Annotated in this window: 56 protein-coding genes and 5 tRNA genes (1 of these 61 running past the window's edge); 40 read left to right on the top strand and 21 right to left on the bottom strand. The window is 45.6% G+C overall.

Going from position 1 to position 56,442, the window contains the following annotated elements; translation table 11 throughout:
* Positions 1 to 3: 3 nt before the first annotated feature.
* From CP950_RS04625 to CP950_RS04590, 8 genes are all read left to right on the top strand, one after another.
* Positions 4 to 90, top strand: a tRNA-Leu gene (locus tag CP950_RS04625).
* Positions 91 to 148: 58 nt separating this feature from the next.
* Entirely contained in the window at positions 149 to 1,486 is a 1,338-nt protein-coding gene (tig, locus tag CP950_RS04620; RefSeq protein WP_096672815.1) for a trigger factor, read from the top strand.
* A 37-nt stretch (positions 1,487 to 1,523) separates the two neighbouring features.
* A complete protein-coding gene (clpP, locus tag CP950_RS04615; protein WP_096672813.1) occupies positions 1,524 to 2,153 on the top strand; it encodes an ATP-dependent Clp endopeptidase proteolytic subunit ClpP in 630 nt (209 codons plus the stop codon).
* Positions 2,154 to 2,219: 66 nt separating this feature from the next.
* Entirely contained in the window at positions 2,220 to 3,593 is a 1,374-nt protein-coding gene (gene clpX, locus CP950_RS04610; RefSeq protein ID WP_096672811.1) for an ATP-dependent Clp protease ATP-binding subunit ClpX, read from the top strand.
* A 179-nt stretch (positions 3,594 to 3,772) separates the two neighbouring features.
* Positions 3,773 to 6,205 carry an endopeptidase La gene (gene lon, locus CP950_RS04605; RefSeq protein ID WP_096672808.1) on the top strand — a complete coding sequence of 811 codons (2,433 nt, stop codon included), beginning with the start codon at positions 3,773 to 3,775 and terminating at the stop codon, positions 6,203 to 6,205.
* A 107-nt stretch (positions 6,206 to 6,312) separates the two neighbouring features.
* Positions 6,313 to 6,388: transfer RNA gene (locus tag CP950_RS04600), tRNA-Val, on the top strand.
* A 236-nt stretch (positions 6,389 to 6,624) separates the two neighbouring features.
* Positions 6,625 to 7,722: a linear amide C-N hydrolase gene (locus tag CP950_RS04595; RefSeq protein WP_165766408.1), complete on the top strand. Its 1,098-nt coding sequence runs from the start codon at positions 6,625 to 6,627 to the stop codon at positions 7,720 to 7,722.
* Positions 7,723 to 7,854: 132 nt separating this feature from the next.
* Positions 7,855 to 9,321, top strand: coding sequence for a peptidylprolyl isomerase (locus CP950_RS04590; protein WP_096672804.1), 1,467 nt, complete (start codon positions 7,855 to 7,857; stop codon positions 9,319 to 9,321).
* A 24-nt stretch (positions 9,322 to 9,345) separates the two neighbouring features.
* Here CP950_RS04590 and CP950_RS04585 read toward each other — a convergent pair whose 3' ends face one another.
* Positions 9,346 to 10,032, bottom strand: coding sequence for an arylesterase (locus CP950_RS04585; protein WP_096672802.1), 687 nt, complete (start codon positions 10,030 to 10,032; stop codon positions 9,346 to 9,348).
* On the opposite strand from CP950_RS04585, the gene CP950_RS04580 reads away from it, so the two are divergent.
* The 3 genes from CP950_RS04580 to CP950_RS04570 are packed head-to-tail and all read left to right on the top strand — an operon-like array spanning position 10,031 to position 15,535.
* Entirely contained in the window at positions 10,031 to 10,708 is a 678-nt protein-coding gene (locus CP950_RS04580) for an ABC transporter ATP-binding protein (protein ID WP_096672800.1), read from the top strand. The two genes, CP950_RS04585 and CP950_RS04580, sit on opposite strands and share 2 nt — an antisense overlap.
* Before the next feature lie 21 nt (positions 10,709 to 10,729).
* Complete coding sequence (purL, locus tag CP950_RS04575; RefSeq protein WP_096672798.1) at positions 10,730 to 14,764, top strand: phosphoribosylformylglycinamidine synthase; 4,035 nt, start codon at positions 10,730 to 10,732, stop codon at positions 14,762 to 14,764.
* A gap of 15 nt (positions 14,765 to 14,779) precedes the next feature.
* Positions 14,780 to 15,535, top strand: coding sequence for a spermine/spermidine synthase domain-containing protein (locus CP950_RS04570; RefSeq protein WP_207760210.1), 756 nt, complete (start codon positions 14,780 to 14,782; stop codon positions 15,533 to 15,535).
* A gap of 64 nt (positions 15,536 to 15,599) precedes the next feature.
* Here the strand turns inward: CP950_RS04570 and CP950_RS04565 are convergent, their stop codons facing one another.
* A complete protein-coding gene (locus CP950_RS04565; protein WP_096672794.1) occupies positions 15,600 to 18,185 on the bottom strand; it encodes a bifunctional aconitate hydratase 2/2-methylisocitrate dehydratase in 2,586 nt (861 codons plus the stop codon).
* 279 nt (positions 18,186 to 18,464) lie between these two features.
* Between CP950_RS04565 and CP950_RS04560 the strand changes: the two genes are divergently transcribed.
* From CP950_RS04560 to ftsB, 4 genes are read left to right on the top strand one after another with little or no spacing between them, the layout of a single operon-like run.
* Complete coding sequence (locus CP950_RS04560) at positions 18,465 to 20,126, top strand: CTP synthase (RefSeq protein ID WP_096672792.1); 1,662 nt, start codon at positions 18,465 to 18,467, stop codon at positions 20,124 to 20,126.
* Between the two features lie 9 nt (positions 20,127 to 20,135).
* Positions 20,136 to 21,008, top strand: coding sequence for a 3-deoxy-8-phosphooctulonate synthase (gene kdsA / locus CP950_RS04555; RefSeq protein ID WP_096672790.1), 873 nt, complete (start codon positions 20,136 to 20,138; stop codon positions 21,006 to 21,008).
* Positions 21,009 to 21,047: 39 nt separating this feature from the next.
* The gene (gene eno, locus CP950_RS04550) at positions 21,048 to 22,334 is read left to right on the top strand and encodes a phosphopyruvate hydratase (RefSeq protein WP_096672788.1); all 1,287 of its coding nucleotides are present in this window, start codon (positions 21,048 to 21,050) and stop codon (positions 22,332 to 22,334) included.
* Between the two features lie 21 nt (positions 22,335 to 22,355).
* On the top strand, positions 22,356 to 22,670 hold the full coding sequence (gene ftsB / locus CP950_RS04545) for a cell division protein FtsB (protein WP_096672786.1): 315 nt from the start codon (positions 22,356 to 22,358) through the stop codon (positions 22,668 to 22,670).
* A gap of 4 nt (positions 22,671 to 22,674) precedes the next feature.
* On the opposite strand, the gene hslO is transcribed toward ftsB, so the two are convergent.
* Complete coding sequence (hslO, locus tag CP950_RS04540) at positions 22,675 to 23,640, bottom strand: Hsp33 family molecular chaperone HslO (RefSeq protein WP_096672784.1); 966 nt, start codon at positions 23,638 to 23,640, stop codon at positions 22,675 to 22,677.
* Between the two features lie 83 nt (positions 23,641 to 23,723).
* Between hslO and gltX the strand changes: the two genes are divergently transcribed.
* The 4 genes from gltX to CP950_RS04520 all read left to right on the top strand — a co-directional run bounded on the left by gltX (position 23,724) and on the right by CP950_RS04520 (position 25,527).
* Complete coding sequence (gene gltX, locus CP950_RS04535) at positions 23,724 to 25,130, top strand: glutamate--tRNA ligase (protein WP_096672782.1); 1,407 nt, start codon at positions 23,724 to 23,726, stop codon at positions 25,128 to 25,130.
* A gap of 78 nt (positions 25,131 to 25,208) precedes the next feature.
* Positions 25,209 to 25,284, top strand: a tRNA-Ala gene (locus CP950_RS04530).
* A 32-nt stretch (positions 25,285 to 25,316) separates the two neighbouring features.
* Positions 25,317 to 25,392: transfer RNA gene (locus CP950_RS04525), tRNA-Glu, on the top strand.
* Positions 25,393 to 25,450: 58 nt separating this feature from the next.
* Positions 25,451 to 25,527: transfer RNA gene (locus tag CP950_RS04520), tRNA-Asp, on the top strand.
* Between the two features lie 150 nt (positions 25,528 to 25,677).
* Here the strand turns inward: CP950_RS04520 and CP950_RS09880 are convergent.
* Positions 25,678 to 25,824, bottom strand: coding sequence for a lmo0937 family membrane protein (locus CP950_RS09880; RefSeq protein ID WP_108720882.1), 147 nt, complete (start codon positions 25,822 to 25,824; stop codon positions 25,678 to 25,680).
* A gap of 142 nt (positions 25,825 to 25,966) precedes the next feature.
* Here CP950_RS09880 and CP950_RS04515 point away from each other — a divergent pair, with 142 nt between their 5' ends.
* Positions 25,967 to 26,668: a VIT1/CCC1 transporter family protein gene (locus CP950_RS04515; RefSeq protein WP_096672780.1), complete on the top strand. Its 702-nt coding sequence runs from the start codon at positions 25,967 to 25,969 to the stop codon at positions 26,666 to 26,668.
* 4 nt (positions 26,669 to 26,672) lie between these two features.
* On the opposite strand, the gene CP950_RS04510 is transcribed toward CP950_RS04515, so the two are convergent.
* On the bottom strand, positions 26,673 to 27,545 hold the full coding sequence (locus CP950_RS04510; protein WP_096672778.1) for an alpha/beta hydrolase: 873 nt from the start codon (positions 27,543 to 27,545) through the stop codon (positions 26,673 to 26,675).
* 38 nt (positions 27,546 to 27,583) lie between these two features.
* On the opposite strand from CP950_RS04510, the gene CP950_RS04505 reads away from it, so the two are divergent.
* The 5 genes from CP950_RS04505 to CP950_RS04485 all read left to right on the top strand — a co-directional run bounded on the left by CP950_RS04505 (position 27,584) and on the right by CP950_RS04485 (position 31,975).
* Positions 27,584 to 28,045, top strand: coding sequence for a DUF4118 domain-containing protein (locus CP950_RS04505; RefSeq protein ID WP_096672776.1), 462 nt, complete (start codon positions 27,584 to 27,586; stop codon positions 28,043 to 28,045).
* 319 nt (positions 28,046 to 28,364) lie between these two features.
* Positions 28,365 to 28,739 (top strand): hypothetical protein, encoded by a 375-nt coding sequence (locus CP950_RS04500; protein ID WP_096672774.1) that lies wholly within the window; start codon positions 28,365 to 28,367, stop codon positions 28,737 to 28,739.
* 56 nt (positions 28,740 to 28,795) lie between these two features.
* Positions 28,796 to 29,278, top strand: coding sequence for a SixA phosphatase family protein (locus CP950_RS04495; protein WP_096672772.1), 483 nt, complete (start codon positions 28,796 to 28,798; stop codon positions 29,276 to 29,278).
* 46 nt (positions 29,279 to 29,324) lie between these two features.
* A complete protein-coding gene (locus tag CP950_RS04490; RefSeq protein ID WP_096672770.1) occupies positions 29,325 to 30,866 on the top strand; it encodes a CYTH and CHAD domain-containing protein in 1,542 nt (513 codons plus the stop codon).
* A gap of 101 nt (positions 30,867 to 30,967) precedes the next feature.
* Positions 30,968 to 31,975: an alpha/beta fold hydrolase gene (locus CP950_RS04485; RefSeq protein WP_096672768.1), complete on the top strand. Its 1,008-nt coding sequence runs from the start codon at positions 30,968 to 30,970 to the stop codon at positions 31,973 to 31,975.
* On the opposite strand, the gene CP950_RS04480 is transcribed toward CP950_RS04485, so the two are convergent.
* Complete coding sequence (locus CP950_RS04480; protein WP_096672766.1) at positions 31,976 to 32,395, bottom strand: hypothetical protein; 420 nt, start codon at positions 32,393 to 32,395, stop codon at positions 31,976 to 31,978.
* 189 nt (positions 32,396 to 32,584) lie between these two features.
* Positions 32,585 to 33,184: a hypothetical protein gene (locus CP950_RS04475; RefSeq protein ID WP_207760209.1), complete on the bottom strand. Its 600-nt coding sequence runs from the start codon at positions 33,182 to 33,184 to the stop codon at positions 32,585 to 32,587.
* Positions 33,185 to 33,334: 150 nt separating this feature from the next.
* On the opposite strand from CP950_RS04475, the gene hyi reads away from it, so the two are divergent.
* The 4 genes from hyi to CP950_RS04455 all read left to right on the top strand — a co-directional run bounded on the left by hyi (position 33,335) and on the right by CP950_RS04455 (position 36,705).
* On the top strand, positions 33,335 to 34,111 hold the full coding sequence (gene hyi, locus CP950_RS04470; protein ID WP_096672764.1) for a hydroxypyruvate isomerase: 777 nt from the start codon (positions 33,335 to 33,337) through the stop codon (positions 34,109 to 34,111).
* Positions 34,112 to 34,192: 81 nt separating this feature from the next.
* Positions 34,193 to 35,092: a 2-hydroxy-3-oxopropionate reductase gene (gene glxR / locus CP950_RS04465; RefSeq protein ID WP_096672762.1), complete on the top strand. Its 900-nt coding sequence runs from the start codon at positions 34,193 to 34,195 to the stop codon at positions 35,090 to 35,092.
* A gap of 12 nt (positions 35,093 to 35,104) precedes the next feature.
* Positions 35,105 to 35,707, top strand: coding sequence for a YqiA/YcfP family alpha/beta fold hydrolase (locus CP950_RS04460; RefSeq protein ID WP_096672760.1), 603 nt, complete (start codon positions 35,105 to 35,107; stop codon positions 35,705 to 35,707).
* A complete protein-coding gene (locus CP950_RS04455) occupies positions 35,704 to 36,705 on the top strand; it encodes a DUF3108 domain-containing protein (protein WP_096672758.1) in 1,002 nt (333 codons plus the stop codon). Before CP950_RS04460 ends, CP950_RS04455 begins: the two co-directional genes overlap by 4 nt.
* Before the next feature lie 42 nt (positions 36,706 to 36,747).
* Here the strand turns inward: CP950_RS04455 and CP950_RS04450 are convergent, their stop codons facing one another.
* The 6 genes from CP950_RS04450 to mltG all read right to left on the bottom strand — a co-directional run bounded on the left by CP950_RS04450 (position 36,748) and on the right by mltG (position 41,710).
* Positions 36,748 to 37,266, bottom strand: coding sequence for an ion channel (locus CP950_RS04450; protein ID WP_096672756.1), 519 nt, complete (start codon positions 37,264 to 37,266; stop codon positions 36,748 to 36,750).
* A 67-nt stretch (positions 37,267 to 37,333) separates the two neighbouring features.
* Positions 37,334 to 38,029 (bottom strand): ankyrin repeat domain-containing protein, encoded by a 696-nt coding sequence (locus tag CP950_RS04445; RefSeq protein WP_096672754.1) that lies wholly within the window; start codon positions 38,027 to 38,029, stop codon positions 37,334 to 37,336.
* Positions 38,026 to 38,814 carry a TatD family hydrolase gene (locus tag CP950_RS04440; RefSeq protein WP_096672752.1) on the bottom strand — a complete coding sequence of 263 codons (789 nt, stop codon included), beginning with the start codon at positions 38,812 to 38,814 and terminating at the stop codon, positions 38,026 to 38,028. Before CP950_RS04440 ends, CP950_RS04445 begins: the two co-directional genes overlap by 4 nt.
* Positions 38,815 to 38,825: 11 nt before the next feature.
* The gene (locus CP950_RS04435; protein ID WP_096672750.1) at positions 38,826 to 39,977 is read right to left on the bottom strand and encodes a DNA polymerase III subunit delta'; all 1,152 of its coding nucleotides are present in this window, start codon (positions 39,975 to 39,977) and stop codon (positions 38,826 to 38,828) included.
* Positions 39,974 to 40,618: a dTMP kinase gene (gene tmk, locus CP950_RS04430; RefSeq protein WP_096672748.1), complete on the bottom strand. Its 645-nt coding sequence runs from the start codon at positions 40,616 to 40,618 to the stop codon at positions 39,974 to 39,976. Before tmk ends, CP950_RS04435 begins: the two co-directional genes overlap by 4 nt.
* Positions 40,619 to 40,645: 27 nt before the next feature.
* Positions 40,646 to 41,710 carry an endolytic transglycosylase MltG gene (gene mltG / locus CP950_RS04425; protein ID WP_207760208.1) on the bottom strand — a complete coding sequence of 355 codons (1,065 nt, stop codon included), beginning with the start codon at positions 41,708 to 41,710 and terminating at the stop codon, positions 40,646 to 40,648.
* Between the two features lie 19 nt (positions 41,711 to 41,729).
* On the opposite strand from mltG, the gene ygfZ reads away from it, so the two are divergent.
* Positions 41,730 to 42,731 (top strand): CAF17-like 4Fe-4S cluster assembly/insertion protein YgfZ, encoded by a 1,002-nt coding sequence (gene ygfZ, locus CP950_RS04420; protein WP_096672744.1) that lies wholly within the window; start codon positions 41,730 to 41,732, stop codon positions 42,729 to 42,731.
* 25 nt (positions 42,732 to 42,756) lie between these two features.
* Positions 42,757 to 43,602 (top strand): NRDE family protein, encoded by an 846-nt coding sequence (locus tag CP950_RS04415; RefSeq protein WP_096672742.1) that lies wholly within the window; start codon positions 42,757 to 42,759, stop codon positions 43,600 to 43,602.
* Between the two features lie 15 nt (positions 43,603 to 43,617).
* Here the strand turns inward: CP950_RS04415 and CP950_RS04410 are convergent, their stop codons facing one another.
* Positions 43,618 to 44,100 (bottom strand): PaaI family thioesterase, encoded by a 483-nt coding sequence (locus CP950_RS04410; RefSeq protein ID WP_096672740.1) that lies wholly within the window; start codon positions 44,098 to 44,100, stop codon positions 43,618 to 43,620.
* 54 nt (positions 44,101 to 44,154) lie between these two features.
* Between CP950_RS04410 and CP950_RS04405 the strand changes: the two genes are divergently transcribed.
* The 8 genes from CP950_RS04405 to CP950_RS04370 all read left to right on the top strand — a co-directional run bounded on the left by CP950_RS04405 (position 44,155) and on the right by CP950_RS04370 (position 49,692).
* Complete coding sequence (locus CP950_RS04405) at positions 44,155 to 45,621, top strand: protein adenylyltransferase SelO (protein ID WP_096672738.1); 1,467 nt, start codon at positions 44,155 to 44,157, stop codon at positions 45,619 to 45,621.
* Between the two features lie 14 nt (positions 45,622 to 45,635).
* A complete protein-coding gene (gene msrB / locus CP950_RS04400) occupies positions 45,636 to 46,046 on the top strand; it encodes a peptide-methionine (R)-S-oxide reductase MsrB (RefSeq protein ID WP_096673085.1) in 411 nt (136 codons plus the stop codon).
* Positions 46,047 to 46,072: 26 nt separating this feature from the next.
* Positions 46,073 to 46,621 carry a septation protein A gene (locus CP950_RS04395; RefSeq protein WP_096672736.1) on the top strand — a complete coding sequence of 183 codons (549 nt, stop codon included), beginning with the start codon at positions 46,073 to 46,075 and terminating at the stop codon, positions 46,619 to 46,621.
* A complete protein-coding gene (locus tag CP950_RS04390) occupies positions 46,618 to 46,908 on the top strand; it encodes a BolA family protein (protein WP_096672734.1) in 291 nt (96 codons plus the stop codon). The genes CP950_RS04395 and CP950_RS04390 overlap by 4 nt, the downstream gene beginning before the upstream one ends.
* A gap of 44 nt (positions 46,909 to 46,952) precedes the next feature.
* Positions 46,953 to 47,756: a peptidylprolyl isomerase gene (locus CP950_RS04385; RefSeq protein WP_419185573.1), complete on the top strand. Its 804-nt coding sequence runs from the start codon at positions 46,953 to 46,955 to the stop codon at positions 47,754 to 47,756.
* Positions 47,757 to 47,851: 95 nt separating this feature from the next.
* The gene (gene gloA / locus CP950_RS04380; RefSeq protein WP_096672732.1) at positions 47,852 to 48,238 is read left to right on the top strand and encodes a lactoylglutathione lyase; all 387 of its coding nucleotides are present in this window, start codon (positions 47,852 to 47,854) and stop codon (positions 48,236 to 48,238) included.
* Between the two features lie 21 nt (positions 48,239 to 48,259).
* Positions 48,260 to 49,438 carry a GNAT family N-acetyltransferase gene (locus tag CP950_RS04375; RefSeq protein ID WP_096672730.1) on the top strand — a complete coding sequence of 393 codons (1,179 nt, stop codon included), beginning with the start codon at positions 48,260 to 48,262 and terminating at the stop codon, positions 49,436 to 49,438.
* Positions 49,435 to 49,692, top strand: a complete 258-nt coding sequence (locus CP950_RS04370; RefSeq protein WP_207760207.1) for a DUF1289 domain-containing protein — start codon at positions 49,435 to 49,437, stop codon at positions 49,690 to 49,692. Before CP950_RS04375 ends, CP950_RS04370 begins: the two co-directional genes overlap by 4 nt.
* Before the next feature lie 4 nt (positions 49,693 to 49,696).
* On the opposite strand, the gene CP950_RS04365 is transcribed toward CP950_RS04370, so the two are convergent.
* The gene (locus CP950_RS04365; RefSeq protein WP_096672728.1) at positions 49,697 to 51,304 is read right to left on the bottom strand and encodes an ABC-F family ATPase; all 1,608 of its coding nucleotides are present in this window, start codon (positions 51,302 to 51,304) and stop codon (positions 49,697 to 49,699) included.
* Between the two features lie 294 nt (positions 51,305 to 51,598).
* On the opposite strand from CP950_RS04365, the gene CP950_RS04360 reads away from it, so the two are divergent.
* Positions 51,599 to 52,777, top strand: coding sequence for an acyl-CoA dehydrogenase (locus tag CP950_RS04360; RefSeq protein ID WP_096672726.1), 1,179 nt, complete (start codon positions 51,599 to 51,601; stop codon positions 52,775 to 52,777).
* Here CP950_RS04360 and mnmH read toward each other — a convergent pair.
* The 6 genes in view from mnmH to CP950_RS04330 are tightly spaced (at most 48 nt apart) and all read right to left on the bottom strand, a layout consistent with a single transcriptional unit that may run on beyond the window.
* Positions 52,774 to 53,847 (bottom strand): tRNA 2-selenouridine(34) synthase MnmH, encoded by a 1,074-nt coding sequence (gene mnmH / locus CP950_RS04355; RefSeq protein ID WP_096672724.1) that lies wholly within the window; start codon positions 53,845 to 53,847, stop codon positions 52,774 to 52,776. The two genes, CP950_RS04360 and mnmH, sit on opposite strands and share 4 nt — an antisense overlap.
* Positions 53,848 to 53,856: 9 nt before the next feature.
* Positions 53,857 to 54,276 (bottom strand): acyl-CoA thioesterase, encoded by a 420-nt coding sequence (locus CP950_RS04350; RefSeq protein ID WP_096672722.1) that lies wholly within the window; start codon positions 54,274 to 54,276, stop codon positions 53,857 to 53,859.
* A gap of 23 nt (positions 54,277 to 54,299) precedes the next feature.
* Positions 54,300 to 54,644, bottom strand: coding sequence for a protein tyrosine phosphatase family protein (locus CP950_RS04345; RefSeq protein ID WP_096672720.1), 345 nt, complete (start codon positions 54,642 to 54,644; stop codon positions 54,300 to 54,302).
* Between the two features lie 48 nt (positions 54,645 to 54,692).
* Positions 54,693 to 55,130: a YeeE/YedE family protein gene (locus CP950_RS04340; RefSeq protein ID WP_096672718.1), complete on the bottom strand. Its 438-nt coding sequence runs from the start codon at positions 55,128 to 55,130 to the stop codon at positions 54,693 to 54,695.
* Entirely contained in the window at positions 55,127 to 55,570 is a 444-nt protein-coding gene (locus tag CP950_RS04335; RefSeq protein WP_096672716.1) for a YeeE/YedE family protein, read from the bottom strand. Before CP950_RS04335 ends, CP950_RS04340 begins: the two co-directional genes overlap by 4 nt.
* Positions 55,571 to 55,605: 35 nt before the next feature.
* Positions 55,606 to 56,442, bottom strand: the 3' portion of a protein-coding gene (locus CP950_RS04330; RefSeq protein ID WP_096672714.1) for a YeeE/YedE family protein. 285 nt of this gene lie beyond the right edge of the window; only the last 837 of its 1,122 coding nucleotides appear in the window; its start codon lies beyond the right edge, outside the window; its stop codon occupies positions 55,606 to 55,608.

The following is a 56,442-nucleotide window of genomic DNA, read 5'->3' as shown; positions in this document are numbered from 1 at the left end:
ATCGCGAGGATGGCGAAATTGGTAGACGCACCAGGTTTAGGTCCTGACGCCAGAAATGGTGTGGGGGTTCGAGTCCCCCTCCTCGCACCACAAGGTTACTCCTTGGCTTGGACTTCACATATCCCTGTTTTTCATAAAAGAGATGACGATGGCTGTGCAGATAGAAAATTTAGGTCAGTTAGACCGCAAAGTAACTTTAGAGTTCGCTCGTGCTGATTTAGCTATAGCTAGGGATGAGCGCCTAGCAAAACTAGGTAAGACCATGAAAGTTGCTGGCTTTCGTCCAGGCAAAGTGCCTAAGAACATGATTGAAAAGCAGTACGGCATGCAAGTGGATTTTGAATTGCAGTTCGATAAAGCTTCTGAGTTGTTCTATGACATCGCACAAAAAGAATCTATCAAGCTTGCTGGGCAACCACGTTTAGATCCTAAGAGTGAGCTAGATGCTGAAAAAATTATCTTTGATGCATTCTTTGAAGTCTTGCCTGAAGTCAAAATAGGTGACTTTAGTCAAGCTGAGATTACGCAATATACGACGGCAATCTCTGATGCAGAAATCGATCGCGCCATAGACGTGCTGCGCAAGCAGCAAGTTCACTATCACCCGCGCGGTGAAGACGGAGCTCATGGCGACGGCGGCTCAAGCCTTGCAGCGCAAACTGGCGACCAAGTCATTATTGACTTTGTTGGCAAAATTGATGGTGTGGAGTTTGCAGGCGGCAAAGCAGAAAACTTTGAATATATTCTTGGCGAAGGACGCATGCTTCCAGAATTTGAAGCGGCTGCCTTGGGCCTAAAAGCTGGTGAGAGCAAGACATTTCCGTTGACATTTCCAGCGGACTATAACGGTAAAGAAGTTGCTGGCAAAACTGCCGACTTCACCATTACGGTTAAATCCGTAAACTGGGCTCACTTACCTGCCATTGATGACGCATTTGCATTGTCCCTAGGTGTTACCGAAGGCGGCATTGCTAAGATGCGCGAGGAAGTAAAAGAAAATCTTGAGCGCGAAACAAAACGACGGACAACATCCCTAGTAAAAGCTCAGGTAATGGAAAAGCTCAATACCTTGTGTGAGCTCGATACTCCAAAATCTTTAGTGGCTTCAGAGCAAGAGCGCTTGGTTGAGTCAGCACGTAACGACTTAATGCAACGCGGTATTCCAAACGCAAAAGACGCTCCCATTCCTGCTGAAATGTTTGCTGAACAAGCGTTAAAGCGCGTTCGCTTGGGTCTCATTTTGAGTGATTTGGTAAAGCTGCAGAATTTATCCGCTACCGCAGATCAAATCAAAGCGGAAATCGATGAGCAAGCAGCTACATACGAAGATCCAAAAGAAGTGGTACGCTGGTTCTACAGCAATCCAAGCCGCTTAAAAGATATCGAGAATGTGGTTTTGGAAGATAACGTGATTAAACACTTTATGTCCTTGGCCAAAGTAGTCGATAAAGCGGTTAGTTTTGAAGAGCTCAGCAAACTTAATTAATTATTGTTTAGTAGCAATTAAATAAAGGTCCGACCAGATGAATCAGAATCACAGCCAGTATGAAAATCTAGAGCCTAAGGGTTTAGGTTTGGTACCCATGGTGATTGAAACTTCTGGTCGAGGTGAGCGCGCCTATGATATTTACTCCCGTTTATTAAGAGAGCGCGTGGTATTTTTGGTCGGCGAAGTGAATGACCAAACTGCCAACCTTGTGATTGCTCAACTTCTTTTTCTGGAAAGCGAAAATCCTGACAAAGAGATTTCACTCTATATCAACTCACCTGGCGGTTCGGTATCTGCTGGTTTGGCGATTTACGACACGATGCAATTTATCAAGCCACACGTCAGCACGTTGTGCATGGGTATGGCAGCGAGCATGGGTGCCTTCCTTTTATGCGCTGGCGAGAAGGGTAAGCGCTATGCGCTGCCAAACTCCCGCGTGATGATTCACCAGCCATTGGGTGGCGCTCGTGGCCAAGCTTCTGACATTGAGATTCAGGCACGTGAAATTCTCTATCTACGTGAGCGTCTAAATAAAATCTTGGCAGATCGCACTGGTCAAACCATCGAAACCATCGCCAAAGATACCGATCGCGACAATTTCATGTCCGCTGAACAAGCGCAGGAATATGGCTTGATCGATAAAGTGATTGATAAGCGTCCTTGATTGTTAGCGCTTAGTTCTTAGTTCTTTAAGCTCTTTAGTTTTCATTCTTTTTTTTAGGTCACCATTTTGAGCGATATCTCTACAAGCAATAGTTCGGATAAAGTTCTGTACTGCTCCTTTTGCGGCAAAAGTCAGCATGAAGTTAAAAAACTGATTGCTGGTCCCTCCGTTTTCATTTGTGATGAGTGTATTGATCTTTGCACCGACATCATTGAGGAAGAGGTTGCCAAACTTCCTAAGGAAGAGGGTGATCATTCCCTGCCAACGCCGCATGAAATTCGTGAGAATCTGGATCAGTACGTCATCGGTCAAGAGCAAGCTAAGAAAACTTTGGCAGTAGCGGTTTATAACCATTACAAGCGCTTGCAGTATTTGCCTAAAGCAAAAAAAGAGAAGCTTGATAAGGATGGTAAGCCTCTTGAGGCTGCTGATAAAAACGCAGATAAGTCCAAATCTAAAGTACCAGCTAAGGCCATGGTTGACGGGGTTGAGTTAGCTAAGAGCAATATTTTATTGATTGGTCCTACAGGCTCCGGCAAAACCTTGCTTGCTCAAACTTTGGCCCGCATGCTTGAGGTGCCGTTTGTGATGGCTGATGCCACGACCTTAACCGAAGCTGGTTATGTCGGTGAAGACGTTGAAAATATCATTCAAAAATTGTTACAAGCTTGTGATTACAACGTAGAAAAAGCCCAACGTGGCATTGTTTATATCGATGAGATCGATAAAATTTCTCGCAAGTCGGACAACCCCTCCATTACGCGCGACGTCTCTGGTGAAGGCGTACAGCAAGCCCTCCTCAAATTGGTCGAGGGCACGATGGCCTCAGTTCCACCGCAAGGGGGGCGTAAGCACCCAAATCAAGATTTCTTGCAGGTTGATACCACCAACATTCTATTTATCTGCGGAGGCGCGTTTGATGGCCTCGAGAAGGTGATTCAGCAACGTACGGCCAAAACCGGTATTGGCTTCAATGCGACCGTACCTGGCAAGGATGATCGTGGAGTAAGCGATCTGTTAGTCGAAGTTGAGCCAGAAGATTTAATCAAGTTTGGCTTAATTCCAGAATTGATTGGGCGTCTCCCAGTTGTAGCTACCTTGCTTCAGCTAGACGAAACTGCCTTAATTCAGATTTTGACTGAGCCAAAAAATGCCTTAGTTAAGCAATATCAGGCACTTTTAACCATGGAAGGCGCTGAATTAGAAGTTCGCCAAGCTGCTTTATCTGCTATTGCCAAGAAAGCGATTGCTCGTAAGACAGGGGCACGAGGCTTGCGTTCAATTCTTGAAGGCTCCTTGATGGATATCATGTACGACCTGCCTTCCTTGCAGAACGTGCAAAAAGTAGTTATTGATGAAAACACCATCCAAGTGGGCGGTAAACCAATTTTGGTCTACAAGCAGGATGAAAAAGTAAAAGAAAAGACAAAAAAGGCGTAATTTTTAAGGTTTTTGCCCTTATTTAAGTCATTTTTAAGCGTTTTTACCCATTTTCACTCTTGTTTTTAACAGTCCGATACCCATATAGGTAGTATCCTATTCTTAAATAATGTCCGTATATAGTATTTAGGACGTTTTAAGAGTTTATGAAGGATTGACTACTTTGGAGGAATTGCTTTATGCCTGGCCACTTATTATTACCCTCTGAGCCAATTCAGTTGCCTTTGCTGCCGCTACGCGACGTTGTGGTGTTCCCCCATATGGTGATCCCTTTGTTTGTGGGACGCCCAAAATCCATCAAAGCGCTCGAAGCTGCGATGGAGACTGGCAAAAATGTCTTGCTCGTAGCCCAAAAAACAGCCGCCAAGGATGAGCCGTCAGTAGAGGATCTCTACGAAGTGGGTTGTATTGCCAATATTCTGCAAATGTTGAAGTTGCCTGATGGCACCGTCAAGGTTTTAGTTGAAGGCGTGCAGCGTGCAGAAGTAAGTCAAATTGAAGATAGCCTGGGTTACTTCAGTTGTGACGCTACACCAACTGCGATGTCTGCGCTAGATGCACATGAAACCGAGGCCTTACGCCGTGCGATCATGGCGCAATTTGATCAGTACGTAAAACTCAACAAGAAGGTGCCTCAAGAGATTCTTTCCTCTTTAGGAGGTATTGACGATCCTAGTCGTTTAGCTGATACGATCTGCGCGCATTTACCCGTCAAATTAGAGCAAAAACAGCGACTGTTAGAAATGACTGATGTTGTGCAGCGTCTTGAAAGTCTTTTAGCTGACCTTGAGAGCGAGATTGATATTTTGCAGGTCGAGAAGCGGATTCGTGGACGCGTGAAACGCCAAATGGAAAAGAGTCAGCGCGAATACTATTTAAACGAACAAGTAAAAGCAATTCAAAAAGAATTAGGTGAAGGCGAAGAGGGCGCAGATCTTGAGGAGCTCGAGAAACGCATTAAAGCTGCCCGGATGCCAAAAGAGGCTTTGAAAAAAGCAGAGTCAGAACTGAAAAAGCTCAAGCTGATGTCGCCTATGTCCGCTGAGGCTACGGTGATTCGCAACTTTATTGACACCTTAGTAAATCTTCCTTGGAAGAAAAAAAGCAAGATTAACAACGATCTCTCCAATGCTGAAAAGGTACTGGATGAAGATCATTACGGTCTTGATAAGGTTAAAGAACGCATCTTGGAATACCTCGCGGTGCAGCAGCGCGTGGATCAAGTCAAGGCACCAATCTTGTGTTTAGTAGGCCCTCCTGGAGTAGGTAAGACTTCCCTTGGGCAGTCTATCGCTAGGGCCACCAATAGAAAGTTTGTGCGTATGGCTTTGGGTGGTGTGCGCGATGAGTCTGAGATTAGAGGTCACCGCCGTACTTATATTGGTTCTATGCCCGGTAAAATTCTGACGAGCTTAACTAAAGTTGGAGTCCGCAACCCTTTATTCCTATTGGATGAGGTGGACAAGATGGGCATGGATTTCCGTGGTGATCCAGCTAGTGCTTTATTGGAGGTTTTGGATCCAGAGCAAAACCACACTTTCCAAGATCACTATGTTGAAGTCGACTTTGATCTGTCTGACGTCATGTTTGTTGCTACAGCAAATTCTTTGAACATTCCTGGTCCCTTATTGGATCGCCTCGAGATTATTCGTTTGGCGGGATATACGGAAGATGAGAAGACCAGTATTGCCATGAACTATTTGATTCCTAAACAGATCAAAAATAATGGTCTGAAAAAAGATGAATTGAAGATTGAAGAATCAGCAGTGCACAGCATGATCCGTTATTACACCCGCGAAGCTGGAGTACGCTCCCTAGAGCGTGAGATCAGCAAAATTTGCCGCAAGATTGTGAAGCTGCTCTTGCTCAAGAAAGAAGCCGCGCCAATTATCGTCAATGCGGATAATCTTGAGAAATTCTTATCAGTGAAGATGTATGACTTTGGTTTAGCGGCAAAAGAGAATCAAGTTGGTCAGGTGACCGGACTTGCTTGGACTGAGGTTGGTGGAGACTTATTGACCATCGAAGCAGCAGTAATGCCAGGCAAAGGTTTAATCACCCGCACTGGCTCTATCGGTGATGTCATGAAAGAATCTGTTGAAGCAGCGCGAACAGTAGTGCGGTCCCGCGCTAGGCGTTTGGGGATTTCGGATGAAGCGTTCGAGAAGAAGGATATTCATATTCACTTCCCTGATGGCGCCACTCCAAAAGACGGCCCATCGGCTGGTATTGCCATTACCACTGCGTTAGTCTCCGTTCTGAGCGGTATCCCGATACGCTCGGACGTTGCCATGACAGGCGAGATTACCTTGCGGGGAGAGGTTCTGCCAATCGGTGGTTTGAAAGAAAAGCTTTTGGCTGCACATCGGGGTGGCATTAAATTAGCCTTAATACCGGAAGAGAACGTCAAAGACTTAATTGATATTCCTGACAATGTTAAGAATGCTATTGAGATCGTTCCGGTTCGCTGGATAGACAATGTGCTTGAGCTGGCTCTGGAGCATAAACCAGTCGCCTTAGCCGACCCCACTCCTGAGGAATTGGCAAAAAAAGCTGCTGAGGCGAGTAAGGTTGGTGAAAATGCTGCTACTGGAGAAGTGCTTAAGCATTAAGGATTGAATGGTTCCAAGTCGAATGCGCCTTTCTCAAAAAGGCACATTTGACGAAGAATCTTTCACAAGCCTGCAGTCTAGGATACAATAGCGTCTGCATTAAATTGGGGCGCTTAGCTCAGATGGTAGAGCGTCTGCCTTACACGCAGAATGTCGGCGGTTCGATCCCGTCAGCGCCCACCACCCCAATACTCTTCATTGTTTGGCTCTAAGCTTTGCATTGAAATCAAGAAACCACCCACGGGTGGTTTTTTCTTGTGCAATTAGGCTTCTAATCAGCTAAGTGGTAGGATCTTTTTAAGTTGCAGTGCGGATTAATACCTTCTAGTTGTCATAAATTTAATCTACATTGAAATGGCTTATTTAATGAAGTTGGATAGTCATCAGTCTATTAATTGGAGAAAAAATTGAAACAAAAAATGATTAAAAAAGTACTCGCCGCATCCCTCTCTTTCGCCTTCTTGACGGCTCCTGTTGCCAGCCAAGCTTGCACCAGTTTTTTATTGAAAGGCAATGATGGTGGTTTTGTTTACGGCCGTACGATGGAATTCGGTTTACCGCTCAATTCAAAATTGGCGGTGATTCCCCGCAACTACCAAGCTCTAGGGATCGGTACCGATAGCAAGCCAGGAAGTGGCTTGAACTGGACAACAAAATACGCTGTTGTCGGTATGAATGCGCTTGGTTTGCCAGTATTTGTTGATGGAATGAATGAAAAGGGCTTAGTCGGCGGATTGCTTAATGCCCCAAATACGGCTGACTACCAGAAAGTGGCCCCTGCAGACTCCTCAAATAGCATTGCCTCAGTACAAATGTTGACTTATGCATTAACTAACTTCGCGACGATTGAGGAAGTTAAGGCGGGCTTTCAAAAGATTAAAGTGAATCGCTCGATTATTCCCGCATATCACAATCAGTCTGCCCCCGTGCGGATGACTCTTCATGATGCAAAAGGTAAGAGCCTAGTGATCGAGTACTTGAATGGGGAGCTAGTGGCGACTGATAATCCAACCACCGTTGAGACTAATGACCCCGCTTTTTCCAATCAACTCAATAATATCGGCAACTATGCCAATCTAAGCCCTGTTGAGAAACCTGCTCTAGTGATCAATGGCGTTTCTTATGTTCCTCCAAGTTCTGGCAGCGGTTTGCACGGCCTGCCTGGTGATTATTTGAGCCCTAGTCGTTTCATACGTGCCTTATTCCTTTCCAAGTCTGCGCCAACCAATTTAAGCTCAGACCAGCAAACTAATACTGCATGGCACATTTTGGGAAGCTTTGATATTCCACCAGGTGCAATCTCTTTGCCAGCAACCAATGCTTATGGTGGTGGTGCAGGGGGCGTTGAAATTACCGAATGGAGCATTGTTGCCGATAATAAAAATATGATGTACTACGTCAAAATGTTTGCCAATACCAACGTTCAGGCATTTGACTTCAAAAAAGTTGATGTGAATGCCAAAGAGATTAAGGTCTATGATTTGGATCGGCCACAGACCTATATTCAGATTAATTAATTTCTACTTAGATTAAGTTGTCTTAGATAACCTGCTTCGGCAGGTTATTTTTTGAGCTGGTGCTTTTTGGCTTATTGGCAGGGATTGGCTAGTACACTACTGGTATTAACTTCATTTAGTGGCGATTAACACATGTTTGATACCGTTCGTAAGCATCAAAAGATACTGCAAATTGTTCTTCTGCTATTTATTGTTCCTTCTTTTGTGCTGTTTGGGATTTCAAGTTATTCCGGCTTTTTTGATCAAGAAACCGACCTAGTCAAAGTAAACGGCAAGCCCATCACTGCGCAAGAGGTAGATGCTGGTGCTAAGCGTCAGGCAGCCCGTGTTGGCGGCAATCTGCAAATCGCTCTGAGCGTGCCGTTTCGTCAAGCAATTTTGAATGAGCTCTTGCAGCAGCGAATCCTGGGTTTTGCAGTAACTGATTTAAGACTGCAAGTGGGTAAACAAGAATTAATTAGCAGCCTGCAAAGAATTCCTCAGATTCGGGCCTTATATCGTGCCGATGGAAGTTTTGACGATGCCGGCTTTAAGCAACTGCTTGCTAGCAACGGCATGAATGAGGAGCAGTTTTACGCAGGTCAAGCTTTCGATCTGAAGATTCAACAGCTGGTTAATTCGGTGGCTAGAACTGGTCTCGCTACACCTAAATTAGCAGATACGATTTCTGCTCTCTATGAGACTGAGCGTCAAGTTCAGGCTTTACAAATTAACGCAAGGGACTATCTCTCCAAAGTTAAACCAAGCCAAGAGGACTTGCAGGCTTTTTATACAGCCAATACCAAGCTCTTTGAAAGCCCAGAATATATCGATGTTGAATATCTTATCCTGAAGGCCGATCCTAAAGAGGACGCCAAGGTATTTAGCGAGAAAGCGGATCAGTTTGCCAATACCACTTACGATCAAGCGGACAGCTTGAAACCTGCTGCAGACAAATTGAAGTTGAGTATTCAGTCCCAAAAAAATGTCACGCGCGCAGGCGCCTCCAATCTCTCTAAAGATCATCCATTAGCTAATCCAAAAGTAGTGCAGGCATTATTCGGTGAAGAGTCGTTGAAAAACAAGCGCAATATAGAGGCGATTCAGATTTCCCCAGGTGTCTTTGTATCAGCCCGTGTGATTGATTTCCATCCTGCCCAAGCACTGCCGTTCAAAACAGTTTCCGCTGAAATTTTGCGGCAAGTGAGCTTGAAAGATGCTGAAAAATTAGCCATTGCAGCTGCAGCGAATAAATATTCCGAGCTAGAAAAGGACCCCAAAAACGTGACGGGATTTACTGGCCCAACTTGGATCTCTCGCAATAAACCAGGTAATTTGATTGGACCTTCCTTTGCGGATGTGATGACTGCCAAGACCGATTCCTTGCCCGCTTTTGTTTCAGTTACCAATCCAGGGGTGGGGGTTACCATTTACCGTATAGACCAAGTTCGCCAACCAGAGACCAGTGATACAAAGGTACGTCAAGCTCAAGCTCAGCAACTGCAGTCCCTTGCTGCTCAAGCAGAATTTGCTGGCTTTATGGGGTATTGGCGTAATGAAGCTAACGTAAAGGTCATTAATCCGCTAAAACCGATTAACTCAGGATCTTCAGGCAGTTAAATCTACGCTCCTTTTTAATCCTACTTACTTTTGCTTTTCTGTAAGGAGGGGATAGTATGGCTTCATTGCCGCCCAAACATTTTGAAAGAGCTGGTTTTGCGCTTTCTCATTGGGATGAAGGCGATCCGCCTGAAAGAGCTCTGGTTTGCTTGCAACACCGTCAAGAAAAAAGGGTAGGAGTGCAATTTTTTCTTCTCTAGCAAGTGTTGGATAAAGTCGAAAAAATGCTTCGGTATATTGCTGGCCGTAATTTGGTGGAATTCTCATGCCAAATAACAGTACCTGGGCACCACTTTTTTTACTGAGCGCAATCATCTTGCGTAAGTTATTTTTAGTCTCTGTTAGTGATAAACCTCTAAGGGCATCATTTGCACCGAGCTCTAACAGCACAATTCCCGGTTTTTTCTGGGACAAAATTTGTGGGAGGCGCGTCAGGCCACCGGCGCTGGTCTCGCCACTAATGCTAGCGTTAAATACCTGCCAAACGCTTTTCTCCTTTTGAAGCTTTCCTTGCAGGAGATTTACCCACCCTGAATTACGCTCAAGACCATACTCTGCCGAAAGGCTATCCCCAAAGACCAAAATCACTGGATTTGTTTGGGCGAAGGATGGAATGCTAATAAACAGGCAAAATGTACTGATCAGCAGTCTTTTTGAAAACCACAGCTTGTTGAGTGGCGCCCCTGAAAATACAAAGTCTAAATTCCACATGAGTCTATCTCCAGCTATTGATGCGAGCCATCTAGGCAAAACTGCCCAAATTAATGATGGCAACCTCACCATTTTGCATGACATCAGCTTTCAGATTGCTAGGGGAGAGAGCGTTGCTATCGTGGGTAGCTCCGGATCCGGTAAAAGTACTTTACTTAGCCTATTGGCGGGTTTGGATATACCTAGCAGTGGACAGATCATGTTGTTGGGCAAAAACCTCACTGAATTGGATGAAGATGGTCGAGCCCGCTTACGTGGTGAGCATATTGGGTTTGTGTTTCAAGCCTTTCAACTATTGCCCCACCTAAATGCCCTAGAAAATGTCATGCTCCCCTTGGAGATCAATGGCATAGGCGAAAATATAGCCAGGCAAGAGGCTGAACATTGGCTCATAAAAGTAGGGCTTGAGTCACGTATGGGGCATTTTCCAAAAACACTCTCTGGTGGCGAGCAGCAAAGGGTTGCCTTAGCCCGCGCCTTTATTAATAAGCCGGCAATCCTATTTGCCGATGAACCCACGGGCAGCTTGGATGAAGCTAGCGGCAGCCGCATCATTGATCTTCTTTTCGAATTAAATCAAGTAAATGCCTCAACACTCGTTCTAGTCACGCATGACTCCGCCCTGGCGGCACGGTGTGAACGCCAGTTACATATTCAAGGCGGGCGATTGGTGTGATCAAAACCTTATAATCTAGGGATGTCATTATTTAGTTGCTTGCCCGGGGCAGATGCCCTTTCAGCCTTTCGCCAACAGCGGCTTTTAGCCCTGCTGATTGCACAAGGAATCGAATTGGAGTCTATTGAGGCTCATTATCTCCATTTTATTTGGTCCAATACCAATCCTCATTCCTCGGCCACTCAGACTCTCTCTAGTTTATTGACCTACGGCCAGCCTTTTATTACAAAGTTGAAGTCTGGCAATGGCCTGTTTGGTAGCGATAGTAAAAAAGGCTCGGCGATCATCATTCCTCGCTTTGGCACAGTTTCGCCATGGGCTAGCAAAGCGACTGAAATCGCGCGGCAATGCAGCTTAGATGTCTTGCGTATTGAAAGGGGTGTGCAATATCAATGGCACAGCAAGAAGCCCTTAGACGACGGTCAAAAGCAGTTAGTCTTAGCAGCGTTACATGATCGTATGACTGAAGCAGTCATCTCTACTGAGGTCGATGCAGAGGCTCTGTATCAAAATCTCCCTGATCGCCCCTTAACCCGCATCCCCTTATTAACCGAGGGAAGGGCGGCTCTGGATGAAGCAAATCAATTGCTTGGCCTGGCCTTATCTGATGATGAAGTGGCTTATCTTGCCGAGAATTTCTTGCGCTTAGAGCGTAATCCTAGTGATGTTGAGCTCATCATGTTTGCGCAAGCCAATAGTGAGCATTGCCGTCATAAGATTTTCAATTCGACTTGGACAATCGATGGAGATGATCAGGAAAAATCTTTATTTGCAATGATTCGCAATACCCATTTATTGCGACCCGAGGGCACGATCATTGCTTACTCTGATAACTCGGCCGTGATGGTAGGTTGCGAGTCTGAGACCTGGATTCCTCAAGGTGGTGGGCATCATTATCAAAAAAAGACTCGCCTTGTCCACACTTTAATGAAGGTAGAAACTCACAACCACCCCACTGCGATTGCGCCATTTCCCGGCGCTGCTACGGGGGCTGGGGGAGAGATTCGAGATGAAGGCGCCACCGGTATCGGTGGCAATCCCAAAGCGGGTCTAACCGGCTTTTCAGTGTCAAACTTGAACATCCCTGGGACTGAATTGCCTTGGGAAACTGAACGGTACGGTAAGCCTGAGCGAATCGCGACACCATTGCAAATCATGCTTGATGGCCCTCTGGGTGGGGCTGCGTTTAACAATGAATTTGGTCGTCCTATTTTAGGTGGCTACTTTAGAGTTTTTGAGCAAACTCTTGAAGGTGTGCGCCGTGGCTATCACAAGCCCATCATGATTGCTGGTGGGATTGGCAGCATTGATGCAATTCACACTGCTAAGAAACCGATTGAGCCAGGGCACCTCTTCATTCAGCTGGGTGGTCCTGGTATGCGGATTGGTATGGGCGGCGCTACAGGGAGTTCGGTTGCTACTGGTACGAATACGGCCGATTTAGATTTTGATTCAGTGCAGCGTGGCAATCCAGAAATGGAGCGCCGCGCACAAGAAGTGATTAATGCGTGTTGTGCATTGGGCGTAGATAACCCGATTGTTTCTATTCATGATGTTGGTGCTGGTGGATTATCCAACGCCTTCCCGGAATTAGCGGATGGAGCCGGTCTAGGCGCCCAATTTGAACTGCGTAATATCGCCTTGGAAGAGAGTGGTATGAGCCCAGCGGAGATTTGGTGCAATGAATCTCAAGAACGTTATGTGCTTGCGATTGCTGCTAGTAATTTAGATTTACTGAAATCATTTTGCGAACGTGAGCGCTGTCCAATTGCGGTGGTTGGACACGCAACGACTGAGCGTCAGTTGCAATTGAGTGATGAGCGACAAGTGGCGAGCTCTGACTCCCATTTGCCTATCGATATGCCTATGGAGGTACTGCTAGGTAAACCTCCACGGATGCACCGCGACGTGCAACGGGTAGTGCAGCATTTTGAAGAATTAGATGTTACCAATGCTGACTTAGCTCAATGTATTGCTTGGGTGCTTCAGCAACCCACAGTAGCAAGCAAATCTTTTTTAATTACGATCGGCGACCGTACCGTTGGCGGCTTAAATGCCCGCGACCAAATGGTCGGCCCATGGCAAGTTCCTGTTGCCGATTGCGCCGTTACGATGATGGACTTTTCGGCTTATCGTGGCGAAGCCATGTCGATGGGTGAGCGCACTCCACTTGCGGTCATGAATGCTCCTGCGGCTGCGCGTATGGCAGTAGGTGAGGCTATTACCAACTTATTGGCCGCAGACATTCATCGTTTGGATGAGGTAAAGCTATCGGCAAACTGGATGGCTGCTTGCGGTTCACCCGGTGAAGATGCGAAGTTATATGAATCTGTTTATGCCATCGGTATGGAGCTCTGTCCCGCCTTAGGCATTTCAATACCTGTTGGCAAAGATTCACTGTCGATGGCAACTTCTTGGCAGGATCAAGATCAAGCGAAGAAAGTGGTTTCTCCAGTATCTTTAATTATCTCTGCGTTTGCAGCCGTTCAAGATGCACGTAAGACATTAACGCCACTATTAACGCTAGCCGATTCTGCGGGTAATGCCCTTGATACTGAACTAGTTTTAATTGATTTAGGTCGCGGTAAAAATCGCATGGCCGGTAGCATTTTGGCTCAAGTATTAAACCAATCTGGCAAAGATACACCAGACTTGGATTATCCAGAGGATCTTAAATCTCTGGCGGCTGCAATCATTCAGCTTCGCAAAGAAGATAAATTGCTGGCCTATCATGATCGATCTGATGGTGGCTTATTTGCTTGTATCGCTGAGATGGCCTTTGCTTCCCACTGTGGCATTTCCATCAACGTTGACATGATTGCCGTAAAAGTAGATCAAGAGCCTGAATGGGGTGACGCAAAGAATTGGGCGCAACAAGTTGCTGGCCTGCGACACGAATTAACATTACGTGCGCTATTTAATGAAGAGCTTGGTGCTGTTATTCAAATACGCAGGGCGGATCGGGATGCGGTTTTTGCTGTCCTGCGCGACTTGGCTTTAAGTGCGCATAGTCATGTGATTGCCAAACCCAATACCAACGGAAAAATTGAAGTCTGGTGTGATGCTAAAAATATCTTTGCTGAACCCCGCGAAGTCCTTCAGAAGCTATGGACAAATACGAGTTATCAAATTGCGCGCTTACGCGACAATCCAGATTGTGCCGATAGTGAGTTTGCCTTACTGGATCACATTGCCGATTCAGGCATCTCTCCAAAGCTCACATTCGATATTGCAGAGGATATTGCGGCACCTTTCCTAAACCAAAATGCCCGTCCAAAAGTTGCCATCCTGCGAGAGCAGGGGGTTAATTCTCATGTAGAAATGGCGTACGCCATGGACTGGGCTGGCTTTGATAGTTACGATGTTCACATGTCAGATTTGATCTCCGGCAAAGCGAAGCTAGTTGACTTCCGTGGCCTCATTAGTTGTGGCGGCTTTAGCTACGGTGATGTCTTGGGGGCGGGTGAAGGTTGGGCAAAAACCATTCTCTTCAATATGCAGTTACGAGACCAATTTGAAGCCTTCTTTCAGCGCCAAGATAGTTTTGCTTTAGGGGTTTGTAACGGCTGTCAAATGATGAGTAATCTTTCTGGAATGATTCCTGGCGCTCAAGATTGGCCTAAGTTCACTCGCAATCAATCTGAGCAATATGAAGCGCGTTTAGTAATGGCCGAAATCACGCCATCACCATCGATTTTCACGAAAGGGATGGCTGGTAGCATCTTGCCCATTGCGATCGCTCACGGCGAGGGTTTTGCTAACTTCAGTCAACAAGGGAATTTCGACCGCTTGCAAAATGAATCGTTGTCAGTGATGCGTTTCGTTGACTCCCAAGGTAGGCCCACTGAGATGTACCCACTAAATCCTAATGGTTCAGCAGGTGGCTTAACTGGCGTTACCACTCCTGATGGTCGCTTCACCGTCATGATGCCGCATCCTGAGCGGGTATTTCGTGCTGTACAAATGAGTTGGTGTCCGCCTGAGTGGCTTAAAACCCCTGATGGGGCTAGCCCGTGGATGCGCCTGTTCCGCAATGCCCGCCGCTGGGCGGAGTAGAGGCATAGCATGTTGATGGAACCAGTCACCTTTTCTGAGAGTGGTGGAGTACGCTACCTGCATTTTGGTACTGAACTGATTCAGGGGGCGATGCGCCTGAGAGATCCTGATGAAATCTATCTAGAGTACAACCAGCAAATGATGGCATGGCTACTTTTTTTAGAGACCAAGCCAGGGATGAAGCTAGCGCAGTTAGGTCTTGGAACGGGTGCCTTGACTAAGTTCACGCACCGCCATTGCCCGGCTGTGAAAACAACCGTAATTGAGTTAAATCCAGCCGTCATTGTTTCTGCTAGAAGCATGTTCTATACCCCTGAGGATGACCGCCGCTTAAATACTTTGCAGGTAGATGCCAAAAAATTTGTAGAAGATTCGCAATATCAACACTATTTTGATGCCGTACAGGTGGATCTTTATGACGCGATTTGTGATGGTCCTTCTGCTAGCTCCTTAGATTTCTATCGAGGTTGCCACAATATTCTGAAGGACACAGGGGTGTTGACAGTGAATTTATTTTCGCGTCATAAAAGCTTTAATCTCAATCTTCAAAATATTTGTGATGCCTTTGAAAATCGCGTTTTATTGTTCCCTGAATCGCATGATTGCAATGTGGTCGCAATTGTTTTTAAAGGACCGCCATTGAATGTGGAATGGAAAGATATTTCTAGGCGGGCTAAGTTGATCATGGATAAAACGGGGCTGCCTACCCAGACTTGGGCTTCTGGCTTGAATCGAGAGAATGCACGCCAAGAGACAAGCTTGTCTATTTAATCCTTACGGTGCATATAAAAAAGGCGATCATAAGATCGCCTTTTTTACTGCTTCTGCTAATGCTTTACACGGTGACCGTATCCGCAACATCGCTAAATGATTTGATTTTGTCAAAGTTCATGTAACGATAAATTTCACCCGCTTTGGCGTTCAGAGAATTCACTTGTTCAAAGTATTCAGCTGGCGTAGGTAGGCGACCTAAAAGGGCGGCTACTGCAGCCAACTCAGCCGAGGCTAAGTAAACCCGAGTATCAATACCTAAGCGGTTAGGGAAGTTTCTAGTAGAAGTAGAAACTGCAGTCGACCCTTTTCGAATTTGCGCTTGATTTCCCATGCAAAGTGAGCAGCCCGGCGTTTCCATACGCGCACCTGTGCGGCCCAAAATACCGTAATAACCTTCTTCGGTCAAAATCATTTGGTCCATCTTGGTTGGGGGCGCAATCCATAAACGCGTAGGCATATCCGTTTTACCTTCTAGCACCTTGCTGGCCGCACGGAAATGACCAATATTGGTCATGCAAGAACCGATGAAGACTTCATCAATTTTCTCACCAGATACTTCGGATAAGAATTTGACATCATCTGGATCATTTGGGCAAGCCAGAATAGGCTCTTTAATGTCGCTCATATTGATCTCGATAACTTCAGCGTAATCGGCATCAGCATCTGCCTTTAACAATTCTGGTTTCGCAATCCATGCTTCCATCGCTTTGATACGACGTCCAAGTGTCCGCTTATCTTCATAGCCATTAGCGATCATCCACTTCATCAAAGTGATGTTGGAGCGCATGTACTCAATAATGGGCTCTTTGTTTAATTGAATAGCGCAGCCGCCAGCAGAGCGCTCTGCAGAGGCATCAGACAATTCAAAGGCTTGCTCAATTTTTAGATCAGGTAAACCTTCGATTTCTAATATACGGCCTGAAAATACATTTTTCTTGCCTTGCTTCTCAACTGTCAATAAGCCCTTCTTAATTGCATACAAAGGAATGGCATTCACTAAGTCACGTAAGGTAATGCCCGGTTGCATCTTGCCTGTAAAGCGAATCAAAACTGATTCAGGCATATCCAAGGGAATAACACCGGTAGCAGCAGCAAAAGCGACTAAGCCAGAGCCAGCTGGGAAAGAAATACCGATCGGGAAGCGGGTGTGGCTATCACCACCTGTGCCGCAAGTATCTGGCAAGAGTAGGCGGTTGAGCCAGCTATGAATAATGCCGTCGCCAGGACGTAGCGCAACACCGCCGCGGTTTGTCATAAATGCAGGCAATTCGTGATGGGTGCGAATATCAACAGGCTTTGGATAGGCCGAGGTATGGCAGAAAGACTGCATCACTAAATCAGAAGAAAAACCTAAACAGGCTAAGTCTTTAAGCTCATCTCGCGTCATTGGTCCGGTTGTATCTTGTGAGCCAACCGTAGTCATATGTGGCTCGCAATAGGTGCCTGGACGCACGCCTTGACCTTCAGGTAAGCCACAAGCGCGGCCAACCATTTTTTGCGCCAAACTAAATCCTTTTTTGGTATCAGGTGGGCTAATAGGCAATTGGAATACCGTTGAGGCAGGAAGACCGAGCGCTGCACGGGCTTTTGCTGTAAGGCCGCGACCCACGATCAAGGGGATACGACCGCCGGCACGTACTTCGTCCAAAATAACGGGGGATTTGAGGGTGAATTCAGTAATTTCTTTACCATCCTTCAGGGCCTTACCCTCGTAAGGACGAAGTTCGATCACGTCACCCATATTCATATTGGATACATCAAGCTCAATCGGTAAAGCACCAGCATCTTCCATGGTGTTAAAAAAGATTGGGGCAATTTTTGTGCCCAAGCAGACGCCCCCAAAACGTTTGTTGGGAATGAAGGGGATGTCTTTACCTGTCCACCACAACACTGAATTGGTGGCCGATTTACGTGAAGATCCAGTGCCGACAACATCGCCAACATAAGCGATTTGGTTGCCTTTCTTTTGCAATTCAGCAATCTGTTTCATCGGGCCGCGCACTCCAGCCTCATCGGGCTCGATACCTGCTCGGGGGTTTTTCAACATGACTGTGGCGTGCAGGGGAATATCAGGGCGGCTCCAGGCATCAGGCGCAGGGGATAAGTCGTCAGTATTGGTTTCGCCTGTGACCTTAAATACTGTCAGCTTGAGGCTTTCTGGAACAGCTGGACGGCTCGTAAACCATTCGGCGTCAGCCCAGCTTTGCAAGACTTCTTTAGCTAGTACGTTACCTTTTTCGGCCATCTCCTGAACATCGTGGAAATAGTCGAACATCAACAAGGTTTTTTTGAGTTCGGCTGCTGCAGTAGGGCCGCATTCAGAATCTGCCAAAAGTTCAACCAAGGGCTTGATGTTGTAGCCGCCCAGCATCGTACCGAGTAATTCAGTGGCTTTTACGCGAGAAACTAAGGGCGATTTTTCGGTGCCCTTGGCAACCGCATCCAAAAACTCCGCCTTAATCTTGGCCGCCTCATCTACTCCGGCGGGCACGCGATCCGTAAGAAGCTCGACTAATTGAGCTTCAGTACCCTTAGGTGGATTTTTCAATAATTCAATTAATTCAGTGGTTTGATCCTTGGTCAGGGGGAGAGCAGGGATACCGAGAGCGGCGCGCTCAGCAACATGGGCGTTGTAGGCATCTAACATCATGTTTCCTATGGGATAAAGGTTATCAACAGAAGGCGATAGCAAGACTAGTGATCCTGCTTGTGTCTATTGTAATTGTTTGAAATGCCAGTAGTTCTATTTACTATCGCTAACAGGGCGTTTTTGCTTAAAAAAGGGGCAATGAAGTAAGTTTTCCATCTTCTGTCTGCATAACCTTTTAATAGGATCTGCTGAGCGAGAACATTAAAAAAGACAGTTGTTTTTTTCTATTCGTAGTCGGCTGTCGGTATAATTACTTTTTCCAACAGAGCTAAAGCGATGACCAAATACGTTTTTGTCACTGGTGGTGTGGTTTCTTCTCTTGGTAAAGGAATCGCAGCTGCCTCGCTTGCCGCGATTCTCGAATCTCGCGGCCTGAAAGTCACCCTCCTAAAATTAGACCCCTATATTAACGTCGACCCAGGCACGATGAGCCCGTTGCAACATGGCGAGGTATTTGTCACTGAAGATGGTGCTGAGACAGACCTAGATTTAGGCCATTACGAACGTTTTGTTTCCGCCAAAATGCGTAAAAGCAATAACTTTACGACCGGACAAATTTATGAATCGGTAATTAGTAAAGAGCGCCGCGGTGAATATTTGGGCAAGACTGTGCAAGTTATTCCCCATATCACCAATGAAATCCAGGCTTTTATTGAGCGTGGCGCCAAAGCCAGCCACGAAGGCCATGCCGACGTCGCTATTTGTGAAATTGGCGGTACGGTTGGCGATATTGAATCTTTACCCTTTTTAGAGGCTGCGCGGCAAATGAGCTTGCGCCTGCCGCTACATCATTGTGCTTTCGTACACCTTACCTTGGTACCTTACCTAAGTAGCGCAGGGGAGCTCAAGACCAAGCCTACTCAACATTCGGTGCAGAAGTTGCGCGAAATTGGCATCATGCCTACCGTCTTGCTGTGTCGAGCTGACCGCCCCATTCCTGAAGACGAGCGGGCCAAGATCTCCTTGTTTTCGAACGTACGCGACGAAGCGGTGATTTCCGTATGGGATGTCGACACTATTTATAAGATCCCCGAGATGCTTCATGCACAGGGGATGGATGACTTAATTTGCCGTGAGCTCCATATCGAAGCGAAGCCAGCCGATCTCTCCATCTGGGCGCACCTTGTCTATGAAATGGCCAATCCACAGCATGAGGTCACCATCGGTATGGTGGGTAAGTATGTGGAGTTGACCGAATCTTATAAGTCCTTGATTGAGGCCTTGCGTCATGCCGGTATTCACAACCACACTAAAGTCAATATTAACTATATCGATTCAGAGAATATTGAAAAAGATGGCGTTGATTGTCTTAAAGAAATGGATGCCATTCTTGTCCCAGGCGGCTTTGGAAAGCGCGGCACCGAAGGCAAGATCGCCGCAATACGCTATGCACGCGAGAACCAGGTTCCTTACCTCGGCATCTGTTTAGGCATGCAATTGGCCGTAATTGAATTTGCACGCCATGTGGCCCAAATTAAAGAGGCAAATAGTACTGAGTTTGATCCAGATACCGCGCACCCAGTTGTCGCTCTCGTTACCGAATGGCTTGATAGAGAAGGTCGCACCGAAACCCGTACTCATCAATCGGATATGGGTGGCACGATGCGTTTAGGTTCGCAACGTTGTCCGGTTAAAAACGGTACTTTGGCTCATGCCATTTACGGGGCTGAAGTAAACGAGCGTCATCGCCATCGTTACGAAGTCAACAACACGTATGTTCCGCGTCTTGAACAAGCGGGCCTGATTATATCTGCTAGAACACCGAACGAATCTTTACCTGAAATGATGGAGCTCCCAAGCAGCATGCATCCTTGGTTCTTCGGCGTGCAATTTCACCCGGAGTTCACTTCGACTCCTCGCGACGGCCATCCTTTATTTTCTGCCTTCATTAATTCTGCACTCTTGCATCATGAAGCGGTGCTCGAGCAAACGGCTTGAGGTTAAACAATGAGTCAATTTAAACTTTGCGGATTTGAGGTTGGGTTACAACATCGCTTCTTCTTAATCGCTGGTCCGTGCGTCATAGAATCCGAGCAATCTGCTTTAGATATTGCTGGGAAACTAAAAGAAATTACTGCTACCCTCGGCATTCCTTTTATTTACAAGTCCTCCTTTGATAAAGCCAATCGCTCTTCCGGCTCCTCTTTTAGAGGCTTAGGCATGGAGAAGGGGCTGGAGATTCTTGCCAAAGTTAAACGGGAAATCGGTGTACCCGTGCTGACAGACATTCACGATATTAGCGAGATTGCCGCTGTCGCAAAAGTAGTTGACGTGTTGCAAACCCCCGCATTTTTGTGCAGACAAACTGACTTTATTCGTGCCTGTGCGCAAAGTGGCAAGCCAGTCAATTTTAAAAAAGGGCAGTTTTTATCGCCTCATGAAATGCTCAACGTAATTGAAAAAGCCCGTGCTGCAGCAGCAGAAATGAATTTGCCTGATCAGTTTATGGTTTGCGAGCGCGGCGCTTCATTTGGTTATAACAATTTGGTTTCAGATATGCGTAGTTTGGCTATCATGCGCGAAACGAATGCACCCGTGGTATTCGATGCGACGCATTCTGTCCAGCTTCCTGGCGGGCAAGGGAGTTCGAGCGGTGGTCAGCGCGAATTTATTCCTGTATTGGCTCGTGCCGCGGTAGCTGCTGGCATCAGCGGGCTCTTTATGGAAACACATCCAGATCCTGCTAAGGCACTATCAGACGGCCCTAATGCGGTACCTTTGCACAGAATGCACGAACTATTGCAATCGTTGGTGGCAATTGATGCCGTTGTCAAAAATTCAGGTGAGTTTCTTGAGGACAGCTTTAAAGACTCACATTAAGCAGTAATTACTAATTCCATTTCATTAAGGAGAAGGTGCATGAGCGCCATTGTTGACATCATCGGTAGAGAAATTTTAGATTCCCGTGGCAATCCCACTGTTGAGTGCGATGTGCTACTCGAGTCTGGAGTCATGGGTCGCGCCTCTGTCCCATCGGGAGCCTCTACAGGCTCACGTGAGGCTATTGAGCTGCGTGACGGGGATGCTAAGCGTTACGCGGGCAAGGGCGTCTTAAAGGCCGTGCAGAACATCAACATTGAGATTGCCGAAGGAATTCTTGGTCTAGATGCTAGTGAGCAGGCCTTTCTTGACCACACTCTCATTGAATTAGATGGCACACACAACAAAGCTCGCCTAGGGGCAAATGCAACCCTAGCGGTTTCCATGGCAGTCGCTAGGGCAGCAGCTGAAGAAGCGGGTCTCCCCTTGTACCGTTATTTTGGTGGCACAGGAGGCATGCAGCTACCTGTACCCATGATGAACATCATCAATGGCGGTGCGCATGCAAACAATAGCTTAGATATTCAAGAGTTCATGATCATGCCGATTGGCGCGCAAAGTTTCCGCGAAGCCTTGCGTTGCGGCGCTGAAATTTTTCACGAGCTAAAAAAGATTCTGGTATCTCAAAACATGCCAACAGCAGTAGGAGATGAGGGTGGCTTTGCTCCCAACTTTAGAACCAATCAAGAGTGCTTGCAAACGATTTTGAAGGCGATAGAAGGCGCGGGTTATCAGGCTGGAGAAGATGTGGTGTTAGCCTTGGACTGTGCCGCTAGCGAGTTTTACAAAGATGGTAAGTATCACTTAGCTGGCGAAGGATTACAACTTACTTCAAGTGAATTCGCTGACTACCTTGGGCAACTGGCTGATCAATTTCCGATTGTGTCGATTGAAGATGGCATGCACGAAGGTGACTGGGATGGCTGGGCTGATATCACCCAAAAGTTAGGCAAGAAGATTCAATTGGTAGGCGATGATCTTTTTGTTACCAATACCAAAATTTTGCAAGAAGGTATAAACAAAGGAATAGCCAATTCCATTTTAATTAAGATTAATCAAATCGGAACTTTGACAGAGACTTTTGCTGCCATTGAAATGGCTAAGCGCGCTAATTACACGGCCGTGATCTCCCATCGCTCAGGAGAAACAGAGGACAGCACAATTGCGGATATTGCCGTTGGCACCAACGCGGGTCAGATTAAAACTGGCTCCTTATCACGCTCAGATCGTATGGCTAAATACAATCAGCTATTGCGTATTGAGGAGGATCTTGGTGATATTGCAACGTATCCTGGTAAGTCCGTTTTTTACAATCTAAAACGTTAAGCGCCCGCACTTCATCTATCTATGCGTATTGTTATCTACTCGATGGTGCTGCTACTGATTGCAATTCAGTATCCGCTTTGGCTGGGTAAAGGCGGTTGGCTTAAGGTATATGAAATGGAGCGTCAACTTCAATTGCAGCAGGCTAAAAATAGCCTGTTGAGTTTACGCAATACCAAGTTGAGTGGCGACGTGAAAGACCTTAAAGAGGGCACTAGGGCGATCGAAGAGCGTGCAAGAGTAGAGCATGGCATGATCAAAGAGGGAGAATTTTTTGTGCAAATTCTCCCTGCAAAAAAAACTTCGGAGAGTACTGCTAAACCCTCTGAAGTGCAGTAGTAATTTAGTGCCCGCTAGAGGGTGGTCTAGTGGCGTCTAGCAGTGAATCTGTTTTAAATACTTGCCTGCAATCCACTGGATCGAAGTGGTAGGATTTTGCACAAAAGTCACACTCTGTTTCAACGGCGCCCTGTTCGGCGAGAATACTTTCAACCTCTGCCTCTCCCAACATCCTCAGTACATCAGCTACTTTGGTACGCGAACAACGGCAAGCAAATTGAATTGCCCTTGGTACAAAGCTCCGCACCCCATTTTCTGCAGATTCTTCCAAAAATAAGCGACGCAAGATTGTCTGAGGCGCAAGAGTAAGTAGCTCCTCCGGTGTGATGGTGTTGCCAAGCGTCTGAATGCGTGCCCAACCTTCAGCGGCCACTTGGGGATCCAAGTGAGCATGGCCTCCCGAGTCAGGCAGGCGCTGTAACAGCAGGCCTCCAACATGTGTCTCGTTGGAGGCCAACCAAATTCGGGTATCGAGTTGCTCGGAATTTTGCATATAAAGTGCAATGGCCTCTGCTGCACTTGTAACAGGCTTAATGACGGTGCCACGATGTTCTTGCAGGGCAACAATGCCTTGATAGGGAGGCTGGCCAGGCTCTCGATTGGCTGGGTCCAGAGTGATTACCAGGCGACCGCTGCCAGAGGCGTCCAATAGCTCTCCCAGTGTTGCCTCTGGATTAATTTCGCTGGGGTCTACGGCAAGTTTGACAGTGGCCCGCATCGTTAAATCGGATTTACACTCAACCACGAGGAGCGAGATGGGTCCATTGCTTTGGGCCTGGATAATTAATGTGCCATCAAATTTGAGGCTGGCGCTTAAGAGAGTGGCCGCACCAATAAAATCACCCAATATTTTTCTTACGACAGGGGGATCGTTGCGGCGCTCTAAAACGGCTTGCCAAGCCGTGCTAATGGAGACTATCTCCCCCCGAACAGGTGCGCCATCACAGATAAAGACGAGTAATTCATTCATAGTTCAAAGTATCCACTTTTTTACAATATTTTTTACAACATATACACTTTTGATTCTGAAAAAGAACCACTTGTACTGAGATAATGTCCCTTATGCATATTAGAACCCGTTTTGCCCCCAGTCCTACTGGTTTTATCCACCTAGGCAACTTACGTAGCGCCCTCTATCCTTGGGCTTTTGCCCGCCACAATCAAGGCGACTTTATTCTGCGAATCGAAGATACGGATGTTGAACGTTCTTCGCAAGAGGCAGTAGATGTCATTCTTGAGGGAATGGCTTGGCTTGGCTTAGATGTCGATGAGGGGCCGATCTATCAAATGCAAAGAATTGATCGTTATCGGGAGCTGATTCAGAAGCTTGTAGATAGCGGCTTAGCCTACCCTTGCTATATGAGCGAAGACGAGCTGAATCGTTTACGCGATCAGCAAATGGAGAATAAAGAAAAGCCGCGCTATAACGGCTTGTGGCGTCCTGAGCCTGGCAAAACCCTGCCACCTATACCTAACGGTATTGACCCAGTCATTCGCTTTAAGAACCCTATCGGGGGCAGCGTGATCTGGGATGATGCAGTCAAAGGTCGGATTGAGATCAGTAATGATGAGTTGGATGACCTGGTGATAGCTCGCCCTGATGGCACTCCAACTTATAACTTTTGCGTGGTAGTGGACGATCTCGATATGCGGATTACCCATGTAATTCGGGGCGATGACCACGTTAACAACACGCCACGTCAAATCAACATCATGGCTGCTTTAGGTGGCGCAATGCCGGTCTATGCCCATTTGCCTACCGTACTCAATGATGCCGGCGAGAAAATGAGCAAGAGAAATGGCGCGATGAGCGTGCGCGACTATCAAAAAGCGGGGTATTTGCCGGAAGCAATCCTGAATTATTTAGCCCGCCTTGGCTGGTCACATGGTGATGCAGAAATCTTCACCAAAGAACAGTTCGTTAACTGGTTCGATCTTGCAAGCTTAGGCCGCTCGCCCGCACAACATAATCCTGAAAAATTACTTTGGCTGAATCATCAATATATTCAGCAGACTGATCCTGAAGTCCTGGCGCAATTGTCAAAACCGTTCGCACAACAACTGGGCATTAATACAGAGCGCGGTCCAAATTTTACGCAGGTAGTTTCACTGCTGAAAGACCGAGCAAATACGCTCATAGAAATAGCTCAAGGGGCAACGCTCTTTTACTCGCCAGCACCGCAACTCACGCAAGAGCAAATAGCCCAAAATATCCCCACGGAGATAGTTCCTGCCCTGACTGATTTAATTGAAGTGCTAAAAACCGCGGAATCAAATAAAGAGTCCTATAGCGCTGCTTTTAAGCAGGTACTAAGCAAACATCAAATCAAAATGCCTGCCCTAGCAATGCCAGTGCGGTACGCGCTTTTTGCCACTACACAGACACCAGCGATTGATTCTGTCTTGGTTGTACTAGGTAAAGATGAAGTAATTGAACGCCTTTCAAAGGTGCTCTTGTAATCAATTTGCGCACAGAATGAAAAATAGGATAAAATCTTGGATTGTTTTGGATGTCTTGCTGTTTTATTGTGAGATTTCGGGGGTATAGCTCAGCTGGGAGAGCGCTTGCATGGCATGCAAGAGGTCAGCGGTTCGATCCCGCTTATCTCCACCAAGCATTTAAAATAGCAGTATGTAGTAGTCCAGGTCCCCATCGTCTAGAGGCCTAGGACATCACCCTTTCACGGTGAGTACGGGGGTTCGAATCCCCCTGGGGACGCCAGAATTTTTGGCAGTATGTTTTAGTGGCAAGTTGTTGTATGTAGTACTCGATAGTATTAGGAGCGGTAGTTCAGTTGGTTAGAATATCGGCCTGTCACGCCGAGGGTCGCGGGTTCGAGTCCCGTCCGCTCCGCCAAGTTTTTGGCACGACAAGTAGTTGTAGCAATTCAGTACTTGTTGTCAAACGTGATAATGAAAGCCACCTCTCAGGGTGGCTTTTTGTTTATCTGCAAATGCCTTATCTTGGTCCGTCTTTTGCTTTTCATTTTGTGGGTTGGCAAAAAGTCTAAGGTCTACGCCCCTGAATAATGCGGACTAAAAACATCACAACGGCGATAACCAACAAGATATGAATAAATCCACCGAGCGTATGTGAGGAGACTAATCCAAGTATCCAAAGGATGAGGAGTAGAACTGCGATGGTTTCAATCATAGTAATCCTTGCTTAGTTAATTCCTTATGGCGAAGTAAATAGGCCAAATTCATTATGTGCTTAGATTTTCCTTTTGCGGAGAAAACTCAAATGATGGGCAACGACTATAGCTTGCGTTTTAAAGATGCTATGCTAAATCGTTATGACCATTCCCAAGCCCATCAAGCATCGTACTAACCGGTCTGGGGCTCTGAGGGCCGCAGTGCTCGGTGCGAATGACGGCCTGCTGTCCATTTCCAGTCTCATGCTAGGTGTGTCTGCCGCCGACCCGAGCTCCCATGGGCTAATAGTGGTGGGTTTGGCTGGATTGATTGCTGGCGCACTCTCTATGGGTGCTGGTGAGTTTGTTTCGGTGAGCTCCCAGGAAGATACTGAGCAAGCTGATTTGGATGTTGAGCGCTTAGAGCTACTGCACTCATCCGCCCACGAAAAAGATGAGTTACGGGATATGTATATCCACCGTGGATTGGATAAGGCGCTCGCAACCCAGGTAGCCACTCAATTAACGGCGCATGACGCGCTAGGAGCGCATGCTCGTGATGAGATAGGTATCACCAGCAGCCTAAAGGCAAAGCCTCTTCAAGCTGCATTTGTTTCTGCAGTAAGCTTTACTCTAGGCGGGGCAATACCGCTCTTAGCGCACCAATTTGCTGCTCTTGATTATCAAATGCTCACTGTTGCACTCATATCACTAGTCTCTTTGGCTGGGCTAGGTGCACTAGCTGCTTACGTAGGCGGCGCATCCATGCTGCGAGGCGCATTACGCGTGCTAGTGTGGGGGGCAATAGCCATGGCCGTCACAAGCGGCATTGGTTCGCTGATTGGATCCATTGCACCGCTTTAAAAAATTAACGTTCGCGCAACTTAATTACGAGTTCTGGATTTTTCAGCATCATTTTTTCCAGCAGTAAAGATTGTTCATGCATTTGATTAATGAAGTTACTCGTTTCATTGGCAACAATTTCTCTTTCGTTATCAACGGTAATCATGTGATAACAGTTCCCAAGCCAAATCACCTTTTTTATTTCTGACTTGGCTAACTCTAAAATAATATCGACATTTTTTGGGGAAGCTGTTTCATCATCGATGGAATGAATAATGAGTAAATTGGCGTGAATATTTTTTAGATTTTTAATGACGTGTTTTGCTAGGCCGGCGGATTCATAGAGATGTCGGGCTGGCAAATGCGCCGCCCCAAGCTCGCTAACCTTGTTGGCCTCAACCGATCTTTGAATGCGACGACGCAAATCAGGATTTTTAACGCCAAATGGCTCTTTTTCCATATAGTGCCAGTTACGAAATCCCAGACTGTAAGCCACTGAGAGCAGGGGGTGGTACCAGCTCATAGCCCAACCATCAAAAGCCAATACAGTTGACAGTAAAACGACACTCTCAATTTGCTCATTTTGCTCTGCAACAGCTAATGCCAAAGTAGCCCCCATACTCAGGCCAACCAAGGATACTGACAAATGGGTTTTAAGCAAATCTACAACCAGGTGATCCACATAATCGACCCAAGAAGCGAAGCCCGTAAGGCCAGTATGTGCTGAGTAGCCAGGGATTCTGGGGATGGCTAGAGTATGTTGAGATTGACGCAGCAATCGGGGAACCACTCCCATTTCTAGTTCAGACCCGCACAAACCAGGCAGCATAATGACCGCATGATTGCTGGAGCCTTGATAAAATGCCTCAAAGGGTGCAGTATTTGGCTCTGTAGTCATTCATAATCCTGATTTATTTAATAGCGTAATTATTGCCGATGCAGCTTAAAAATGTAAAAAGATGGGCCAATTCAGGCTTCGCAGGCTACTATTTTGCGATTTTGGGTGTGTTTTTAGCTTTTTGCATCCGCTTTACTTTGCATCCGCTTTTGCAAAGCGGTCTACCGATGACGTTCTTCATCTTAAATACCATCTTAATTGCCTTATTTTTTGGCTACAAGCCGAGTTTACTAACCGTCGTTATCTCGGCTCCGCTTGCTTTATTCTTTTTCGTGCCACCGTATTACTCTTTCAATATGCCAACGCCGGGCGATCTCTTTATTTACCTTTCTTACATATTGGTCGCCATTATTGCCGTGGTGATTATTGAATGGCTTCAGCGGGAGCGTTTCAAGGCGATTTTAGTATCGCGGGTTAGTGATAGCCGCTATCGCCTGTTAGCTCAGGCAAGCTATTCATTGCGCATAGCCCAATCCAATGAAAACCAAAACAATTCCTAAGTAGGCCAAGTTCACGCCCACTGTTTTTACTAAAGCCAACCGTTTTGTTGGGAGATTGCTACTTCACCTGCTTCATTTGCCCCTCCAGCAAAGTAGGTGAACCCACCAAACCGAAAGAACCTCATAAGCAATCTAAAAATTGGCTTGAATTGCGGTCAATTATGTTTTCCTCCGTCATCAAATCAAACGGGGTTTTGGTTTAATATAAAAATGTACCCCTTCTTTCAATGAATCCTAAAAGTTCGTGAAGCTTGTTCTGTTTGTGCTTTTGCAATAATTAGATTGTTCTAACTAACCCCTTCCTGAAAAGGCGGCCTAAATGAAAACGTATCCAATTGCCCTCGAATTAACGGTGTGGGTCGAAATGGGCATTCATCAATACGAAATCACTATTGATGAGATATCAACGCTTTCCGCAAAACGAACCGATGACGTGTTGCGCTCACGCGAACTGAGTGTGACCGAGGTTGGTTTCTTGATAGAGGCTATTGGCAGAGTGGGGGTTCCTGTACTTGAAAACGTAAGCGCTCCATCCAATCAAGCCAGCTCAAGTTATGAGCTGATTATTGAATCTGCGCACTTTTCCGTTGAGTTCAACTGGGAAAACCTTGACCTTGAATCAGACCAAACTGGTTCATTAGTTTCAATTTCCAGCTTGGCCGAGATCATTGAAGATTTTGGGCAAGCACACTAAGTTTTGACGTGATTGCCGCCAGTCCAAATGCATAAGATGAAAATGGCTTAGTTGTCATGAGCAATAAATCCCTTTTTCTATTACGGCACGCTAAAGCTGCTTCGAGCACAGATCTCCTTGCCGATCAGGATCGCCCTTTAACGGACAGGGGCGTGAAAGATGCTAAAAAATTGGGTGATAGGATGCACAAAAAATCCTACAGCTTTGATTTAATTTTATCGAGCCCAGCGATTAGGGCGATTACCACTGCTCAATTAGTTGCAAATCGACTGGGACACAAGCAAAAATTTCTTGCAGTAGAAAAAAGCATTTACTTGTGCGATATGGAAACTTTAATAGATGTTGTTGCAAATATTCCTAAAAAGATCGATACCGTCCTATTGGTAGGGCATAACCCAGGCTTATCTGATTTAGCCTGCTTCTTGGCGGGTGAACCCATCTCAATGCCTACTTGTGCTTTACTAGAGCTCGTATTCGAAATGAAAACATGGGATCAAATATCACCAAACTCGCTATCAAAGATGCACTTAGTCAATTAAGATTTTTTATGCCTGCTTTAAACCACAATGATGCACTGGGAAGTAGATGACTCCTCTAGATAGCCTACAAAATACGGTGGAAACAAGTCGCGAGTTTGAAATCAAACTACTGTTTCCAGAAGAAAAATTCAAGCCATTAGAGCAATGGATTATTTCCAAAGGGGGGGTGCGCCGACAGCACTTACAGGCCGCTTATATTGACACCCCTGAATTTTTATTAGCCAAGTCAGGCGTAGCCTTGCGACTTCGAAAAGAAGGTAGGCAGTGGGTACAAACACTGAAGATCGCTACAGCTAATCCGCTGGATCGAATTGAGCATAACGTCCCTTTAGTTTCGTCAGGCGCTCAAATGCCGAGTTGGTCGATTGATCATCACCAGTATCATCAAGCGGGTGAGCTATTAAAAAAATTGCTGCCCCATTTATCGACTGAAAATCTTAGAATTTGCTATCAAACAGACGTTTGGCGCAGAAAAGTCCATATCAACACACGCAATGGCATTCTTGAATATGCCCTTGATGAAGGCATTATTTTTGCAAACTCACCTGAAAATCGTCTTCAGGAGAGGGTGTGCGAGCTTGAAATTGAATTAATTCAAGGATCCCCAGCAGATGTGATGCGCCATGTTCAAGCTATGGTTAAGCGCTTTAAGGCCTATGTAGATACTCGCAACAAAGCAGAGCGGGGATATTTACTAGCAAAGGGCCTTTCGGTTAGCCCTGCGAGCCGAGCTGAACTCGTTTCTTTAAAAAACTGTACCACCAAAGCCAAGGTGATTCATCGACTATTAGATGCTTGCCTTATGCAGATTTTGCCTAACCAAAGTGTTCTTAATCTAAATGGCCATAACCAAGATGAACATCTTCATCAATTGCGAGTAGGTTTAAGAAGATTAAAAACCCTTCTAAAGTATCTGGCCTCCAATGACCTCTTTTTGAGCCCGGAAAATCAAATTGCTTTAAGAGAAGCATTTCAACAGTTGGGTGAGCATCGAGATGATAGCTATATTTCTGGGACGCTAAATCCTTTAATGCGCTCCTTAAGCGGCCCGTCAATTGACCTGCAGGCTGGCGAGAGCTTGCCTCATCCAAACCTGGTCACCAAAAGCGTCCGTTTTCAACTTTTATTACTGGATATCATGTTGCTGAGATATTCACCCTCCTTAGAAGGGGAAGAAATCAAATTAAGTAAAAATACAGCGGATAACATCAGAAAACCCTTTGTCAAAACGCTCAAACGAGCTTACCAATTTTGCTTTACCCAAAGCGCACAGATCAATTTCCTCGAAGATGAGAAGATTCATGAATTAAGAAAGAGACTTAAATTTTTGCGCTACTCACTCGAATTTTTTAAGGACTGGTTCGATAAAAATAAATTCAAGCCATTTTTTAAGTTGCTTACAAAGACTCTAGAAGAGCTGGGGCAGTTTAATGATATTTGCGTTGCTATTCATCGAATCGAGCCCATGACAGAGTCAAATCCTCAATTCTTTTTCGCCTTAGGCTGGCTTAAGGCGGAGCGCGTTAGGTCACGAGAAATCTGTATCAAGAATATTAAGGAATTAATGGCAGTTAAGACCGCTTGGTAAATGTTCTAAAACACTAGCCATTTTTTGACAATATTGTCATTAAGAGGCTTTAAAGTATTTGGAAAGTAGTTTTCGTAAGATCGACTAAAGGTGCTGTGCTGATGATGAAAAGTGTTTTAGAGCGCTTATTGGGAATCCGACCCGCGACGCCGAAATCCTCCTCAAGAAATGACATCTCCTTCGAGAGCATAGAGCAAGTGAGGGTAGATCCTACTGGGCCGATAGAGAAGGAAGATATCCTACCGTCCAGCCCGGTTGAGTTGCAGCAACTCGATGATCCAATATCGATAGATGCCCCAATAACAATTCAGCCCGAGACCCGCTTTTTTCAGCTAAGCAATGCAGGGCATGCCAGAAAAGTGGCCTACACCGTATCGGGCAATCCAAATGCCGTAAAGGTGCTGGTTTGTTTGCCGGGTCTGCTCGAAACAAAAGCATCTTTTTTAGAGCTTCACAACTACTTCTTAAATTTTTCTGAATGCTTAGTAGTCAGCATAGATGTCTCGGGAAGAGGGGAGTCTGATCACATTGGCGCATATGGTGAGTACAAAATGTCAATGTACCTTCAGGAAATCGAAGGGTTGATTAAAAATACCATCTTGACCAAAAAAGATCGATCTGTGCAATTAACAGTTCTAGGAACGAGTATGGGTGGCGTTTTAGCAATGTACTTAACAAAAACTTTTCCGAAGAATATCGTCGGAATCGTATTAAACGATATTGCATTAACGGTTAATTGGACATCCTTATATTCACTATATAAGTCAATGAAAAATGGGATCGGTTTTAAGGCGGCCCGTCAAGTTGCCGTGGAACTAAGCGTTGACGAAAGGGCGATTGCAGATGTCCAACGCCCCGGTCACTTTGATCTGTCGTACCGCGCCGACATATGGGGCATGAACTTTCATGAAGCACTTGAGGGATTCAAGGGTAAGGTAGGGCTAATCTATGGCAGCCAGTCTGAAATTTGCACCGAAGAACGGGTAGACGAAGCAAAAATCTATTTGCCCACATTGGATACTTGTAAAATTGAGGGAGCGGGACATCCCGCCCCGTTTAATGTGAAGGCTTGCCACTTTATTCAATCGCAAATGGCGGTCGTAAGCTAACTATTTATATGATTCAGATTCAGCTTGAACTTCTCTGACGTCCAGCTCACCGAAGAGAAATGCGCCCACGTCAACCTCTTGCCAGCCCATATCATGAAAGACGTTTCCATAAGAGCCCGAATATTTTCTTGAGGTTTCATAAAAAATATCAGAGAGCTCATTACGCTCTTCCTCATCAATGGTCTCGGAAAAATAGATCACTTTTTCTCCATCATAGGTTGTGCTGATAGAGGCTCCCGAGATGTCTTTTAAACAAATACCCACTGCGGGTTTATAGTTCTTCATAAACTTAGGCTTAGTTGCAGTGATTACGGAGCCAAGCTTCCAAACAACTCCACACTTAATTTCTTTATTGTCTTTTTGAAACACATGACGCTCAACTAATGAGCCCATTTCCAAGGGGATAATTTGATAGATCATAAAATTCTCCAGTTCAATAGAAAACGTTTCTAGCTGAAGTTTTATTGTGTTTTAGGATTGTGACAATACGAATACACATGAAATAATATAAAAAAATCCTCTTGGAATGGTGCTCAGCCACAAACCAAGAGGAAGATGCATAAACAGACTGCGCCATCTATAGAGCGCAATCAATACAAAGTCTATTTATTAGGGTTTTTTGGCGGGCGTAATTGCAGCAGCCATTGCGTCCGTATAGACTACTTTTACTTGCTCACCAGCCTTGATGTCTGTCATTAGCGCAGGATTTTTCACAGCTACAACTGTAATTTTCCCACTTGGCCCCTTGACTGATACCAGATTTTTGGTTTGATCCACATTCACTATGTCTGCAATGATCGTGGTTGTATTGGAGATTGTTTGAGCTGGCTTCTCTCCCTTTTTAGCAATGCTGGCGGACTCGGTTTCGACCTTACTGCGAATGCCATCACTTTTTGTTTTAATCAATTCGATTGCGACCGACATCGAGTAGGTCACGCTGAGGTGATCCCCTTTTTTAATTTGATTGAAGTTGGTGATTTCTGGACCAGCAGTAAATTGCGACACACCTTCTTTATTTTTAAAATAAATAGTACGGGTCTTTTTATCAATTTTGCTGACATTGCCCTCATATAGCTCATAAGTATTTTCAGCAAAGGCTGCATCAACCACTACTGGTTTTTCAGTTTGGGGCGCCTGTGAAAATGCAGAATGAGTAACTAAAAATGTGCTGGTTGCAAGCAGCGCGGCGGCAATGTATTTAATTTTCATGATTTTTCCTTTTATTGAAGATTACCGTTCTGATATTAGCGTATTTCTATTGCAGGATATGCCATGGGACAGCTTATTCCTTTAATAGATAGGCGTTCACTTGTTTGATAGTATTCATCCTTTAAGTAATTCAACACATTAAGGTACAAAATGCCCAAATTTGCAGCCAATCTCACAATGCTGTTTACTGAAAAGCCATTTATGGAGCGCTTTTCCCTCGCCAAAAAGGCGGGATTCAATGCTGTAGAGTTTCTTTTCCCCTATGCCTACGAGGCCGAGGAAATCAAGGCTGAATTGGATAAAAATGCCCTAGAACTGGTTTTACATAATCTTCCCGCTGGTAATTGGGAAGCAGGGGAGCGGGGGATAGCTTGTTTGCCTGATCGAGTGGATGAATTTCGTCAAGGAGTCGTTCAGGCAATCCAGTACGCGCGGATTTTGGGTGTGAAGCAATTAAATTGCCTTGCCGGAAAAACGCCAAGCAATGTTGCGCCAGAGTTAATCAAAGCAACCTTAGTTAATAATTTGCAGTTCGCTGCAGCTGAATTACAAAAGGCCGGCTTAAAACTTTTGGTCGAGCCAATCAATGGATTTGACATACCAGGATTCTATCTTTCTAGTACCGCCCAAGGCATCGCGATATTAGATGCTGTGGCGAGTGAGAACGTCTATCTGCAATATGACATTTACCACGCCCAACGTATGGAAGGGGAGTTGGCTAATAACATTCAAAAATACTTACCTAGAATTGCGCACATTCAGCTTGCGGATAATCCCGGCCGGAATGAACCGGGAACGGGTGAGATTAATTATCAATACCTATTCAATTTATTGGACCGCATTGGGTACACGGGCTGGATCGGATGCGAATATAAGCCCCTCACAAACACTGAAGAGGGGCTTTCTTGGCTCACCCAATATCAGTAATTGTTCTGCGTAAGCTTTATTGCGAAGTATTAAAATTATCTTCTTACGATCTGCTGACATTTTTAAATAGGGTATCTATTAATGAGTAATCAACTAAAACTAGGTTTTATTGGCTTGGGTATTATGGGCGCACCAATGGCGGGCCACCTAGTGGCGGCAGGCCACACGGTTTACATTAATACGCGCAGCAAAATTCCAGATGAGTTGTCTCAATCAAAAGCGATTCCTTGTGCCAGCCCAAAAGAGGTTGCTGAAAAGGCAGACATCATCTTTTTGATGTTGCCAGATACATCCGATGTTGAAAACGTGCTATTTGCAGAGCAGGGCGTTACATCAGGTTTAGCTAAGGGTAAAGTAGTTGTAGACATGAGTTCTATTTCTCCGATTGCAACGAAGGAGATTGCTCAGAAAATTAATGCTCTTGGTTGCGACTACTTAGATGCCCCAGTTTCAGGTGGTCAGTTAGGTGCTAAAAATGCCACTCTCACCATCATGATTGGTGGCGATGAGTCAGTATTTGAGAAGATCAAGCCAATATTTGAATTAATGGGAAAAAATATTACGCTAGTTGGAGCTAATGGCGCCGGTCAAATTACTAAGGTGGCCAATCAAATTATTGTCGCCTTGAACATTGAGGCAGTAGCTGAAGCACTGGTATTTGCATCTAAAGCAGGTGCTGATCCAGCAAAAGTGCGCCAAGCTTTAATGGGCGGATTTGCCAGCTCTAAGATTTTAGAAGTGCATGGCGAGCGCATGATTAACCGCACCTTTGATCCAGGATTTCGGATTGAACTTCATCAGAAAGATCTCAATTTGGCTTTAAGTAGCGCAAGAGCATTAGGGGTGTCACTTCCAAACACGGCAACTGCTCAAGAGTTATTTAATTCTTGCTCGGCATTTGGCGGAAAAGCGTGGGATCATTCCGCCATGGTTAAGGCTCTTGAAAAAATGGCTAATTTTGAAATTGGCCAAAAATCGTAAGCTTTATTCTCTATGACTAAGAAAACATTAGTGGTCTATCTGCATGGCTTTCGCTCATCACCCAATTCAACCAAAGCGGTGTTGACAGGAAATGCCATAAAGGCGCTTTTGACTGATCTCCATGCATATGAATGGTATTGCCCTCAGTTGCTTGCCTCGCCTAAGGAGAGCATCGCTATGGTTGAAAACTATATTGATGCGTCTAATGCTGAGAGCCTAGTCATTATGGGATCTTCCTTAGGTGGTTTTTACGCCAATTATTTGACCGAAAAATACCAATGCAAGGGCGTTGCTTTAAATCCAGCAGTAAGGGCTGCTAGAGAATTGGCGCCTCATGTGGGGCTCATGACTTGGTATGACAGCAATCTACCCCTTGATTTTCGCTCTGAATATGTTGATGAACTAAAGGCGCTTCAGGTGGAGGCGATTACAAATCCGACGCGATATTTCTTAATGGCTGCTAAAGGGGATGAATTACTCGACTGGAAAGAAATGGCTGAGTTTTACGATAGTGCGCAACAACTTGTTTTGGAAGGTAGCGATCATGGTATCTCTGGTTATGCAGATCATCTGCCAGCAGTAATTGAGTTCATTCAGGCATCAATAATTTCTTGAGCCCCACATTAGCGAAGTTTAAATACTTTCGCAGTAAATCACTTTGGATTTTATTTTTTGCGGTAGTGGTGTCTATTACGGGGCATGTGATTTTATTTTTTGGCATTCCGTTCTTGTCTTTCGGGAGCCCCCCGAAAATAGCGGATAATCTCATCATCAAAACCGAGTTGCGAGTTGAGCCGCCGAAGAAAATTCAAATGGCTGCAAGCTCTAAAAAGAAGCAAGTTTTGCAAAAATCGAATACTGCTGACTTCAGCCCGCCATCCGATTTACAGCAAGCAGAGCAGGGTGGGGGTAAGCAAGAAGGACAAGCTTTCAAACTTCCGGAATCGAGTATTTTGTACTACGACGCTTATGTGGATGGGCAGCTTTATCAGACTGGAGAGCTTAATTGGTTTGTAGAGGGCAACACCTATCGGCTTTATATTAATATTCCCTACGCCTTTGTTGGCCCCTTTGTCTTTGAGTCCCGGGGTACGGTAGATGCCTATGGCATAGCACCCACGATTTATTGGACTCAACGCGGTACAAAGCCACCACGATATTCTCGTTTTGATAGAAACGAAACAGGGGGAGGAAAAATGTATTTCTCCGAAAAACCAGAATTTACTCCCGATATAGCCCCTGGAACACAAGATCGCTTCAGTCTATTGTTTCAGTTGGCCTCATTGCTTAATGGTAGTGACAAGATCGATGAGGCAGAGAGTATTCGCTCTATACCCGTTGTGGATTACAACTCACTTGAGATGTGGCAATTTAAGAGTTATGGAGAAGTGATTTCAAATGATGTTCCCAGTTTAGGTATTACTACCAATCGCCATTACGCTCTAATGCAACGGGAAAACGATCCGTACAAGCGTCAGGTTGATATCTGGCTTTCAAGGGATTTGGATTGGTTGCCAGGCAGAATTCGCTCTCAAGAGACCAGCGGACGAACTTTAGAGCTGGTTTTCAAGCAAAAAGCAGCAAACACATCGATACAAGCTAAGAGCCAATAATCAGGACCCTGGCCTCGATTTAGATTTCTAAACCGAATTAAATCAACTATTTTTTGTTTTATTGGATTTATTAGGATGATTTAACAGCGCACCCATCATGGTGTACAAAGCGGCGCCTGACATGGAAACAGCAAAAATCCCTGAGAAAGAGATGATGATTGGCAGAATACGCCAATGCGGGTCTAGATTAAAACTTCCAAATCCTACTGTTGTGTACATTTCGCCTGCAAAGTAGAAGGTTTCATGATTTTCTGGGAATACTTGAATTACGGCGCATGCATACGCCCAAGCAATGATTTCGAATAAATGGACGGCGATGATCATCAGTATGGCAATGAAGTAGGAGACTATGTTGGCGCCAAATATCGATCTGACCAACATCTTTTCATCAATCCAATGGAATGTACCAGCGACTGATAGAACGGCTACGCCATGGAGCGTTAACATGCAGCAGGTAAATATCAACAAGCCCCATATTTGCGTATTTCCTAAATCTGCATTGAGGTCGGCAAAGAGAATCTGAAAAGAAGGTAGGCTGCTTAGTATTTGACTAAAGTTCATTTAAAAGCTTTGCCATTTCTTCTTTGACATAATAATGATTATACGCAATAAAGCAATATATCAATCATCAAGGATTCTTTAAGGGGCCGCCGGGATAAGTCTCCTTAAAGAGCTTTTGCCATCTAGACATTAAGCCCTCCTTAATTCCTTCTTTATCAAATAACGCGGCTACATCAATAGCAGAAAACCCAGCAGTATTGCGAAGCTTCAAATCTGCTCCAGAGTCCAATAAATACTTAACCAATTGGTCATTGCCGGATTGAGCGGCCATCATGAGAGACGTTGTATTGCTTGGACTTAATGCGTTCACTTTGGCGCCATTAACGACTAAAAACTGAGCAATCTCCAGCCTCCCCGTCGTGCTGGCATATTGCAAGGGCGTCCAGCCAAGTCGATTTATATCGGCACCTTTACTTACAAGCTCCTTTACAAGGCTCAAATCACCATCAATTGAGGCCATCATGAGTGGCGTTTCGTTGCTAGAATTTGGTAAATTGACGTTAGTAGCTGGATTGGCTACCAGTAAGTCTATGACTTTAAATGATTTTTCTCTTACCGCAATCAATAACATCGGATTGCCTTTAGGGTCCTTAGTATTGGGATTAACGCCCTGAGAAATCAAGGATTTCACCTCAGATACATCATCGAATTTAGCTGCTCTGGTGAAGTCAGTAACTTGATCGGCAGTTTGAGCCAATAAACCACCTGAAAAACACCATAAAGTGCTTAAAAGGAGTTGTTTATACTTAAAGTTAAAAATCATATTAATTCTTTAGATACTTGAAAACATTGGAAAAAATTGCTGGAAGTTTGCTCAGCAAGCTGGTTTAGCGGCACACCCTTTAGTTCGGCAATAAATTCTCCGACCTTTGAAACCCAGGCTGGTTCATTGGTTTTCCCACGATAAGGAATAGGCGCTAAATAGGGAGAATCTGTCTCTATCAGCATTTTTTCAAGCGGCACCTGCTTACAGGTATCTTGCAGCTCTTTAGCGCTTTTAAAGGTAACTATTCCAGAAAAGGAGATAAAAAACCCCATTTCAATTGCCGCAAGGGCCATTTCTGTGCTTTCCGTAAAACAGTGCAGAACCCCGCCAATACGATCAGCGCCCTCCTCCTTCAGGATTTTTAGGGTATCAAGTGACGCTGAGCGAGTGTGAATGATGAGCGGTTTTCTAGAGGCAATAGACGCTCTGATATGTACCCGAAAGCGCTCTCTTTGCCATTCCATGGATTCGTAGCTACGATCACCCATGCGGTAATAATCCAAGCCAGTTTCACCAATTGCAATAATTTTGGGATGCTTGGCCTGCTCAACCAAGAAATCGAATGTGGGTTCAGGGGTGTCCTCATAATCCGGATGGACGCCTACAGATGCGAACAGATGGGCATGTTCCTGAGCAAGTTGCAGCACCTTCGGAAAATCAGGGATGTCTACTGAAACACATAACGCATGACTCACCTTGCATGCGGCCATATTAGCAAGCACTTCAGGTAAGCGCTCTTGAAATTCAGGGAAATCGAGGTGGCAGTGCGAGTCAATGAACATAGAAAGGTATTTTAGTCTTCAAACATTTGCTGATATTGGGAAAGCAATGCTTCTAACTGAATTCGGTTTGCTAAAGGATGGGTTTCGTGACGACGCGCTTGCAATAATGCCTTCCAAAACCGCAGCAGCTTCGGCAATCGCACCTGTATTGCCAAACCATGAATCATTTCTGCGCGATTAGGGTAGTAACGAGTCACACCCTGCTGAGCAACGCTCTGCAAATCTGCAGTCCAGCGCTGCATGGTAGCCAAGAGCTCAGAATAACGGGCTTTATGGATCTTTTCAGCGGTTTCCAGCCAATGGATGCGCGCTCCCTGGGCAAGTGATTGCAGTAAATAACGAGAGGCCTGTAATGCGATAGTGAGCTCATCTTTTTCATCTAGGCTAGCCCTTGTTTTCAGCGCTTGAAGAACATCATAGGGTACACCCCCCAATTCGTTATACATTTCCTTGACAGCATCCCTAGATAATTTCAATGCAGGTAGCGATCCTAATTGCTTTGTTAGCCAAGCCAGTCCATCAGCCTCATCAGGACGAGGGGCGCTTACTAAACGACACCGAGACCGAATGGTTGGGAGCACTCTATCTAGGCGATTGGCCAATAAAATAAAGATCGTTTTGCTGGGCGGCTCCTCAAGAGACTTCAAAAGCGTGTTTGCCGAATCTGGGCGCAGTGCCTCTAAAGGGTAAACCAAAATGACTCGATTGCCACCGCGGTGCGAGCCGATGGAGAGACCCTCAATTGCACTACGCGCTTCTTCAATCGCAATATTTTTCTTCTCTTTTTTTTCGGAGGCCTCACCATCAGAATCAGTTTGTGAGCTCCTCCCTTTTTTTGGCGTCTCTACATCAGCATCAAAATCACCATGGGGCAATAGTGAGCGATGTGTCTCTGGTACTAAAGCAATGAAATCTGGGTGATTTGCGGACAAAAACCAATGGCAGGCTTCGCACTGATTACATGGTTTTGCGTGGCTTGCATCCTTGCTCTCGCAAAGCAAGGCCTGTGCTAATTGCAGGGCAAACTCAAATTTGCCCACCCCAGATTGACCGTGAATTAAGACGGCACTTGGAAAGCTATCAAAATTGAAGTGCTCCCAAACTGGCTGCAACCAGGGCGCAATTACTCTATAAACCGCAGAATGAGAAACGGCCTCGCTCATTTAATAGGGATGGGAAAGGATTGCAATTCCAGCCAAATACGCTCAGGTGTTTGGGTGGCATCAACCAAATGAAAGCGCTGAGGGTCTAACTGAGCGCGTCGTAAATATTCTTGGCGGACTCTTTCAAAAAAATCGAGGTCCATCTTTTCAAATTTATCTGGTTCGCGAACCTTTGAGCGACGGGCCTGCGCTACCGACCCTGGCAAATCAAACAAGATCGTGAGATTGGGCTGCAATAAAGTGCCGTCATCACAGCCCTGTACCCAGCGCTCTAAAATATTGAGTTTTGCTATATCGAGACCCCGACCACCGCCTTGATAGGCAAAGCTGGCATCGGTAAACCGATCAGAAATCACGATCTTGCCAGCCTCTAAAGCAGGTTCGATCACTTGCGCTAAGTGCTCACGGCGAGCAGCAAACATGAGGAGTGCCTCTGCCTCCAAGTGCATTGGACCCTCCAATAGGAGGGAGCGTAACTGCTCCCCTAAGGCGGTTCCGCCTGGCTCTCTAGTCATGACGACCTCTCGAGCTGGATATTTTTGTCTCATTAACTGACAAAAGGCGTCGATATGCGTGCTCTTGCCTGCACCGTCGATGCCTTCAAAGCTAATAAAGTATCCTGGATTGTGAGCAGTCTTCATCTAGTGAGGAAATAAAAATTTGAAGTGTTATTGTTTTTTGGGCGCTAACTTGCGCTGATATAAATCTACTGCAGATTCATGCTCGCGTAAGGTGCTGGAAAAGTGACTTGAGCCATCCCCTTTAGCCACAAAAAAAAGCGCCTGGCTATGCTCTGGGTGTGCGGCAGCCAAAAGAGATTCTCGACTAGGCATGGCAATGGGAGTGGGTGGCAGGCCTTTCAACATATAGGTATTGTAGGGACTGTTGCGGCGAAGGTCGGCTTTTTTCAGATTCCCATTAAATTGAGGGCCAAGACCATAAATAATCGTTGGATCAGTTTGTAAGAGCATGTTTTTGTTAAGACGATTCACAAAAACGGCCGCCACTAAGTTCCGATCGACTGATCTACCAGTTTCCTTCTCAATAATCGATGCTAAGGTGAGTAGTTGATAAGGGTTTCGATAAGGACTTGGCAAGTCCTTTTTTAGCCATACGCTATCTAGCTGCTTCTGCATGGCGACAACTGCCCGACGGTAAATGGCGAGATCGCTATCGTCTGGGTCAAAGGTATACGTATCTGGAAAGAATAAGCCTTCTGCACTGGGGTAATCAAGCTTGAGTGAGTCCACGAAGTTTTGGGAATTCATATTCTTTGTTAAATGCACTAGCGCCGGATGCGCATCTACGAGGGCGCGCACTTGCCATATAGTCATTCCTGGAATGATGGTGAGACTCTCTTTTACACGTTCACCTCGAGCCATTTGAAGCAAGATGTTTCCTGTACTACTTCCTAGAGGCAGTAGATATGTCCCTGGTTTTAATTTAGATCCAACAAATAAAGCATAAGCAGCTATTTGAAAGGCCGTTGCTGAAGTACGCACACCCTGATCTGCAAGTTGTTGACCAATACTTGCAGTCCCAGACTGCGGATTGACTTTGACTTTGAAGCTACTGTCATTCCCATTATTGGGATTAGATGGTGTTACGGGCCAATATAAAATCCCAGCGTACAGCATGCCAACACAAATTAGTGGCAATAATAAATAAAGCCATAAAGGCGTTGCCCCTGTTTTTTTAAAAAAGAGTGGATTTTTCTGAAAATTTCGATTCATCAAGCTATGATAAAAGCTCATGAATACATTCAGTGAAATTCCCGCCCTAGAAACCCCTCCCCTGCTTGCGGGCTGTTCTGACTTGCCTGAATGGGGTCTTATTCTGGTCGAAGGTCCAGATGCCACTCAATTACTTCAGAGTCAGCTTAGTAATTCGGTCTTGAACTTACGCAATACCTTGGCTGGGGAAATTGCTCGGGGGCATGATGCAGTTCGACTGGCGGGCTATTGCAGTCCCAAGGGTAGGCTTTTGGCTAGTGCATGGCTAGGCTTATTTCCGCAGGAAGATGAATCTATTCGTTACGGCTTATTTATTTCAAAAGATATTGCCGCGGGCATTGCTAAAAAGTTATCCATGTATGTTTTACGCTCCAAGGTCACGGTCAAGGATGTTTCCCATGAATGGCAAATCACGGGGCTTTATGATTTAAGCTCTAACATAGATAAGCCATCAATAGAATCCGATGCTCTAGCGCTCAGCATGCCTGATGTCCTCATCAATGAGAAGTCATACAGTCGATTACTCATCGCGCGCCCTTCGAGCAGCTCTCAGAAAAAGATCGATGTCACCGCCTTATCTGAATGGAATTCTTTAGAGGTGCTGAGTGCCATTCCCAGAATCGTGCTGGCTACACAAGAGCAGTTTGTGCCACAAATGATTAATTTCGAATCCGTATTAGGTGTCGACTTTAAAAAAGGGTGCTACCCCGGACAAGAAATCGTTGCGCGTAGCCAATATCGTGGTGCCGTCAAACGGCGCTTGCAACTAGCCCATTTAAAGTCCGCTCAACTTAGCTTAGAAAGCTATGCTCCTGGTACAGAGCTTTATCACTCTGGCGACCTATCACAGCCTGCTGGAATGGTAGTTCTTTCTGCTCCTAACCCCCTAGAACCCGGCAGAATCGACATGCAAGTTGAGTGCAAACTGGATGCTCTGCAAAACGGCGACATTCATCTTGGTAGCATTTCAGGTCCTGTGTTAAAAATAGATGCATTGCCCTACCTTTTGCTCGAAATTTAACTTTAGAACCCATTAATTCAATCTCATGTGCCTGATTCTTTTTGCTTGGAAATCTCATCCAGATTATCCCTTGGTGGTAGCAGCAAATCGCGATGAATTCTATGAACGCGATACTGAGCAACTCGGCTGGTGGGATGAGCACCCCCATGTTTTGGCGGGCAAGGATCGGGCTGATGTTTTGGGAAGCCCTGGGACATGGCTGGGCTTTACCAAAACCGGACGTTTTGCTGCATTGACCAATGTACGGGCGCCTAGTGAAAAAAATCCTGATGCACGCACTCGCGGCGAATTGTCTTTGCAGTATTTAACTAGTAAAAACAAGCCTCACCAGTTTATTCAGGATCGTTCCAAGCATTTTGATCAATACAACGGCTTTAATTTGCTGATGGCTGATCTGAGCGATCCCGAAAATGCAGAAATGCATTGGGTCAGCAATCGGCTGATGATGGGGCAAAGTGTGCGCCCCCGCAAGGTATTTCCGGAACAGGCTTTAAGCCCGGGGGTGTATGGCCTTTCTAATGCCATGCTTGATACTCCATGGCCCAAGGTGAACCACCGCATTGCTGCATTTGCACAAACGCTTGCGATGGATAGTGGTGATCTCAGGAATGCAGATCGCTATCTTCACTTATTAGCAGACACTCATGAGGCTAGCCCCCAAGAGCTTCCCAGTACAGGCGTTAGCGCAGAATGGGAACGTGCGTTGTCCTCTGCATTTATAAAAACCCCAACCTATGGAACGCGTGCAAGTACCGTTTTGCGGGTTCGCAAGGATGGTAATTTTGAAATGGTAGAACGGCGTTTCAACGCTCAGGGCACCATCGGTCATGATGTGGTGACTGGCGAGCTTAGCGCGACCCCAGCAATTTAAGAGACCGAGCTCTAATCAGTCGGCATTCTGAGCAGGGTTGATTACTCGTTCACCATCGACATTCTTACTTGCAAGATGTCTTAAGAATTTAAATGTGCCGCTAGCCATGCAGCAGATATCTCCCTCATCGTTGTAAAGCTTCGCTTCACAGAAGGCCATCGTTGCGGTTCTTCTCACAGTATCTGCCTTTACACGCAAGATGCCATTAGCCGCCTGCATAAAGTTGTTTTTCATTTCAATGGTCACAACGCTGCGATCATCTGGATCACTGGAGCGAGCTGCAACTGCCATCGCCACATCCATCAAAGTGAGTAAAACTCCGCCGTGGGCCACATTCCAAGTATTGGTGTGTTCTGGCTTAAGGGCTAGCAAAATTTCACCTTTACCCATTTCTGCGCTCAACAATCGCACGCCCAAGAGCTTCAAAAAGGGTACGTTTAATTCCTCGCCAAGGTTAGCCAGTTGGGTGGAAGGATTCAATTGCACTTTATTTTTCATCAGATTATTTTAGTGAGTTCTGTGACTGTTGCCAATTCCCCATAAAATAAGATCATGGCTTTTACACTGCGCGGCGACGATGTCTGCCAAAAAACACTCCCCACCCCCCTACCCGATCCTTATTGGGTTGCTTTTTCTCCCTCGGCGGCTCAGTGCATCGGCATCCCCTTATCTAAAAATGCCTTACCAAGTGATCCTAAATGGCTAGATGTGCTAGCTGGTAATGCCTTGGAAACTGAAAAGAATCAATTTTTAGATCCACTGTCGACGGTATACAGCGGTCATCAATTCGGCGTGTGGGCGGGGCAATTGGGCGATGGTCGCGCCATCCTATTGGGGGATATAGGTGACCAAGAGCTACAGCTCAAGGGAGCAGGCATGACGCGTTACTCCCGCATGGGTGATGGACGGGCTGTCTTACGATCCTCTATTCGTGAATTTCTTTGTAGCGAAGCAATGCATGCCTTGGGAATTCCCACCAGTCGAGCTTTAGCGGTGGTTGGCTCTAAATTACCAGTTCGCCGCGAGACCATCGAAACTGCCGCGGTCTGCTCGCGTTTTGCCCCGAGCTTTATTCGCATTGGCCATTTCGAACATTTCGCCTCGCTGCAAAATCTCGTGCGACTGAAGGAGCTGGCTGATCTTCTAATTGCGGATCATTTTACCGAGTGCCTTCAGAGCAAGGCTCCTTACCTAGAGTTATTCAAAGGGATCTTAGGTCGTAATGCGAAATTGCTAGCCCAATGGCAAGCAGTAGGCTTTTGCCATGGCGTTCTCAACAGCGACAATATCAGCGTGCTGGGCCTCACCATTGATTACGGCCCTTTTGGCTTCTTAGACCAATTTCAAGTGGATCATATTTGCAATCACAGCGATCACTCTGGACGCTACGCCTACCATCGGCAACCACAAATCATGCATTGGAATATGGCCTGCCTTGCTAGCGCCTTTTTGCCCTTGCTGGAATTAGACCATTCAGACAAAGAATCACAAGATCTTTTGCATGCTGAAATAGATACATTTCCAGTGATCTACGCCCAAGAATGGCAGCGTTTGTTTAGGGCTAAGTTAGGCTTACAGCAAGCGGAAGAAAGTGACATCGCTTTAATAGAAAATTTAATGCAAATGATGCACGCCTCTAGGGTTGATTTCACTGGACTGTTTCGGGGCTTAAGCGATATCAAAAAAGATTCAGAAATTACTTCAATTCGGCTTAGGGATGAATTCGTTGATCGTGAGCAAATTGATCAATGGTTAGGTCAGTACATACATAGGCTGCAATCTGAATCTTTATCAGACCATGCAAGGGCACTATTGATGAATCAAACCAACCCCAAATTCATTCTCAGAAATCATTTAGCTCAAGTTGCAATCGAAAAGGCTCAGCAGGATGACTTTACTGAAATCGCTACATTGCTCAGCTTATTGAATACGCCATATGATGAGCATCCTGACTTTGAATCGTACGCCCTCCCCCCACCAATAGATATGCCATTAACCGCAGTAAGTTGCTCATCTTAAGCAAAAGGACTGATGTGAAAAAAACAGATCAAAAATACAAACAGGCATTAACTGACATCCAATATCGAGTCACCCGCGAAGCCGCTACGGAAGCCCCTTTTACGGGTAAATTTTGGGATCATTGGGGGGATGGCCGCTATACCTGCGTCTGTTGCGATACCCCGCTATTTAAAGCGGCCACTAAGTTTGACGCTGGTTGTGGTTGGCCAAGCTACAGTGCGCCTGAGCAGGAATCCGCTATTACCGAGATTCGGGATACGACGCATGGCATGGTGCGCACTGAAGTACGCTGCAGTCAATGCGATGCTCATCTCGGGCACGTTTTTAACGATGGGCCTAAGCCAACAGGATTGCGCTACTGCATCAACTCAGCATCGCTGAACTTTGAACCATCGGCAAATGCCAAGCCAACGGAGTCTGAATAAGTCATAAATTGCGGGATAATGCCCATATGAAATTTTTATTCGACCTTTTTCCCATCATTCTGTTCTTTATTGCCTTCAAGTTTGGCGATATCTACACAGCAACCATTGTGGCAATGGTTGCTACTATTGGGCAAATTTTATGGGTCTATTATCGCCACCGGAAAATAGATGCCATGCAGTGGGTCAGTCTTGGCATGATTTTGGTTTTTGGCAGCCTCACGATCTTTTTGCATGACAAAACTTTTATTCAGCTCAAGCCAACCGCCCTCTATTGGCTGTTCTCTTGCGCCTTGATTGTAAGCGCCCAGTTTTTTCAGAAAAATTGGATTCAAGTACTCATGAGCAAGCAAATTACCCTTAAGGAAGCCAATGCTAAATCAGCATGGGAAAAATTGAATCGCCTGTGGGCAATCTTCTTTTTCTTTATGGGTGCATTAAATCTTTACGTTGTCTTTGAATACTCTGAAGAAGTTTGGGTGAACTTTAAATTATTTGGTAGTACTGGACTGTTGATCCTATTTGTCATCTTGCAAGGAATTTGGCTAAGTCGTCACATGGAGCATCCTGCGCAATGAGTCTGAATCAAGATCGTATTCGCTTATTTGAGGCGGATTTGCAAAGAGTCTTCGAGATCACGGAAATGCTTTTTGAAGACGAAAGTCATTTGCATGCAGGTCATGCAGGGGCAGCCTCTGGAGGGGGTCACTTTAAACTGACCTTAATTAGCCCAGAATTTCAAGGCCTTAACACCGTAGCGCGGCATCGGGCTATTTATGCCGCCTTAAGTTCGCATTTTCCCGATGCGATTCACGCTCTTAGCATTCAGGCGCTCACCCCTAACGAACGCCCTTCATCCGTGTGAGATGCATTAAGATATTTAAGAACCCCATTCATCCATTACTTCTAATGACCATGTCAAAACAACCTTCATTTTTCATCATCGTCGCTCTCTTCTCAGCGCTTGGAATGACTACGGCATTGGCCCAAAATGCGGTCATCGTGAACGGCAAGCCCATTCCTAAAACGCAATTAGATAAATTAGTAGCCAAATCTGGCCAAGCAGATAATCCACAAATTCGTGAGCAAGCTCGTGAAATGCTAGTAACCCGCGAACTGATTATTCAAGAGGCTAATAATCGGGGTTTAACTCAGAATGAAGCAGTACGAGAGCAACTTGAGCAATCCCGCATGGGCATTTTAGTAGCCGCGGTTTTTCAAGACTATATTGAAAAAGAAGGAGTCTCGGAGGCTGATTTAAAGACAGCTTATGATCAAGTCAAGACTCAATACACAGGCGGCAAGGAATATCACGTTAAACACATCTTGCTTGATAAGGAAGCAGATGCGCAAGCCATTACCGCTCAAATCAAGGCCGGTGCTAATTTTGGGGAAATTGCCAAAGCAAAATCCAAGGATCCCGGCTCCGCACCTAGTGGTGGCGATTTAGGTTGGGTGAGCGATAAAGCGCTCGTTCCAGAATTTTCTAAGGCGATGGTACAGGCTAAAAAAGGGCAGATTACAGATAAACCAGTGAAGACCCAATTTGGTTGGCACATTATTTATGTAGAAGATACTCGCGATGCTAGCGCCCCTTCTATGGAGGAAATAAAAGATCGTTTGAAACAGATGATCACTTCGGACCAGAACTGGCAAAAAGCGAAATTTTCTGAAATGCTGCAAAAACTTCGAGCTAAAGCAAAGCTACAGTAATTTACAACATCCGCCCTTACTAACCCAGGAATCAACCTGGGTTTTTTATTATGTAAAGCCCAACATAAATTGTAAAAACCCTTTATATTGAATAAATGATGATTTTGCACACCATGCTACGCGTCGGCAACTTTGAGCGCTCAATTGATTTCTACACCAAAGTCATGGGAATGAATTTGTTGCGCAAGACTGATCGTCCTGAACAGAAATATACTTTGGCTTTTGTTGGTTTCGGCAAAGGAAATGCAGATGGTCAAGCCGAACTAGAATTAACCTATAACTACGGTGTTGACAAGTATGTAATGGGTGATGCCTACGGTCATATCGCTATCAGCGTTGATGATGCCTATGCTGCTTGCGCGCAAATCAAAGCTGCTGGAGGCACAGTCTCTCGTGAGGCAGGGCCTCTTTTAGGTGGCGGTAGCGTTATTGCCTTTGTCACTGATCCGGACGGATACAAAATAGAATTGATACAGCGTTAAATTTGCTCTAAAGAAGTTGCAATGGCATTGAGTTCAACACCGCATCAATTTCAGGTGATTCAATCTCTTACTGAGATCAGAGCGCAAGATTGGAATGCCCTCCTCCCTTCTGACGCAGGCCCCTTTCTTAAGCATGAGTTTCTGCTTGCTCTAGAAGAATGCGCTTGTGTAGACGGAAACACGGGTTGGCAAACAGCCCACCTTTTAGTTCGATCTAGCGACTCAAACATCATCGGAGCGATGCCCCTCTATTTAAAGCAACATTCCTATGGGGAGTTTGTATTTGATTGGTCTTGGGCTGAAGCCTATGCGCAAAATGGGCTTGAGTACTATCCAAAAGCGCTCTGCGCAATACCATTTACCCCAGTGAAAGGCCCGCGCCTTCTCGCATTGCCTGGCGATGAAAAAGAGACTATACAAACACTCTTAGTGACGGCTTTAAAATCCTTAATCACTGACAACGCACTTTCTTCAGCGCACATTTTATTTTCAGAGCCCGCTGAACTCACCAAATTAACAGAGCAAGGTTTTATGCTCAGGGATTCTGTGCAGTTTCATTGGCAAAATCCAGGTTATCAAGATTTTGAACAGTTCCTCGCAGCATTGAATATGAAGCGCCGTAAAAATATTCGGCGTGAGCGAGCGCAAGTCGCATCTGCTGCAATTCACTTTAAGCACATTCCTGGATTGCAGGCCACGCAATCCGATTGGGAATTCTTTTACCGATGTTATGCAAATACCTATTTAGAGCATCGCTCAAGCCCCTATTTAAGCGCTGCATTTTTTCAAAAACTGGGTGAAGTTATGCCTGAAAATCTACATCTTATTATTGCTTACCGCAATGAGCAGATGGTAGCCTCCTCCTTATTATTTGTTGATAAATTAGCTTCCGCTGCTTTTGGAAGATACTGGGGATCAACTGAATTTATTCCCTGCCTGCATTTTGAAACGGCGTATTACCAAGCGATCGAATATTGCATCAAAGAGGGTATTCGAACCTTTGAGGGTGGCGCACAAGGGGAGCATAAGATGGCCCGGGGGTTTTTACCCACCACAATTCAATCGGCCCACTGGATTGCAGATGCCCAGTTTGCAAAAGCAATTGAGCGCTTCTTAGAGCGCGAACGGGCTGGCATGGCGGCTTATGTTAATGAGCTTGAAGAGCACAGTCCTTTGAAATCGACTACAGTGTTGCTATGACTTCAAATGACAATGTAAATAATTCCGAAAATACCGCCAACTCTCTTGCTGTAGGCGATGATGCATCTGATTCACCCTGCATTGGAGTCTGCACTACGCTCTATGACGAAATCTGCCAAGGGTGCGGACGTACCTTGGGTGAGGTAAGTAACTGGGTCTTTTTAAGCCAAGAAGAGAAAGAAGTGGTTTGGAAGCGCATACGAGCCGATGGCACTGCAATGCGCTTTCAACGTCAAATTAAAGCGGCGGGCTAAGCCACTACCCAGCTAAAGCTTGGCTTCGAAGATATTCCTCGTAAGTGCCAGAATAGTCCTCAATTTTTCCGTCAGGTTTCACCTCAAGAATACGGTTCGCTAGAGCAGAAACAAATTCTCGGTCATGTGACACGAAAATTAAAGTGCCTTCATATTTTTCTAAGGCAATCTGTAAGCTCTCAATAGATTCCATATCCATATGGTTAGTTGGCTCATCCATCGCTAACACATTGTATTTCTGGAGCATCAACTTGCCCCAAATCATCCGGCCCTTCTCGCCACCAGAAAGGATTTTGACGGACTTGCTAATGTCATCACCCGAAAACAATAAACGCCCTAGAGTGCCACGAATACTTTGATCGTCATCGCCAGAGTTACGCCAGTCATTCATCCAATCCATCAGGGTAATATCTTTAGCGAACAGATCGGTATTGTCTTGAGGCATGACGCCGGTGTTTGCATTTTCAGCCCATTTCACATCGCCACTATCAGCCTGAATACCATCAAAGCGTTTGCTTAAAATGGTTTTCAATAAGGTGGTTTTACCCGCCCCATTTTGTCCTATGATCGCTACTTTTTCGCCTGCACGAATGGCAATTTTAAAATTCTTAAAGATGGTGCGATCAAATGATTTAGTCAACGCATTGCATTCCACAGCCATATTGTGGAGCTTCTTTTCAGAGTCAAAGCGGATGAAGGGATTCTGCCGAGAAGACGGCTTAATCTCCGTAATTTCAATTTTTTCCAATTGTTTTTGGCGTGAAGTTGCCTGGCGAGCCTTTGATGCATTTGCAGAAAATCGACTCACGAAGGCCTGTAATTCTGCAATCTTTTCTTTGGCCTTCACGTTTGAACTTAATTGCTGCGCTCTCGCCTGTACCGAGGCCAACATATAGGAATCGTAATTGCCTGGATAGACTTTGAGGGTACCAAAGTCCATATCCGCCATATGAGTACAGACTTCGTTCAAGAAGTGACGATCGTGAGAAATAATCACAATCGTACTTTTAATTTGGTTCAGGATATCTTCTAGCCAATGAATAGAGTGAATATCTAAGTTATTGGTTGGCTCATCGAGCAGAAGTACATCCGGATCGGAAAACAAGGCTTGCGCCAATAAGACACGCAACTTCCAGCCTGGTGCAACGTTGCTCATTAAGCCATCGTGCTGTTCAATTGGAATACCAATACCCAAGAGCAATTCTCCAGCCTTGGCTTCAGCGGTATAACCACCGTATTCAGCATACTTACCCTCAAGTTCTGCGGCCTTCATGTAATCTTCATCAGTCGCTTCTGGGTTTGCGTAAATAGCATCGCGTTCCGCTGCAGCGCGCCACATTTCCTCATGACCCATCATGACTACATCCAAAACACGTTGGTCTTCGTAAGCAAATTGATCTTGGCGCAATTTACCCAAACGAATCCCTGGCTCTAAGCTGACGTTGCCGCTAGTAGGCTCTAATTCACCCCCAAGGATTTTCATAAAAGTGGATTTACCGCAACCGTTTGCGCCAATCAAGCCATAACGATTTCCTCCGCCAAACTTAACGGAGATATTTTCAAACAGGGGTTTTGCCCCAAATTGCATGGTGATATTAGATGCGGACAGCACGGATAAGCTCTGACTTTCTGGTATTCGGTTTAATGGGGATGGTGCAGATTTGCACCAAAGACTGCTATTTTAACGGTTTCAAACGGCAAAGACTGGAAATGACACTTTTACCTTAAAAGGACTGAAAATCGCATGAACGTCATAGAATTTCAGAATGGCGGCATCTCACCTCTTTCATCTCAATTTAATGGCAGAATGGGGTTTACGCAGTAAAAGTAGAAAATTAAAGCCGAATATTGCCATTTTCTTACCAATTTATGTTTCCGAAAATCAGTTCATTGGCTTAACCACAATATGACTAAAGCGCACTTCCACTGGGATGATCCCCTGCTTCTTGATACTCAACTAAGCGAGGACGAGCGCATGGTTCGGGATGCCGCCGCAGAATATGCTCAGGGAAGCTTGATGCCTCGCGTACTGGATGCATTTCGCAATGAAAATACCGACCCCTCTATTTTTCTTGAAATGGGTCAATTAGGTCTGCTCGGCATCATGATTCCAGAGCAGTATGGTGGCAGTAATTTGAACTATGTTTCCTATGGGCTCATCGCCCGAGAAGTTGAGCGGGTCGACTCAGGCTACCGCTCCATGATGAGCGTTCAATCGTCCTTGGTAATCTTGCCCATCAACGAATTTGGCAGCGAAGCGCAAAAACAAAAGTACTTACCGAAACTCGCTAGCGGAGAAATGATTGGGTGTTTTGGCTTAACTGAACCCAATTATGGTTCTGATGCCGGCGGGATGCTTACCCGCGCAAAAAAGGTTCCTGGTGGCTTCTCTCTATCAGGTTCAAAAATGTGGATCTCAAATTCACCTATAGCCGATATCTTTATTGTTTGGGCTAAAAATGATGCGGGTGATATTAGAGGTTATATTTTAGAAAAGGGGATGAAAGGTCTTAGCGCCCCGAAAATTGAAGGCAAGATGAGTTTACGGGCCTCCATTACCGGTGAAATCGTCATGGATGAAGTATTTGTCCCAGATGAAAATGAGCTCCCTGGAGTCACAGGCCTCAAGGGACCGTTCACCTGCCTCAATTCCGCCCGTTACGGTATTGCTTGGGGAACTTTAGGTGCTGCCGAATGGTGCTGGCACGCCGCCCGAAAATACACTATGGATCGCAAGCAGTTTGGTCGCCCCTTAGCGGCAAATCAATTAATCCAAAAGAAATTGGTTGATATGCAAACTGAAATCACCATGGCCTTGCAGGGATGTCTACGCCTTGGTCGCATGAAAGATGAAGGCACCGCGGCACCCGAGATCACCTCCATGATGAAGCGCAATTCCTGCGGTAAATCACTTGAAGTGGCACGCTTGGCAAGAGACATGCATGGCGGAAACGGCATCTCCGATGAATACGGCGTTATTCGCCATATGCTTAATTTAGAAGTTGTGAATACTTATGAGGGCACTCATGATATCCACGCGCTCATACTGGGGCGTGCGCAAACGGGTATTCAGGCGTTTAGTTAAACACCTTGCTTTGCCAAGATAGTCTTAGCAGCCTGAGCAAAGGCCAGATCACTGTCATCCTCGAGCAGAACGAAATGATCCGCACGGTAGTGGGGGAAATTTCTTTCGATGGAGGACTGATAGGCCGGGTCATAGTGCTTCACTAAGAGCTCTTCAACTAGCGCATCAAAATGACCTGCATCGATAGCCTGATTCCATAATTCAATTTGCTCTTTACCGTAACGCGAAGTAAGTAAGCTCAATTTCTGCTTAAAGCTGGCTGCATCAGCTACGAAATGCTGGTACTCCCGCAGCAACCAAGATACGCGAGTATGTGTACTAGAACGAAGCTCAACACATTGACCCATGCGAATTTTTTCCATGAGCGCATCTGGAATATGAACGCCACCCACCTTCTTACTCTCAGATTCAACAAATACAATGCGTGAAGAATCCATTGAATTTAAGGCGTGCCACAAATTCGTTTCAAAGCCCTTTTGCGAGGGTTGGTCAATCCGCGGTTCATTACCCAAAACCGAGCCACGATGAATGGCTAAGGCCTCTAAGTCCAGCACTTGAGCGCCTAAAAGACTGAGCTCCTGAAGAATGCGAGTTTTGCCACTGCCCGTCATGCCGCATATCACCTGAAAAGAAAAAAGGGTAGCTGCCTGCACCAAACCATCAATGACAGTGCGTCTAAAGCCTTGATAACCACCCTCTAGTTGCAGCGCTTTCCAGCCAATCCGATTCAGGACATGAGTGAAGGCCCCGCTGCGCTCCCCTCCCCGCCAGCAATAAATGAGCGGACGCCATTCACGAGGAAATTCAATCAGAGAATCTTCCAAATGGCGCGCAATATTTTTTGAAACGAAGGCCGCGCCTAATTTTTTTGCTGCAAATGGTGAAACTTGGGAATAGAGCGTGCCAATCTCAATGCGCTCCTCGTTACTCAACACGGGGTAATTGATGGCGCCTGGAATATGATCTAGAGCAAATTCAGCTGGAGAGCGAACATCGATGATGGTGTCAAACTCATTTAACGCGCTAGTGAGTTTTTCAATAGGAAGAATCGATTGATTACTTAATTGCAAAAACGATTCCTAACGCAGACCAGCAAGAATTGCTTCTGGCCATGGAGTAGCTACATCAGTTATCAGATCTACCCACACCATTGTGGCTCCGCCCTCAGCAACCTTCACTTCGGGCGCAGAGGTCAAAAACATTGCGTTGTAGACATCCATACTAGTTCTTCCAATGGCACCGACATAGGTCTTCACAATCAATTCACCAGGGTACGACAGCTGTTGATAGAAGTTGCAAAAACCATTCACCATCAACATGCCCGCATCTTCAGTATGGGTAGACTGCTGTAGCAAGGAAATCCACTCTATTCGCGCCTGCTCCATAAACCGAAAATAAATCGTGTTATTTACATGACGATAAGCGTCCATGTCACCCCAACGAATTGGCACGCGGGTTTCATGAACCAACCGTTTTTTTGCTGGAATTTCAATACGCATAGACTCAGCTTCTTATAAAATGATTAGCGTACCTGCAGCGCCAATTGATACAAATTCGTTGAACGAGCACCAGATCGACAAAAAGCCAAGATAGGTCCAGGAAGCGTTTTTAGTAAACGGGCCATTTCCACCACTTGCTCTGGCGTAATGGAACCAGAAATTACTGGCAAATGCGCATAATGCAAACCCAGTTTTTCTGCTTGGGCTTCAATTTCAGCGCTAGTGGGCTGGTCTGTGCCACCCTCAAAATCAGGGCGGTTGTTGATCACGCTTTTGTAGCCTTGCGCAACTACAGCAGAAAGATGATCGGGCTCAATTTGACCAATCGTTCCAAATTGGTCATTGTGACAGGCGATGGGTAGATTCATCTGATTCTCTTATTAATAAGTTGATAGGTGCAATATCTTGATTCTAAATCAGGTGGTCTTCTTGTGGTCTGCAAAGAGGCGATTGCAAACACCCATACCAATAAGCATGGCAAGCACAAACACAAGGGCCTTTATATGACCGGAGCCTAAGGCAACAATCACCGGCCCAGGACAAAAGCCAGCAATACCCCAGCCTGCACCAAATATTAAGCCACCAATTACAAGCGGTTTAGTAATATCCCTCTTGGTCGGAATTTGGAGCGCGTTACCGAAGAAAGATTCGGTCTTTTTGGCTGCCAAATAAAAACCAGCCAGACCTACCATCACAGCGCCACCCATGACAAAAATGAGGGATGGATCCCAATTACCAGAAATGTCCAAAAAATTAAGGATTTTTTGAGGATTGCTCATCCCGGAAATTAGTAATCCCAAGCCAAAAAGAACGCCAATGAAATACTGGCTCACGAGTGAAACATGTTTTTTCATGTACTTACCGCCAATACATGGCGAATCATGTAAACAACCAGAAATCCTGAGCTCATGAAGGCAACGGTTGCCACCAAAGAACGTGGTGAGAGACGGGAAAGGCCGCAAATTCCATGGCCACTTGTACAGCCAGAGCCATATTCAGCACCAAATCCCACTAAGAGGCCGGCCAAGATAATGAGAGGCCATTCAGTATCGATAATTTGCAAGGGATGCATATCAAACATCAGCGCGGCCCAAAAAGGCGCAGTCAAGATGCCGAGGAGGAAAGCGACGCGCCAACTCCAATCGCCAGCCTTAGGACGCAGTAAACCAGAAACAATTCCGCTAATCCCCAAAATACGGCCGTGCAATAAAACATATAAAGCTGCGGCAATTCCTAAAATCATCCCGCCTAATAGCGCGGGACCTGGCGTGAAGGATACCCAATCAATGTGCATGCATATCCCCAGTCATATTCTCTAAATCCCGTTAATTAAGCGCAAGGACTTGGTGCCATTCGATACTCAAGATAACGAAGTGCTAAAAAAGCACCTAAAACAAATCCTGGGAGAGCTAAAAATGATCCTAAGGCTAAAGTAGATACACCACTGATGCCCTGACCAATTGTGCAACCCAGAGCGGTAACGCCACCAAAGCCCATGAGCGCTGCGCCAACCAGATGATTGGCCGTATCCTCGGCTGTTGTAAAAGATTCCCAACGAAAGGATTTGGTCAGGAGCGCATAGGTCGCCGATCCAAAAATCAAGCCAAAAACTGCAACGATGCCAATAGATAGGGTTTTTGAAACATCGCTATAAAACATTAACCAATCCAAGGTGTAAGCATAAGGCGACACAAAAGAAAGGCTCTCCATCTTGCCGGAGTTTGTCACCAAAAATACCTCCTCTAGGGTATTTGGGTCTTCGGATACAAAAGCCAAATAACCTGAAATCCACCACACCAAACAAATTACCAATCCAACGCCAAACCCGGCCAAGAGATTATTAAAAGTCCAAAATGATTTATTGATTAAGGCGGAAAGAATCAATGCGCAACCGAGGAAGCCACCTAAGAGAATATGTATCAGCGCCCTACTCGCCCCTAAATGCATGCTCAGCATACTAGGCAAGTCTTGGGGTGTAGAAAGATTGAGAGCAATAGTATCCAATGTATTGACACGCAACACAGCAAGAAAACCACGCAGGGTCATATAGGCAACTAAGCCTAAAACCATAAACACCACTAATGACTTGAGATTACCGCCCCCAATCCTAATGAGAGTCTTGCTGCCACACCCAGACGCAAGCACCATGCCAAAGCCAAAACACAG

The sequence above is a fragment of the Polynucleobacter meluiroseus genome (assembly GCF_900205755.1).
In the GTDB taxonomy this organism is placed as follows: Bacteria; Pseudomonadota; Gammaproteobacteria; order Burkholderiales; family Burkholderiaceae; genus Polynucleobacter; species Polynucleobacter meluiroseus.
Note: the sequence above shows the minus strand (reverse complement) of the source record. Positions and strands in the feature narration are given on the sequence as shown.

What these genes read in the sequence shown, in the direction of transcription:
- CP950_RS04360 (WP_096672726.1), top strand. Translation starts at nt 51,599, where the DNA reads ATGACTAAAGCGCACTTCCACTGGGATGATCCCCTGCTTCTTGATACT.
- CP950_RS04435 (WP_096672750.1), bottom strand. Translation starts at nt 39,977, where the DNA reads ATGAGCGAGGCCGTTTCTCATTCTGCGGTTTATAGAGTAATTGCGCCC.
- CP950_RS04515 (WP_096672780.1), top strand. Translation starts at nt 25,967, where the DNA reads ATGACCATTCCCAAGCCCATCAAGCATCGTACTAACCGGTCTGGGGCT.
- CP950_RS04560 (WP_096672792.1), top strand. Translation starts at nt 18,465, where the DNA reads ATGACCAAATACGTTTTTGTCACTGGTGGTGTGGTTTCTTCTCTTGGT.
- mltG (WP_207760208.1), bottom strand. Translation starts at nt 41,710, where the DNA reads ATGAATCGAAATTTTCAGAAAAATCCACTCTTTTTTAAAAAAACAGGG.
- ftsB (WP_096672786.1), top strand. Translation starts at nt 22,356, where the DNA reads ATGCGTATTGTTATCTACTCGATGGTGCTGCTACTGATTGCAATTCAG.
- lon (WP_096672808.1), top strand. Translation starts at nt 3,773, where the DNA reads ATGCCTGGCCACTTATTATTACCCTCTGAGCCAATTCAGTTGCCTTTG.
- CP950_RS04460 (WP_096672760.1), top strand. Translation starts at nt 35,105, where the DNA reads ATGACTAAGAAAACATTAGTGGTCTATCTGCATGGCTTTCGCTCATCA.
- CP950_RS04570 (WP_207760210.1), top strand. Translation starts at nt 14,780, where the DNA reads ATGGAACCAGTCACCTTTTCTGAGAGTGGTGGAGTACGCTACCTGCAT.
- tig (WP_096672815.1), top strand. Translation starts at nt 149, where the DNA reads ATGGCTGTGCAGATAGAAAATTTAGGTCAGTTAGACCGCAAAGTAACT.
- glxR (WP_096672762.1), top strand. Translation starts at nt 34,193, where the DNA reads ATGAGTAATCAACTAAAACTAGGTTTTATTGGCTTGGGTATTATGGGC.
- purL (WP_096672798.1), top strand. Translation starts at nt 10,730, where the DNA reads ATGTCATTATTTAGTTGCTTGCCCGGGGCAGATGCCCTTTCAGCCTTT.
- CP950_RS04510 (WP_096672778.1), bottom strand. Translation starts at nt 27,545, where the DNA reads ATGACTACAGAGCCAAATACTGCACCCTTTGAGGCATTTTATCAAGGC.
- CP950_RS04350 (WP_096672722.1), bottom strand. Translation starts at nt 54,276, where the DNA reads ATGCGTATTGAAATTCCAGCAAAAAAACGGTTGGTTCATGAAACCCGC.
- CP950_RS04450 (WP_096672756.1), bottom strand. Translation starts at nt 37,266, where the DNA reads ATGAACTTTAGTCAAATACTAAGCAGCCTACCTTCTTTTCAGATTCTC.
- tmk (WP_096672748.1), bottom strand. Translation starts at nt 40,618, where the DNA reads ATGAAGACTGCTCACAATCCAGGATACTTTATTAGCTTTGAAGGCATC.
- CP950_RS09880 (WP_108720882.1), bottom strand. Translation starts at nt 25,824, where the DNA reads ATGATTGAAACCATCGCAGTTCTACTCCTCATCCTTTGGATACTTGGA.
- CP950_RS04565 (WP_096672794.1), bottom strand. Translation starts at nt 18,185, where the DNA reads ATGTTAGATGCCTACAACGCCCATGTTGCTGAGCGCGCCGCTCTCGGT.
- gltX (WP_096672782.1), top strand. Translation starts at nt 23,724, where the DNA reads ATGTCCCTTATGCATATTAGAACCCGTTTTGCCCCCAGTCCTACTGGT.
- eno (WP_096672788.1), top strand. Translation starts at nt 21,048, where the DNA reads ATGAGCGCCATTGTTGACATCATCGGTAGAGAAATTTTAGATTCCCGT.
- CP950_RS04440 (WP_096672752.1), bottom strand. Translation starts at nt 38,814, where the DNA reads ATGTTCATTGACTCGCACTGCCACCTCGATTTCCCTGAATTTCAAGAG.
- CP950_RS04475 (WP_207760209.1), bottom strand. Translation starts at nt 33,184, where the DNA reads ATGAAAATTAAATACATTGCCGCCGCGCTGCTTGCAACCAGCACATTT.
- CP950_RS04405 (WP_096672738.1), top strand. Translation starts at nt 44,155, where the DNA reads ATGGCTTTTACACTGCGCGGCGACGATGTCTGCCAAAAAACACTCCCC.
- CP950_RS04390 (WP_096672734.1), top strand. Translation starts at nt 46,618, where the DNA reads ATGAGTCTGAATCAAGATCGTATTCGCTTATTTGAGGCGGATTTGCAA.
- CP950_RS04505 (WP_096672776.1), top strand. Translation starts at nt 27,584, where the DNA reads ATGCAGCTTAAAAATGTAAAAAGATGGGCCAATTCAGGCTTCGCAGGC.
- CP950_RS04490 (WP_096672770.1), top strand. Translation starts at nt 29,325, where the DNA reads ATGACTCCTCTAGATAGCCTACAAAATACGGTGGAAACAAGTCGCGAG.
- CP950_RS04590 (WP_096672804.1), top strand. Translation starts at nt 7,855, where the DNA reads ATGTTTGATACCGTTCGTAAGCATCAAAAGATACTGCAAATTGTTCTT.
- gloA (WP_096672732.1), top strand. Translation starts at nt 47,852, where the DNA reads ATGATGATTTTGCACACCATGCTACGCGTCGGCAACTTTGAGCGCTCA.
- kdsA (WP_096672790.1), top strand. Translation starts at nt 20,136, where the DNA reads ATGAGTCAATTTAAACTTTGCGGATTTGAGGTTGGGTTACAACATCGC.
- CP950_RS04495 (WP_096672772.1), top strand. Translation starts at nt 28,796, where the DNA reads ATGAGCAATAAATCCCTTTTTCTATTACGGCACGCTAAAGCTGCTTCG.
- CP950_RS04500 (WP_096672774.1), top strand. Translation starts at nt 28,365, where the DNA reads ATGAAAACGTATCCAATTGCCCTCGAATTAACGGTGTGGGTCGAAATG.
- hyi (WP_096672764.1), top strand. Translation starts at nt 33,335, where the DNA reads ATGCCCAAATTTGCAGCCAATCTCACAATGCTGTTTACTGAAAAGCCA.
- CP950_RS04580 (WP_096672800.1), top strand. Translation starts at nt 10,031, where the DNA reads ATGAGTCTATCTCCAGCTATTGATGCGAGCCATCTAGGCAAAACTGCC.
- CP950_RS04375 (WP_096672730.1), top strand. Translation starts at nt 48,260, where the DNA reads ATGGCATTGAGTTCAACACCGCATCAATTTCAGGTGATTCAATCTCTT.
- CP950_RS04445 (WP_096672754.1), bottom strand. Translation starts at nt 38,029, where the DNA reads ATGATTTTTAACTTTAAGTATAAACAACTCCTTTTAAGCACTTTATGG.
- CP950_RS04385 (WP_419185573.1), top strand. Translation starts at nt 46,953, where the DNA reads ATGACCATGTCAAAACAACCTTCATTTTTCATCATCGTCGCTCTCTTC.
- CP950_RS04395 (WP_096672736.1), top strand. Translation starts at nt 46,073, where the DNA reads ATGAAATTTTTATTCGACCTTTTTCCCATCATTCTGTTCTTTATTGCC.
- hslO (WP_096672784.1), bottom strand. Translation starts at nt 23,640, where the DNA reads ATGAATGAATTACTCGTCTTTATCTGTGATGGCGCACCTGTTCGGGGG.
- CP950_RS04370 (WP_207760207.1), top strand. Translation starts at nt 49,435, where the DNA reads ATGACTTCAAATGACAATGTAAATAATTCCGAAAATACCGCCAACTCT.
- CP950_RS04585 (WP_096672802.1), bottom strand. Translation starts at nt 10,032, where the DNA reads ATGTGGAATTTAGACTTTGTATTTTCAGGGGCGCCACTCAACAAGCTG.
- CP950_RS04345 (WP_096672720.1), bottom strand. Translation starts at nt 54,644, where the DNA reads ATGAATCTACCCATCGCCTGTCACAATGACCAATTTGGAACGATTGGT.
- CP950_RS04335 (WP_096672716.1), bottom strand. Translation starts at nt 55,570, where the DNA reads ATGCACATTGATTGGGTATCCTTCACGCCAGGTCCCGCGCTATTAGGC.
- CP950_RS04480 (WP_096672766.1), bottom strand. Translation starts at nt 32,395, where the DNA reads ATGATCTATCAAATTATCCCCTTGGAAATGGGCTCATTAGTTGAGCGT.
- clpP (WP_096672813.1), top strand. Translation starts at nt 1,524, where the DNA reads ATGAATCAGAATCACAGCCAGTATGAAAATCTAGAGCCTAAGGGTTTA.
- CP950_RS04410 (WP_096672740.1), bottom strand. Translation starts at nt 44,100, where the DNA reads ATGAAAAATAAAGTGCAATTGAATCCTTCCACCCAACTGGCTAACCTT.
- ygfZ (WP_096672744.1), top strand. Translation starts at nt 41,730, where the DNA reads ATGAATACATTCAGTGAAATTCCCGCCCTAGAAACCCCTCCCCTGCTT.
- CP950_RS04485 (WP_096672768.1), top strand. Translation starts at nt 30,968, where the DNA reads ATGATGAAAAGTGTTTTAGAGCGCTTATTGGGAATCCGACCCGCGACG.
- CP950_RS04340 (WP_096672718.1), bottom strand. Translation starts at nt 55,130, where the DNA reads ATGAAAAAACATGTTTCACTCGTGAGCCAGTATTTCATTGGCGTTCTT.
- CP950_RS04415 (WP_096672742.1), top strand. Translation starts at nt 42,757, where the DNA reads ATGTGCCTGATTCTTTTTGCTTGGAAATCTCATCCAGATTATCCCTTG.
- CP950_RS04595 (WP_165766408.1), top strand. Translation starts at nt 6,625, where the DNA reads ATGATTAAAAAAGTACTCGCCGCATCCCTCTCTTTCGCCTTCTTGACG.